Origin of the sequence: Sphingopyxis sp. (assembly GCF_025869345.1) — a bacterium.
Lineage (GTDB): Bacteria > Pseudomonadota > Alphaproteobacteria > Sphingomonadales > Sphingomonadaceae > Sphingopyxis.
This window is the reverse complement of sequence record NZ_JAOZVW010000073.1, coordinates 1-44,365: the sequence shown is the minus strand read 5'-3', so window position 1 is coordinate 44,365 and position 44,365 is coordinate 1. Positions and strand designations below refer to the sequence as shown.

General features: G+C 66.6%; 48 protein-coding genes and 2 tRNA genes. 29 read left to right on the top strand and 21 right to left on the bottom strand.

The window, feature by feature from the left end:
- Positions 1-70: 70 nt before the first annotated feature.
- The 4 genes from OJI97_RS08375 to thyA all read right to left on the bottom strand — a co-directional run bounded on the left by OJI97_RS08375 (position 71) and on the right by thyA (position 4,744).
- Positions 71-1,378 (bottom strand): dihydrolipoamide acetyltransferase family protein, encoded by a 1,308-nt coding sequence (locus OJI97_RS08375; protein ID WP_297662601.1) that lies wholly within the window; start codon positions 1,376-1,378, stop codon positions 71-73.
- A 4-nt stretch (positions 1,379-1,382) separates the two neighbouring features.
- Entirely contained in the window at positions 1,383-2,387 is a 1,005-nt protein-coding gene (locus OJI97_RS08370; RefSeq protein WP_297662602.1) for an alpha-ketoacid dehydrogenase subunit beta, read from the bottom strand.
- 20 nt (positions 2,388-2,407) lie between these two features.
- Positions 2,408-3,715: a 3-methyl-2-oxobutanoate dehydrogenase (2-methylpropanoyl-transferring) subunit alpha gene (locus tag OJI97_RS08365; RefSeq protein WP_297662600.1), complete on the bottom strand. Its 1,308-nt coding sequence runs from the start codon at positions 3,713-3,715 to the stop codon at positions 2,408-2,410.
- Positions 3,716-3,808: 93 nt separating this feature from the next.
- On the bottom strand, positions 3,809-4,744 hold the full coding sequence (gene thyA, locus OJI97_RS08360) for a thymidylate synthase (protein ID WP_297662599.1): 936 nt from the start codon (positions 4,742-4,744) through the stop codon (positions 3,809-3,811).
- 128 nt (positions 4,745-4,872) lie between these two features.
- Between thyA and OJI97_RS08355 the strand changes: the two genes are divergently transcribed.
- Together OJI97_RS08355 and OJI97_RS08350 are read left to right on the top strand one after the other, a co-directional pair.
- Positions 4,873-5,313 (top strand): JAB domain-containing protein, encoded by a 441-nt coding sequence (locus OJI97_RS08355; RefSeq protein WP_297662598.1) that lies wholly within the window; start codon positions 4,873-4,875, stop codon positions 5,311-5,313.
- A gap of 351 nt (positions 5,314-5,664) precedes the next feature.
- Positions 5,665-5,741: transfer RNA gene (locus OJI97_RS08350), tRNA-Pro, on the top strand.
- Between the two features lie 242 nt (positions 5,742-5,983).
- On the opposite strand, the gene OJI97_RS08345 is transcribed toward OJI97_RS08350, so the two are convergent.
- On the bottom strand, positions 5,984-6,856 hold the full coding sequence (locus OJI97_RS08345; RefSeq protein ID WP_297662597.1) for an N-formylglutamate amidohydrolase: 873 nt from the start codon (positions 6,854-6,856) through the stop codon (positions 5,984-5,986).
- Between the two features lie 139 nt (positions 6,857-6,995).
- On the opposite strand from OJI97_RS08345, the gene cpdR reads away from it, so the two are divergent.
- Positions 6,996-7,373: a cell cycle two-component system response regulator CpdR gene (gene cpdR / locus OJI97_RS08340; protein ID WP_297662596.1), complete on the top strand. Its 378-nt coding sequence runs from the start codon at positions 6,996-6,998 to the stop codon at positions 7,371-7,373.
- Positions 7,374-7,429: 56 nt separating this feature from the next.
- A tRNA-Val gene (locus OJI97_RS08335) sits at positions 7,430-7,504 on the top strand.
- A 42-nt stretch (positions 7,505-7,546) separates the two neighbouring features.
- Here OJI97_RS08335 and OJI97_RS08330 read toward each other — a convergent pair.
- A complete protein-coding gene (locus tag OJI97_RS08330; RefSeq protein WP_297662595.1) occupies positions 7,547-8,338 on the bottom strand; it encodes an SDR family oxidoreductase in 792 nt (263 codons plus the stop codon).
- An 89-nt stretch (positions 8,339-8,427) separates the two neighbouring features.
- Here OJI97_RS08330 and OJI97_RS08325 point away from each other — a divergent pair, with 89 nt between their 5' ends.
- From OJI97_RS08325 to OJI97_RS08295, 7 genes are all read left to right on the top strand, one after another.
- Positions 8,428-9,294, top strand: a complete 867-nt coding sequence (locus tag OJI97_RS08325) for an alpha/beta hydrolase (RefSeq protein ID WP_297662594.1) — start codon at positions 8,428-8,430, stop codon at positions 9,292-9,294.
- Positions 9,295-9,338: 44 nt separating this feature from the next.
- A complete protein-coding gene (locus OJI97_RS08320) occupies positions 9,339-10,067 on the top strand; it encodes an energy transducer TonB (protein ID WP_297662593.1) in 729 nt (242 codons plus the stop codon).
- Positions 10,068-10,213: 146 nt separating this feature from the next.
- Positions 10,214-11,185, top strand: coding sequence for an AraC family transcriptional regulator (locus tag OJI97_RS08315; RefSeq protein WP_297662592.1), 972 nt, complete (start codon positions 10,214-10,216; stop codon positions 11,183-11,185).
- A 114-nt stretch (positions 11,186-11,299) separates the two neighbouring features.
- Positions 11,300-11,776 (top strand): hypothetical protein, encoded by a 477-nt coding sequence (locus OJI97_RS08310; protein ID WP_297662591.1) that lies wholly within the window; start codon positions 11,300-11,302, stop codon positions 11,774-11,776.
- A gap of 6 nt (positions 11,777-11,782) precedes the next feature.
- Positions 11,783-12,256 carry a hypothetical protein gene (locus OJI97_RS08305; protein WP_297662590.1) on the top strand — a complete coding sequence of 158 codons (474 nt, stop codon included), beginning with the start codon at positions 11,783-11,785 and terminating at the stop codon, positions 12,254-12,256.
- Between the two features lie 10 nt (positions 12,257-12,266).
- Complete coding sequence (locus OJI97_RS08300) at positions 12,267-12,602, top strand: hypothetical protein (protein ID WP_297662589.1); 336 nt, start codon at positions 12,267-12,269, stop codon at positions 12,600-12,602.
- An 18-nt stretch (positions 12,603-12,620) separates the two neighbouring features.
- A complete protein-coding gene (locus OJI97_RS08295) occupies positions 12,621-13,112 on the top strand; it encodes a hypothetical protein (RefSeq protein WP_297662588.1) in 492 nt (163 codons plus the stop codon).
- Positions 13,113-13,134: 22 nt separating this feature from the next.
- Here the strand turns inward: OJI97_RS08295 and OJI97_RS08290 are convergent, their stop codons facing one another.
- The gene (locus OJI97_RS08290) at positions 13,135-14,094 is read right to left on the bottom strand and encodes a hypothetical protein (RefSeq protein WP_297662587.1); all 960 of its coding nucleotides are present in this window, start codon (positions 14,092-14,094) and stop codon (positions 13,135-13,137) included.
- 253 nt (positions 14,095-14,347) lie between these two features.
- Here OJI97_RS08290 and OJI97_RS08285 point away from each other — a divergent pair, with 253 nt between their 5' ends.
- The 3 genes from OJI97_RS08285 to OJI97_RS08275 all read left to right on the top strand — a co-directional run bounded on the left by OJI97_RS08285 (position 14,348) and on the right by OJI97_RS08275 (position 18,128).
- A complete protein-coding gene (locus OJI97_RS08285; protein WP_297662586.1) occupies positions 14,348-16,654 on the top strand; it encodes a catecholate siderophore receptor Fiu in 2,307 nt (768 codons plus the stop codon).
- Positions 16,655-16,738: 84 nt separating this feature from the next.
- Positions 16,739-17,416, top strand: coding sequence for a Fe2+-dependent dioxygenase (locus OJI97_RS08280; protein WP_297662585.1), 678 nt, complete (start codon positions 16,739-16,741; stop codon positions 17,414-17,416).
- A 67-nt stretch (positions 17,417-17,483) separates the two neighbouring features.
- Complete coding sequence (locus tag OJI97_RS08275) at positions 17,484-18,128, top strand: energy transducer TonB (protein WP_297662584.1); 645 nt, start codon at positions 17,484-17,486, stop codon at positions 18,126-18,128.
- 9 nt (positions 18,129-18,137) lie between these two features.
- Here the strand turns inward: OJI97_RS08275 and OJI97_RS08270 are convergent, their stop codons facing one another.
- The 4 genes from OJI97_RS08270 to OJI97_RS08255 all read right to left on the bottom strand — a co-directional run bounded on the left by OJI97_RS08270 (position 18,138) and on the right by OJI97_RS08255 (position 21,164).
- Positions 18,138-19,001, bottom strand: coding sequence for an FAD:protein FMN transferase (locus OJI97_RS08270; protein WP_297662583.1), 864 nt, complete (start codon positions 18,999-19,001; stop codon positions 18,138-18,140).
- A 104-nt stretch (positions 19,002-19,105) separates the two neighbouring features.
- Positions 19,106-19,954: a DUF4198 domain-containing protein gene (locus OJI97_RS08265; RefSeq protein WP_297662582.1), complete on the bottom strand. Its 849-nt coding sequence runs from the start codon at positions 19,952-19,954 to the stop codon at positions 19,106-19,108.
- A gap of 20 nt (positions 19,955-19,974) precedes the next feature.
- Positions 19,975-20,499, bottom strand: a complete 525-nt coding sequence (locus OJI97_RS08260) for a DUF2271 domain-containing protein (RefSeq protein ID WP_297662581.1) — start codon at positions 20,497-20,499, stop codon at positions 19,975-19,977.
- Between the two features lie 11 nt (positions 20,500-20,510).
- Entirely contained in the window at positions 20,511-21,164 is a 654-nt protein-coding gene (locus OJI97_RS08255) for a PepSY-associated TM helix domain-containing protein (RefSeq protein WP_297662580.1), read from the bottom strand.
- A gap of 181 nt (positions 21,165-21,345) precedes the next feature.
- Between OJI97_RS08255 and OJI97_RS08250 the strand changes: the two genes are divergently transcribed.
- Complete coding sequence (locus OJI97_RS08250) at positions 21,346-22,137, top strand: hypothetical protein (protein ID WP_297662579.1); 792 nt, start codon at positions 21,346-21,348, stop codon at positions 22,135-22,137.
- Here the strand turns inward: OJI97_RS08250 and OJI97_RS08245 are convergent.
- Positions 22,134-23,753 carry a SpoIIE family protein phosphatase gene (locus OJI97_RS08245; protein WP_297662578.1) on the bottom strand — a complete coding sequence of 540 codons (1,620 nt, stop codon included), beginning with the start codon at positions 23,751-23,753 and terminating at the stop codon, positions 22,134-22,136. The two genes, OJI97_RS08250 and OJI97_RS08245, sit on opposite strands and share 4 nt — an antisense overlap.
- 112 nt (positions 23,754-23,865) lie before the next feature.
- On the opposite strand from OJI97_RS08245, the gene OJI97_RS08240 reads away from it, so the two are divergent.
- Genes OJI97_RS08240 through OJI97_RS08230 form a run of 3 tightly spaced genes read left to right on the top strand, consistent with a single transcriptional unit; the run spans position 23,866 to position 28,872 of the window.
- A complete protein-coding gene (locus OJI97_RS08240; protein WP_297662577.1) occupies positions 23,866-26,280 on the top strand; it encodes an MFS transporter in 2,415 nt (804 codons plus the stop codon).
- The gene (locus OJI97_RS08235) at positions 26,270-27,661 is read left to right on the top strand and encodes a HAMP domain-containing protein (protein WP_297662576.1); all 1,392 of its coding nucleotides are present in this window, start codon (positions 26,270-26,272) and stop codon (positions 27,659-27,661) included. Before OJI97_RS08240 ends, OJI97_RS08235 begins: the two co-directional genes overlap by 11 nt.
- Positions 27,652-28,872, top strand: a complete 1,221-nt coding sequence (locus tag OJI97_RS08230; RefSeq protein ID WP_297662575.1) for a hypothetical protein — start codon at positions 27,652-27,654, stop codon at positions 28,870-28,872. Before OJI97_RS08235 ends, OJI97_RS08230 begins: the two co-directional genes overlap by 10 nt.
- A gap of 12 nt (positions 28,873-28,884) precedes the next feature.
- Here the strand turns inward: OJI97_RS08230 and OJI97_RS08225 are convergent, their stop codons facing one another.
- Complete coding sequence (locus OJI97_RS08225; protein ID WP_297662574.1) at positions 28,885-29,217, bottom strand: STAS domain-containing protein; 333 nt, start codon at positions 29,215-29,217, stop codon at positions 28,885-28,887.
- Between the two features lie 126 nt (positions 29,218-29,343).
- Here OJI97_RS08225 and OJI97_RS08220 point away from each other — a divergent pair, with 126 nt between their 5' ends.
- From OJI97_RS08220 to OJI97_RS08210, 3 genes are read left to right on the top strand one after another with little or no spacing between them, the layout of a single operon-like run.
- The gene (locus OJI97_RS08220; protein ID WP_297662573.1) at positions 29,344-29,772 is read left to right on the top strand and encodes an ATP-binding protein; all 429 of its coding nucleotides are present in this window, start codon (positions 29,344-29,346) and stop codon (positions 29,770-29,772) included.
- A 49-nt stretch (positions 29,773-29,821) separates the two neighbouring features.
- Entirely contained in the window at positions 29,822-30,298 is a 477-nt protein-coding gene (locus OJI97_RS08215) for an SET domain-containing protein-lysine N-methyltransferase (RefSeq protein ID WP_297662572.1), read from the top strand.
- 10 nt (positions 30,299-30,308) lie between these two features.
- Positions 30,309-31,514, top strand: coding sequence for a diaminopimelate decarboxylase (locus tag OJI97_RS08210; protein ID WP_297662571.1), 1,206 nt, complete (start codon positions 30,309-30,311; stop codon positions 31,512-31,514).
- Between the two features lie 6 nt (positions 31,515-31,520).
- Here OJI97_RS08210 and OJI97_RS08205 read toward each other — a convergent pair whose 3' ends face one another.
- Complete coding sequence (locus tag OJI97_RS08205) at positions 31,521-32,885, bottom strand: porin (RefSeq protein ID WP_297662570.1); 1,365 nt, start codon at positions 32,883-32,885, stop codon at positions 31,521-31,523.
- 208 nt (positions 32,886-33,093) lie between these two features.
- On the opposite strand from OJI97_RS08205, the gene OJI97_RS08200 reads away from it, so the two are divergent.
- From OJI97_RS08200 to OJI97_RS08190, 3 genes are all read left to right on the top strand, one after another.
- Positions 33,094-33,996, top strand: a complete 903-nt coding sequence (locus tag OJI97_RS08200) for an SDR family oxidoreductase (RefSeq protein ID WP_297662569.1) — start codon at positions 33,094-33,096, stop codon at positions 33,994-33,996.
- Between the two features lie 62 nt (positions 33,997-34,058).
- A complete protein-coding gene (locus OJI97_RS08195; RefSeq protein WP_297662568.1) occupies positions 34,059-34,715 on the top strand; it encodes a DUF4328 domain-containing protein in 657 nt (218 codons plus the stop codon).
- An 80-nt stretch (positions 34,716-34,795) separates the two neighbouring features.
- Complete coding sequence (locus tag OJI97_RS08190) at positions 34,796-35,869, top strand: hypothetical protein (protein ID WP_297662567.1); 1,074 nt, start codon at positions 34,796-34,798, stop codon at positions 35,867-35,869.
- Here the strand turns inward: OJI97_RS08190 and OJI97_RS08185 are convergent.
- The 7 genes from OJI97_RS08185 to eno form a co-directional block, all read right to left on the bottom strand.
- Complete coding sequence (locus tag OJI97_RS08185) at positions 35,847-36,194, bottom strand: DUF2794 domain-containing protein (RefSeq protein ID WP_297662566.1); 348 nt, start codon at positions 36,192-36,194, stop codon at positions 35,847-35,849. The two genes, OJI97_RS08190 and OJI97_RS08185, sit on opposite strands and share 23 nt — an antisense overlap.
- Entirely contained in the window at positions 36,194-36,895 is a 702-nt protein-coding gene (gene cysE, locus OJI97_RS08180; RefSeq protein WP_297662565.1) for a serine O-acetyltransferase, read from the bottom strand. The genes OJI97_RS08185 and cysE overlap by 1 nt, the downstream gene beginning before the upstream one ends.
- Before the next feature lie 87 nt (positions 36,896-36,982).
- Entirely contained in the window at positions 36,983-37,615 is a 633-nt protein-coding gene (locus tag OJI97_RS08175) for a hypothetical protein (RefSeq protein WP_297662564.1), read from the bottom strand.
- A 115-nt stretch (positions 37,616-37,730) separates the two neighbouring features.
- Positions 37,731-39,107 carry a pyruvate dehydrogenase complex E1 component subunit beta gene (locus OJI97_RS08170; RefSeq protein WP_297662563.1) on the bottom strand — a complete coding sequence of 459 codons (1,377 nt, stop codon included), beginning with the start codon at positions 39,105-39,107 and terminating at the stop codon, positions 37,731-37,733.
- A 1-nt stretch (position 39,108) separates the two neighbouring features.
- Positions 39,109-40,179: a pyruvate dehydrogenase (acetyl-transferring) E1 component subunit alpha gene (gene pdhA / locus OJI97_RS08165; RefSeq protein ID WP_297662562.1), complete on the bottom strand. Its 1,071-nt coding sequence runs from the start codon at positions 40,177-40,179 to the stop codon at positions 39,109-39,111.
- Between the two features lie 222 nt (positions 40,180-40,401).
- Positions 40,402-40,728: a septum formation initiator family protein gene (locus OJI97_RS08160; RefSeq protein WP_297662561.1), complete on the bottom strand. Its 327-nt coding sequence runs from the start codon at positions 40,726-40,728 to the stop codon at positions 40,402-40,404.
- Positions 40,729-40,793: 65 nt separating this feature from the next.
- On the bottom strand, positions 40,794-42,068 hold the full coding sequence (gene eno, locus OJI97_RS08155; protein WP_297662560.1) for a phosphopyruvate hydratase: 1,275 nt from the start codon (positions 42,066-42,068) through the stop codon (positions 40,794-40,796).
- A gap of 218 nt (positions 42,069-42,286) precedes the next feature.
- Here eno and OJI97_RS08150 point away from each other — a divergent pair, with 218 nt between their 5' ends.
- The 5 genes from OJI97_RS08150 to OJI97_RS08130 all read left to right on the top strand — a co-directional run bounded on the left by OJI97_RS08150 (position 42,287) and on the right by OJI97_RS08130 (position 44,312).
- Entirely contained in the window at positions 42,287-42,826 is a 540-nt protein-coding gene (locus OJI97_RS08150) for a hypothetical protein (protein ID WP_297662559.1), read from the top strand.
- Positions 42,827-42,833: 7 nt separating this feature from the next.
- Positions 42,834-43,289 (top strand): phage holin family protein, encoded by a 456-nt coding sequence (locus OJI97_RS08145; RefSeq protein WP_297662558.1) that lies wholly within the window; start codon positions 42,834-42,836, stop codon positions 43,287-43,289.
- On the top strand, positions 43,289-43,660 hold the full coding sequence (locus OJI97_RS08140; protein ID WP_297662557.1) for a hypothetical protein: 372 nt from the start codon (positions 43,289-43,291) through the stop codon (positions 43,658-43,660). The genes OJI97_RS08145 and OJI97_RS08140 overlap by 1 nt, the downstream gene beginning before the upstream one ends.
- On the top strand, positions 43,644-44,015 hold the full coding sequence (locus tag OJI97_RS08135; protein ID WP_297662556.1) for a hypothetical protein: 372 nt from the start codon (positions 43,644-43,646) through the stop codon (positions 44,013-44,015). Before OJI97_RS08140 ends, OJI97_RS08135 begins: the two co-directional genes overlap by 17 nt.
- Positions 44,016-44,096: 81 nt before the next feature.
- Positions 44,097-44,312 carry a DUF4170 domain-containing protein gene (locus tag OJI97_RS08130; protein ID WP_106000506.1) on the top strand — a complete coding sequence of 72 codons (216 nt, stop codon included), beginning with the start codon at positions 44,097-44,099 and terminating at the stop codon, positions 44,310-44,312.
- Positions 44,313-44,365 lie beyond the last annotated feature (53 nt).

Here is a 44,365-nt window from a genome sequence, read left to right as displayed (position 1 = left end):
GTCCCGCTCAGCAACGGCGTAAAGCGGGACCCCGGATCAAGTCCGGGGTGACGAAAATGGGAAGTGGAAGCTAATCCGCGAACAACAGCACCGGCGTCTCGATCAGCTTCTTGAGCGCCTGAACATAGCTCGCGGCGTCCCAGCCGTCGACGACGCGGTGGTCGCAGCTGATCGACAGGTTCATCAGCTTCGCGCGGCGAATGTCGTCACCGTCGAAGACCGGCCGCTCGACGATCTTGTTCGGCCCGATGATCGCGACCTCGGGCCGGTTGATCACCGGCGTCGTCGTGATGCCGCCGAGCGGGCCGAGCGACGTCACCGTCAGCGTGCCGCCGGTCAGTTCCTCGACCCTGGCCTTGCCGGTGCGCGCCGCTTCCGCGAGGCGCGTGATTTCCGACGCAAGCTGCCAGACATTCTTGTCCTGCGCGTCGCGGATCACCGGGACCATCAGCCCCGCATCGGTCTGCGTCGCCATGCCCAGATGCACCGCGCCATGGCGCGTGACCACGCCGCCTTCGTCGTCGTAGCGCGCGTTGATCATCGGGAATTGCGGGATCGTGCGGCAGATCGCGACGATCAGGAAGGGCAGCATCGTCAGCTTGGGGCGCTGGCCGCGATTGGCGTTGAGGTCGGCGCGCATTTCCTCGAGCGCGGTGACGTCCATTTCCTCGACATAGGTGAAATGCGGAATCGCGCGCTTCGACGCCGCCATATTTTCCGCGATCTTGCGGCGCATCCCGATGACCTTGACCGGCTCGTCGGCGCGCGCGCGGCTCGCGCCGGGAGCCTGATAGCCCTGCCCGGCGCCGTAGCGCAGGAAAGCGTCGAGATCGGAATGGCGGATGCGGTCGCCCTCGGCCTGAACCTGCGACAGATCGACGCCGAGATCGCGGGCGCGGGCGCGGACGGCGGGGGATGCGAGAACGGCCTTCTTCTCCCTCTCCCCTTCAGGGGAGAGGGCCGGGGAGAGGGGAACGGCAGGAGCGGGAGCAGCTTCGGCCCCCTCTCCCAACCCTCTCTCCTGAAGGGGAGAGGGCTTTTCGGCTTCTTCCGCCACCAAAACCTCTTCCGCCCCCGGCGTTTCCGCGACGACTTCTTCCTCGACCGCTTCGTCAGCAGGCGCTTCCGCACCCTCTCCGTCGGTCTCGATCACCGCCAGCGTCGATCCGATCGCGACCATATCGCCGACCTCGCCCGCCAGTTCGACGACAGTCCCCGTCACCGGCGATTCCATTTCGACGGTCGCCTTGTCGGTCATCATGTCGGCCAGCTGCGCGTCTTCCTCGATGCGGTCACCGACCTTGACGTGCCACGCGACGATCTCGGCCTCGGCAATGCCTTCGCCGATATCGGGCAGACGGAATGAATAGCGGGCCATGGCGTCAGTCCTTCAAGATCTTGGTCAGCGCGGTCGCGATGCGGACCGGGCCGGGGAAATAGGCCCATTCGAGGCTGTGCGGATAGGGCGTGTCGAAGCCGGTCACGCGCTCAACCGGCGCCTCCAGATGGTAGAAGCAGCGTTCCTGCACCAGCGCCGCGAGTTCGGCGCCGAAGCCCGAAGTGCGCGTCGCTTCGTGGATGATCAGGCAGCGCCCGGTCTTTCTGACCGACGCCTCGATCGCCTCGATATCGAGCGGCAAGAGCGTGCGCAGGTCGAGGATTTCGGCGTCGACGCCCATTTCCTCGATGATCGTCTTCGCGACATGTACCATCGTGCCATAAGCGAGCACGGTCACCGCCTCGCCTTCGCGGACCGTCGCTGCCTTGCCTAGGTCGATGCGGTAATAGCCTTCGGGCACCGCGCTCGCGTCATGCTTCGACCAGGGCTCGACCGGGCGGTCGTAATAGCCGCTGAACGGGCCGTTATAGATGCGCTTGGGTTCGAGGAAGACGACGGGGTCGTTGTCCTCGATCGCCGCGATCAACAGGCCCTTGGCATCATAGGGATTCGACGGGATCACCGTCTTGACGCCGCAGATGTGCGTCATGATGCTTTCGGGCGACTGGCTGTGCGTCTGACCGCCGAAGATGCCGCCGCCGAACGGCGTGCGCACCGTCATCGGGCAGATGAAATCATTCGCCGAGCGGTAGCGCAGCCGTGCCGCCTCGGACACGAGCTGGTCGAGCCCCGGATAGATATAGTCGGCAAACTGGATCTCGGGGACCGGACGCAGGCCATAGGCGCCCATGCCGACCGCGACGCCAATGATGCCGCACTCGTTGATCGGCGTGTCGAACACGCGCGTCTTGCCATGCTTTTTCTGGAGGCCCGCGGTCGCGCGGAACACGCCGCCGAAAAAGCCGACGTCCTCGCCCATCACGACGGTCGCAGGGTCGCGTTCGAGCATGATGTCCATGGCGCTGTTGATCGCCTCGATCATGTTCATCGTTTTGCTTTGGTCAGCCATCATTCGGGCTTCCAGTTGGGGCCGAACTTGGCCTCTTGCTCGGCGAGCATCTGGGCGCATTGCTCCTTGAGGTGCCACGGCATCTCCTCGAACACGTCCTGGAACATCGTCTCGAACGGCTGATGCATACCGTGACCCAGAATGCCGAGCTTTTCGGCTTGCTTCTGGGTCGTCTTGACGAGTTCGTCGAGTTCCTTCGCCTGCGCCGCATGGCGCTCCGCGTCCCATTCGCCAAGCAGTTCGAGATGCTGCGCCAGCCGCGCGATCGGGTCGCCGAACGGCCAGGCGCTCGCTTCCTGCGCGGCGCGATAGGCGCTCGGATCGTCCGAGGTGCTGTGCCCCTCGGCGCGATAGGTGAAATGCTCGATCAGCGTCGGGCCGTTGTTGGTCCGCGCCCGGTCGGCCGCCCACTGGGTCGCGGCATAGACCGCAAGCGGGTCGTTGCCGTCGACGCGCAGCCCGGCGATGCCATAACCGACCGCGCGCGCGGCGAAGGTCGTCCGTTCGCCGCCCGCAAAACCCGAAAAGCTGGAAATCGCCCACTGGTTATTGACGACGTTGAAGATGACCGGCGCATTATAGACGGTGGCAAAGGTCAGCGCCGAATGGAAGTCGCCCTCGGCCGACGATCCTTCGCCGCACCATGTCGTCGCGATACGGTTGTCGCCCTTCGACGCCGACGCCATGGCCCAGCCGACCGCCTGCGGATATTGGGTCGCAAGGTTGCCCGACACGCTGAAGAAGCCATGCTCGGGCGCCGAATACATGATCGGAAGCTGGCGCCCGAGCAGGTGATCGCCGCGGTTCGAGTAAATCTGGTTCATCATCTGGATCAGCGGATAATCGCGCGTGATCAGAACGCCCTGCTGGCGATAGCTGGGAAACACCATGTCGGTGCGGTCGATCGCCATCGTCGAGGCGACCGAGGTCGCCTCCTCGCCGGTGCACTTCATATAGAAGCTGGTCTTGCCCTGCCGCTGCGCGCGGAACATGCGGTCGTCGAACGCGCGTACGAGCATCATGGTGCGCAGCATCGTGCGCAACCGGTCGGGCGACAGCTTGGGGTCCCACGGCCCCTTGGCCGCACCGTCGAAATCGAGCACGCGGACCAGGCCATAGCAAAGCTCGCGCATCGCATCGGGCTTGGTCGCTTCGCCCGGACGCGGAGTCGCATCGACCGCGGGAATCGCGATATCGCCGAAGTCGGGGGTGTCGCCGGGGCGGTAGCGCGGCTCGGGAATATGGAGCGACAGCGGCGGCAGATTGCTCGCCGAACGCCCCGGATCCGCCTTCGGCGATTCGGGCATATCTTCTTCCCTTCGGGGCGCGAATCAGCGCCTAGTTATATTTCGTGGTGACGACATATTATTTCAGTCGCCATGGAAATGCAACGCCGGTGGTCAGACTGCGACGGGCGCGGAAATATGGGATTGCGGCGCATAGGCTTCGACCGCAAAGTCATCGAACCGGTAGTCGAAAATGCTCGAAGGACGGCGGAGGATGCGCAGCTTCGGCGCGCCCTCGGGAACCCGCCGCAACTGCTCCTCGACCAGTTCGGCATGGTTGAGATAAAGGTGCACGTCGCCGCCGGTCCACACGACCTCGTGCGCGTGAAGATCGCATTGCTGCGCGATCATCCGCGTCAACAGCGCCGCCTCGAAGATGTTGAAGGCAAAGCCGAGCCCAAGGTCGCACGAGCGCTGGAAGAGGAGGCACGACAGCCCGCCGTCGCTGCGGACGTGGAATTGATAGGTCATGTGGCACGGCGGCAGCGCCATCCGGTCCAAATCGGCGACGTTCCAGCCGGTGAAGATATGGCGGCGCGAGCCCGGATTGGTCCTGAGCGACTCGATCAGCGCCGAAATCTGGTCGTGCCCCTGCGCTGCGCGGCGGAACAGCCCCTCGCCCGCCGGCTCGTAACGCGGCCAGTTGACCCACTGATGGCCATAGACCGGGCCAAGGTCGCCCCATTGCGCCGCGAAGGCCTCGTCTGCAACGATCCGCGCCTCGAAATCGGCTGCGCTGATCGCCTCGCCGGTCGTGCGGCGATAGGCATCGAGCGGCCAGTCGGTCCAGATCTTCACCCCCTGCGCGACCAGCGGGCGGATATTGGTGTTGCCGGTCAGGAACCAGAGCAGTTCGCGCAGCGCGGTCTTCCAATAGACGCGTTTCGTCGTCAGCAGCGGGATCGCGTCGTCCGTCAGCGAGAATCGCATCGTCTCGCCGAACAGCGAGCGGGTGCCGACTCCGGTGCGATCGACGCGCTCGTCGCCTTCGGTCCAGATGCGCCGCATCAGGTCGAGATATTGCAGCTCATAATGGATGGAATCGGACAAAAGACGCTCCTCACTGTCGCCCTCTTTGCTAGGCCCCACGCCGCGGCTCGACAAGGGGGTCGGCGGCACCTCCCGGCAATCCTCCGATACGGCCCAATCGCCACTTGGGCGGCGGCGGCGGCCGTCGCATGAACCGCCGGATGATCCTGCGCGAACCCATCGACAGGCTGCCGCGCGCCGCGGGGGCAGCCGGCTTCATATCCCGCGATGCCGAGGATGCGATCGCGCGCCATCTGCTGCGCCCGATGCTGTTTGCCGATCGCGAAATCGCGCTGCTCGCGGGCTTCGACGCCTATGGCCGGCTCGCGGGGCTTGAAAGCGCGGCGGGCGATACGAGCGGACGCTGCGTCATCACGCCGGCGTGCTGGAACCGCCTGCTCGGTCGGCGCGTCGCCACGGTGCTGATGGCACACAACCACCCGTCCGGTATCGCGCGGCCCAGCGATGCCGACCTGCGCTGCACGCAGGAAGCCGGGCAGTTCCTGCGGCTGATCGGCATCGACCTGTCGGATCATCTGATCTTCGTCGAGAACGGACATTTCAGCTTTCGCAGCGCCGGGCTGATCTAGGGGGATATATTCGACAACGGTTATCGACCGATAACTGACGTTAGCCCCTCCCCTTCAGGGGAGGGGTTGGGGTGGGGGCCATCGGCCTTGCTCAAGGCTGCTGCCCCCCACCCGCTGCGACTAACGAACAAGTTCGTAAGTCTCGCTGCCCTCCCCTGAAGGGGAGGGCGGGATTTCGCCTTAACGTCCACTCCCCGCCCCAAAGCCGCCACTTCAACATGCATCAATCGGCCCGACGCCGTCACCAGCGCACAATCATCGCACCCATGCCGATTGGCGCTTGATGTTCGCAAATTGCGCGTCTAGAGGACCGCCCTGCCTTCGCGCCGGTCCGCCGGCGCAAAGATCGGTCGGGGAGTAGCTCAGCCTGGTAGAGCACTGTCTTCGGGAGGCAGGGGCCGGAGGTTCGAATCCTCTCTCCCCGACCAGCTTATTTCCGCAATCGATATGGGACCGCAACGCGGCCGAGCCGGCGCGCGAAAAGCGGCACCCTGCCGGATCGGTTTCTTTTGTAATCAACGGCTCTTGTAAGTCGGCGCGACAATGCATAGATTGTCGTTACGCCACCGTGGTTTTCCCCCTTTCCATCGTGGCGAGTGCCCCCGTCGCAAGACGCGGGTGCGTCCTCCCTGGACCCTGGCCACCTCGTACTTCGGTACGAGGTGGTTTTTTATTCGGCGGCGAGCGGCAGGACATCGCCCGCGGGACACATCCGTCCCGCCCTTGCGACGAGCCCGGAAAACCAGTCGCGAAGCGCCGCCACGCGTTCGGGGTCGGGCGTGCGATCGGCGTGAAGATAGAGGCTGCGGTCGACCTCGATCTGCACCGCCCGAATCGCATCCGCCGGCTTGCCATGCGTCCGCACGATATGTCCGCCGGCATAAGGCTGGTTGCGCGAGACGGGAACGCCGAGGCCCTCGGCTTCGTCGACGATCAATTCGATCAACGCCTCATCCGCGGTTCCGCCGAAACGATCGCCGATGACGATTCCCGCGCCGTGGCCCGACTGCCCGCGCGGGATCGGTGGCATACTGTGCAGATCGATCAGGATCGCCCCGCCGAACCGGGTTTTGGCAACCGCCAGTTCGGCGGCGAGCGCGCGATGGAACGGCCGGTGCAGCGCGTCGAGCCGCCAGTCGAGCTGCGGCCCGTCGATCGAGCCCCTCCACAGCGATCCGCAATCGGCAAGGCGTGTCGGCACGACCCCGAGCCCGGCCCGCTCCTTGCGCCCCGGCGCCGAAAAGCGGGGGCGAAGCGGCGGCGCGACTTCGCCCGGCGCCATCTGCCCCTCGCCGCGATTGCAGTCGGCGACGGCGCGCGCCCACATCGCCTGCACCAGCGTCGCGCCCGCCTTGACCGCATTCGCGGCAATCAGGTCGCACCAGCTATCCTCAAGGCGTTCGAGCACCGATCGATCGACCCGCGCCGCGGCGAGTATCGCGGGCGGATAGATACGCCCCGCGTGCGAGACCGACACGACGACCGGGCCAAGCTCCGCCGGCCGGTCGATGGCGATGGCGGCGGACGGAGTGTGGAGCGACATCGACGAAGCGTGCCAAAAATCGACAGAAGAATCCAGTGCGACGGGATTTGTTAAAGGTCTCGCGCTATCAGGAGGACGAGCTAAACAGAGGCACGCGGACCAGACTCGCGCGCCGCCGGACCAGGGAACAGATTGCCAGATGATTCGCATATTGCTCGCCGAAGATGATGATGTGATGCGCGAATATCTGGCGCGCGCGCTGACCGGCGCCGGCTATCACGTCACCGCCGTCGATCGCGGCACCGCGGCCGTCCCCTATATCGATTCGGGCACCTTCGACCTGCTGCTCTCCGACATCGTCATGCCCGAGATGGACGGGATCGAACTTGCGCAGCATACCGCGAAGGCGGCGCCGCAGACGCAGGTGATGTTCATCACCGGCTTCGCCGCCGTGTCGCTGCGCGCCGAGGAAAATGTGCCGCAGGCAAAGCTGCTGTCGAAGCCCTTTCACCTCAAGGATCTGGTGCGCGAGGTCGATAATCTCTTCGGCCGCGCCGATCGGTCGAGCCAGCCCTAACGAAAGGCTTGCCAAGCGGCGCGGAGGCCTTTAGGGGGCGCGTCACCCCAAGGGATGGGCGTGTAGCTCAGTGGTAGAGCACTGTGTTGACATCGCAGGGGTCGCAAGTTCAATCCTTGCCACGCCCACCATTCAAAACGCCGCCACCCGCATGGGTTGGCGGCGTTTTTGGTTCAGGCCATCCCTTTCGCCAGGTCGCCGCGCGAGGCGTCGCCGATCTGGCTGCCACCGTCGCAGTCGAGGATCGTTCCGGTGATATAGCTCGCGGCGGGCGAGCAGAGGAAGACCGCCGATTCGGCGACTTCGGCGACCTTGCCCCAGCGCTTCATCGCGATCCGGTCGTAATGCGCAGCCCGCGTCTCCGCATCGGGCGCGAGCCGTTTCATCCCCTCGGTATCGGCGATCGGCCCCGGCGAAATGCCGTTGACACGCACCTCCGGCCCCCATTCGAGCGCGAGGACGCGGATGAGCTGGTTGATCCCCGCCTTCGCGGCGCAGGCGTGGGCTTGCAACGCCGAGGCGTTGATCGCCTGCCCCGCGGTGATCGCGATCAGCGAGGCGCCGGGGCGATTGAGCAGGTCGTGACAGCCACGGAACACGTTGAACGTCCCGTTGAGGTCGATGTCGACCACCGTGCGAAAGGCGTTCGCCGACATGCCGAGCACCGGCGCCAGGAAATTGCCCGCCGCGCCCGAAATAACCATGTCCAGCGGCCCCAGCCTGTCGGCCACCGTCTCCATCACTCCGCGAATCGCTGCATAATCGCGCACGTCGCCCGACAGGCCGATCGCGCCCGAACCGATCTCCCCGGCCGCCCGCGCCGCCTTGTCGGGATCGCGGCCCGCGACCGCCACTTTCGCGCCGAGTTCGGCGAAGCGCTTGGCGATGCCGAGGTTGATCCCGCTCGTGCCGCCGGCAACGAACGCGGTCTTGCCCGCCAGCAGATTATCCCGAAAGGTCGACATACTCCAGTTTCTCCCAGTTGCGGCGATGGGGCTTGACGGATCGAGACCAGTCGCCTTTTGAAACGCAACCAGACAACAAGGAAGCGCCGATGGCAAGTGGCCCCACCTCGAACAGTTTCGTCTCGCAGCGATTGAAACTGCACTATGTCGATTGGGGTAACGAAGAGGCACCGCCCCTGCTTCTCGTCCACGGTGGCCGCGACCATTGCCGCAACTGGGATTGGGTGGCCGAGAAACTGCGCGATCGCTGGCACGTCATCGCGCCCGACCTGCGCGGCCATGGCGACAGCGCCTGGGCGCCCGACGGCAATTACGAGATGGGCGCTTTCGTCTACGATCTCGCGCAGCTCGTCCACCAGCTCGACCTCGCGCCGGTGACGATCGTCGCCCATTCGATGGGCGGCAATATCGCGCTGCGCTACACCGGCCTCTATCCCGGGAATGTCCGCAAGCTGGTCGCGATCGAGGGGCTCGGCCCGTCGCCGAAGGTGCTCGCCGAACGCGCCGCGACCCCGTTTGCGGAGCGGTTTCGCAAATGGATCAACGACAAAAGGCAAGCGGCAGGCCGCACGCCGCGCCGCTATGCGACGATGGGCGACGCGCTGGCGCGGATGATGGCCGAAAATGCCTATCTGACCCCCGAACAGGCGCGCCATCTCACCATCCACGGCATCAGCCGCAACGAGGACGGGACGTGGAGCTGGAAGTTCGACAATTATCTGAACGTCTGGCCGGTGGTCGACCTGCCGCAGGCCGACATCGAATCGCTCTGGTCGGCGATCGCCTGCCCGACCTTGCTCCTCTATGGCGCCGATAGCTGGGCCTCGAACCCCGCGAAGGACGGCCGCATCGCGCATTTCCGCAGCGCCGAGGTGATCGAGTTCGAAAATGCCGGCCACTGGCTCCATCACGACCAGTTCGACCGGTTCATGTCCACGCTAGACGATTTCCTCTAAACCGGCGGCGAAAGCGCGCGGCGGTCGCGCGCTCGGGACGCGCCATGGCCTATACGGGGCAGCTTTCGGGTCGGCAGCACACCGCGGCGGGTGGCGCGACGCTGGTCGCGCTGCTCGCGGTCGGCCTGATTCTGCTGAACGGGCTCGACCTCCAGATTGTCCGCAAGGCGAGCGAGACGATCGCCGCCATCGCCCTTCCCGCTCCGCCGCCCCCGCAAGAAAAAGCGAAACCCGCGCCGATCGAGAGCGATCAGGCCAGCGGCAAGGCTTCGGCTGCGAACAAGCACGCCAGGGCAGCGCCCGTCGCCGCGCCCAAACCCAAACTGCCGCCGATCACGCCCCCGCCGGTTCCTGCGGCACCGACCCCCGGCACCGGCAGCGACGCCTCGGCGGGCGCGACGCCCCTCCCCGGCCCCGGATCGGGCGCGGGCGGCAGCGGCAACGGAACCGGCGCGGGCGGATCGGGAAGCGGCACCGGCGGCGGATCGAAGGCGGTCTGGCGCAGCGGCACGATCCGCGACAGCGACTATCCACGCGAAGCCGCGCGTGCGAAGATCGGCGGCGAGGTCGAGGTGCGCTTCACCGTCCAGCCGACCGGGCGCGTCACCGGCTGCCGCGTCACCCGGTCGAGCGGCGACGCCTCGCTCGATGCAACGACCTGCGGGCTGATCGAGGATCGCTTCCGCTTCAGGCCCGCGACCAACGGCGCGGGCGATCCGATCGCCAGCGCCTATGGCTGGCGGCAAAGCTGGTGGCTGGAGAAGCGGCGCTGACCTTTCCCGCCCGTGCGGAGCGGATCATCGCCCCGGATCGTCGTCCACGAGGCGCTGATTGACGCGAACGGATTCAGGTCATAGCCTCCGGCCAAATATAATGACTGGGTCTCTGTTCTCGTAACTCCGCGACGGGGAGCGCGTGTATGGAGAATGATGCGGCCACCTTCCGGTTTTCGCTTGCCGGGATACCGCGGCCTCAACGTCGGGACATGGTGCGGGAGGTCGCCGGGCGCGCCATAGCGAACCTCGACCTCACGCCCAAGACCGACGATCCGCAGATGGAGGTCGAAACCCGGTTCTTGCCAGGGCTGACCGTCACCGATGCGTGGGTTTCCCCGCATGTCGCATTTAGCTACGATCTCTCGCGCGGCGACGATGATTTCACGTTGCTGTGGAGCAGTTCGCCTGCCAGGGGAGGGGTTCTGCAATTCGGCAGCGAACTGCCCGCTGATGGATCGGCGGCTCTTCTTTCGTGCGCCGACCGCATGGATTTTGAAACGCACGAAGCCTTTCCGCATGTGTCGGTGAAACTGCAACGCTCGCTCTTGTGCCCGCTGCTGCCCGATGCCGAAGCCGCGCTCATGCGGCGCATACCCGCCGATAATCCGGCGATGCAGTTGCTGAAATCCTATCTCGCAAGCTATCGCGTGCTGCACGAGGCCGGCCCCGCGGCCCAGCTCGCCCACCGCGCCGCCATCCACATGGCCGATCTGGTGGCGCTGGCGGTCGGAACCGACCGGGACGCGACGGAGCTTGCCTCGGGGCGGGGACTGCGGGCGGCGCGGCTGGATGCCATCAAGCGCTGGACGCTTGCCCATCTCATCTCTCCCGAACTCGGCATCAAGTCAGTCGCCGACGCCGCCGGTTTGAGCGCGCGGTCGGTTCAATTGCTTTTCGAGACCGAGGGCGTAACCTTCACCGCCTTCGTCCTGCGGGAAAGGCTGGCGCTGGCCCATCGACGTCTGTCCATGCCGCATTTGGCGAAGCGGACGATCTCGGAAATTGCCTATGGCTGCGGTTTCGGGGATCTCAGCTATTTCACGAACAGTTTCCGCAAGGCCTATGGCGAAACACCGTCGGATGCCCGGCATAGAGCGCTTGCCCGTCATCATTGACGGATTTCGTTTTCACGCAAATCGCCGTTGCGCCCTGGCCCAAGACGACCCTCCCACGACCGTTGCAAGATAGCGGCACGCAGAGCTTGCCAATCAGGGGAGGAAGTTCGTCCGATGCCGCGATCCATATTCATGCCGCTTGCACTAGCCGCCGCCGCGACACTCGCTGCCTGTTCAGGAGCCAAAAGCGATGCCGATCAGGGCAGCACGACGACGAGCGCCGCCGACCCGGCGCTTCCGGCCGCACTGTCGGGAGAGGCGGGCTTTGCCCTGGCCGCCGATTGTTCGGCAAAGCTGAAATCGCTCTCCAATCTCTACAGCACCCTCGCGGCGCAAAGCAGCGGGACCGATGCCGAAGACCTGGCGAAACGCGCGTCGCAGCGCGACACCGCCGCGACCGCCTTCGCGCAAATCACCGAACGCGTGGCGGGCACGATCGGCAAGACCCCCGAACAGGCGACAGAGGCGATCCACGCAGCCGACGCCGCGGTGCAGGCCGAGTTCGAGAAGCGCCCGTTCGAGGATTTCGCCACCTGGGTCGGCAATGAGGTCGACGGCAAGTGCCGCCAGGCCCTGTCCGGCCAGGGCTGATCCGACATGGCCGTGCTGACGACGGCGCTGAAGACGATCGTCGTGCTGACGTGCAGCCTGTTGCTGGCGGCCGTCGTCGGCACCATCGGCAGCGTCTTTCTCGAAGTCCTGCTGCCGCGCTTCTTCAGTGCGCTGCTGCCTTATGCGATATGGCTGGTCGTCGGCATCTATTGCGGACTGCTCAGCTTCGGCGGCGCCGGGGCCTGGGCATCGGGCCATGCCAGCCCGTGGGCGTGGCGCGGCCAGAATAATGAGGCCGAGGGGGACTGGATCACGCTGCCCGGCGCAAAACGGATCGGAACGACGGTCGCCGTCGTCGCCATCATCGAACTCGTCCCGCTCGGCATTCTGTTTCACCTCACCAGCCACGACGGCCATTCGCTGACCTTCTTCGTTTCGGCGCTGATCGGAACGATCCTCGGCCGATGGTCGCTGATGCCCAGCGACGGCGCGCCGCTATCCGGTAATCCGATACGATAAGGAGTTTGCCATGACCGCGACCCTTCGCCCCGGCGAAAGCACCATCGACACCTGGACGCTCTTCTATCTCCCGCCCGGCGGCGGCAAATATAACGGCAAGCTGACCGTCACCAACCAGCGGTTGCTCTATGATGCAAAGCTCGACGCCAGCCTTCTCGGCACGCTCGGCAATTACGCCGCCGATGGCGAACTGGCGATCGAGAAGACCGACATCCGGGCCATCGACGTCCAGCGCAAATTGTTCAGCAAGCGGGCGACGGTGACGCTTGCCGACGGCAGCCAGCATGTCTTCGACTATGGCGCGATGAACATCGACAAATGTGTCGCGGCCATGGAGTCCCGATGACCGCCAGGACGCACCGCCATGCCGCGTAACGGCTTCGGGGTCGCGCTCAGCGCCGCGATCCTGGCCCTGTCCCCCGGCGCGGCGGCGCAGCAGGCGGAAAGCTATGGCGACTGGATCGTCCAGGGGCCGGCGGACGGCGCGATCACCGCCAGCACCGCCACCCCGGCCGGATCGCTGTTCGGGATGGTGTGCGATCGCTCGAAATGCGACGCCTTCTTCAATCCGAAAATCGCGTGCGACGATGGGCGCGACTATCCGGCCCTGATCGGTGCGCGAACGGCGACTTTCGCCGCCACGATGCGATGCACGACGGTCGGCGCCTTCCGTGCCTTCATCCTCCCCTTGGGCGGCGGATTGGCGGAAGCGATGGCGGAGGACGGCGAGCTTGGCATCGCCTTTCCGCTCGGCTCGGGTCAATTCGGCGAAGCCCGTTTCTCGCTGGCCGGCGCGGCGCAGGCATCGGCGCGGGCCCGCAAGCGCGCCGGCCAGGCGGGCGGCCCGGCCGCATAGCCGTCGGCACCCGGTTCCGTCGCTATTGCGGCGCGCGCATGATTCGAAGCATATGGCCGAGGCCGACGATCATCCCGAAAACGACCTGAATCAGGTAATAGACCAGCCAGGCGAGCCAGACGGCGAACAGCTCGAATCCGTACCAGCCGATTTGATAATAGCCGCCGAAGATGGCGGACGGCGCCATCATCCCGATGCTGACGGCCAGCAAGCTCAGGTTGAGAAGGCAGCCGACCCGCCCCCGCCGCGCGTCGCGCGCCGCCAGTTCCGCGATCGCCGCCGGCGTGAAGTGATCGAGCACGCGCTGCATCGCGGCGCGATTGGCCGGCGGGACGGGGACGAGCAGTCCGATCTCCTCGACCGCATAGGCGCCGAGCGAGCGCGACGAGCCCTCGAACGTGGAAACGAACGCCAGATAGTCGGCGCCCGAACGCGGGGCGCCGCGCCCCAAAGCCCCCGGCATCACCCCGGTCAGGCTGGACGACAAACCGCCGCGCAAGGCGAAATATCGTGCGCCGACCTGAACCCCTTCTTCCCCGACGCGGATATCGACCCCGGTAGCCGGCGCATCGAGATCGCACAGCGACATCGCCATCCTGGAAAGGCCGTCGCCGTCGCCCTTGTCGCGCGCGTTCCGCAAATCGCGCTGGAACCGCGCCCAGTTCGACGCAGTCACGGTCCAGCCGGCGACGAGGCTGGCGCTTTCAGGCTTGGCGAGGCGCCGCATATATCGCCACGCCCGCCACGCCTTGGCGATATAGGGCGGCACGATGAAGAGGCTGAGGAAAAATATCGCGGACGAGAGGGCACCGGGCAGCGCAATCAGTGTCTCGGTCGTCGACGAAAGCGTTTTCGACGCCGCATAATAGGATGCGGTCACCCGATCCCCCAGCACGACAAATGCCACCGTCAGCATCAGGCCGATCAGCGGCACGCTGACCCAGATCAACCCCGCTCGAATCGGATTACGCAGGCTCCACATCGGACATTCCCCTTCATCGGCCGAGGCATTTTTAAGGGGCACGCATCGCTTGTCTTGGACGGGGACGAAGAGCGATCTTGTCGAAAAACGAATATGGGCGGCCGCGCGCCTTACCCTTCGAAGGTGTCCACCCTTCGCTTCTGCGACAAATTAGCGACAATATCGCGAATGATTATCAATAAACATTGACTCTGCGAACGACTCTCAATAGCGGCGTCCCCGTCACGACCTTCGGACGGAAAAGGGGAAATTCATGTCATTCTTGCGTTTGCGCGAAACCATGTCGGCGGCGGCTCCGGCCTATCTGGCGCTGAGCTGCTTCGGTATCGCGGCAACTCCCGCGCTCGCGCAGGATGGCGGACAGGAAGCGAAACAGCCGGTGCTCGGCGGCGTGACGGTGACAGACACCGCCATCGACGACGAAGGCTATAAGGTCGACAAGCCCTCCTCGCCCAAATTCACCCAGCCGCTGCGCGACACGCCGCAGACGATTCAGGTCATCAGCAAGGAACTGTTCAACGAACAGGGCGCGACGACGCTGACCGAAGTGCTGCGCAACAGCCCGGGCGTCGGCACTTTCTACGCCGGCGAGAACGGCAATACGACAAGCGGCGATGCGATCCGGATGCGCGGCTTCGACACTTCGAGCAGCATCTTCGTCGACGGCATCCGCGATCTGGGTTCGGTGTCGCGCGACATCTTCAACACCGAAGCGGTCGAGGTCGAAAAGGGCCCGGCGGGCACCGACAACGGCCGCACCTCGCCGACCGGCGCGATCAATCTGGTCAGCAAGCGCGCCACGCTCGAAAGCGCGCTATCGGGCACGCTGTCGGTCGGCGTAGACGGGCAGAAGCGGATCACCGCCGACGTCAACCAGACCCTCGGCGGCCTCAGCAACAGCGCGCTCCGGCTCAACATGCTGTGGCAGGACAGCGACGTTCCGGGCCGCGACCATGTCAATAACCAGCGGCTCGGCCTCGCCGCCTCGCTCGGCCTCGGGCTCGACACCGCGACCCGCGCTTATCTGAACCTGCTCTATGTCGATCAGGACAATATCCCCGACGGCTATGTCCCGACGATCGCCCTTCCCGGCTGGGAGCCGCAGGCCGGGCTGGAGTCGCTGGTCGGCCACCCCGTCGATTCGAAGAATTTCTATGGCACGCGCAAGGATCACGACGATGTGAAGGCGCAGATGGCGACGCTGATCATCGAGCATGATTTCTCGGACAATGTCCGGCTGTCGAACGTCGCGCGCGTCGGCCAGACCGAGCAGGATTACTTGCTGACCGCCTTCATGTCGACGGGCGCCAACATCGTCGGCAATCCCGCCAACCCCGATGACCTCTCCGCCTATACGCTGACCCGCGGCAACCCCACGATCCGCGACGCGCGAAACCGCATCCTGACCGACCAGCTCAACCTGCGCGCCGATTTCGCGACCGGATCGATCGAGCATAATCTGAGCATCGGCGCCGAACTCACCAGCGAGAAGCAGGTCATCTACGGCCACAGCTCGACGGGCACGCTGCCGGTCGCGAACCTCTACAATCCCGACTGGAACGACACGAGCGCCTACTCCCATTCGCGCAACGGAACCGCCGGGCGGGGCAAGACTAACACGCTGGCCTTCTATGCCTTCGACACCGCCAAATTCTTCGACGGGCTGCTGCTGGTCACCGGCGGCATCCGCCTCGATCATTACAAGACGACCTACCTCAACACGGCCATCTGCAACAACGGCACCGGCCGCGGCGCGGTGCCGTGCGGAACCGCCCCCGTCGGCTCGATCGTCACCACCGCCGACCTGAAGGCCAAGGACACGCTGTTCAACTGGAAGCTGGGCGCGGTGCTCAAGCCGGTCGAGCCGCTCAGCCTCTATGTCAATTACGCGCTGTCGCAGCAGCCCCCGGGCGGCGAAGCCTTTACCCTGGCAACCGGCAACAGCGCCAACAACCCCGACTTCGCCCCGCAAAAGGCCAAGACGATCGAGGCGGGGGTGAAGTGGGACGTGCTCGACGGCGCGCTCGCGCTCAACGCCGCGATCTTCCAGACCAAGGTGCTGAACGAGATCAACGCGACCGATCCCTCGGACATCCAGAGCGGATCGAAGCGGGTGCGCGGCGTCGAACTGTCGGTCGTCGGCAACATCACCGACGCCTGGTCGATCTCCGCCGGATATGCGCATCAAAAGACCAAAGTCACCAACGGCAGCGGCATCGCGGCCGACGGCAGCGACGGCCTGACCTACTCTCCGGACGACAGCTTCTCGTCCTGGACCAGCTATCGTGCGCCCTTCGGCCTCGAGATCGCGGGCGGCGTCCGCTACACCAGCGGGATGCGGCGCGGCACCGACGGCGCTGCGGGCACCCCGCCCCGCACTCAGGGCTATACGGTCGTCGATGCGCTGCTCGGCTATGCGGTCAACGATAACGTCAAACTGCGCCTGAATGCCTATAATCTGTTCGACAAAGATTATGTCGCGGCGATCAACAAGAGCGGCTATCGCTACACCCCGGGGCAGCCGCAGACCTTCCTGTTCAGTGCCGACTTCCGCTTCTAGGAAGCCGGAACGGGGCTTGGGCGACCGGGCCTGGGCGGGGGGCGTGCCTCCCGCCTTCGCCGTTTGAAAAGGATTTGAGCCGGCATGTTGCTGCATATCCCGAATGTTCTGACGCCCGAGGAGGCCGCGGAATTTCGCCGCCGCCTCGACGGTGCCGACTGGACCGACGGGCGCGAGACGGTCGGCGCGCAGGGCGCGAAGGTCAAACGCAACGAGCAGGTGCCCGACGCTTCGCCGCTGAAGGCCGAGCTCAGCGCCGCGGTGCTCGCGGCGCTGAAGCGCAGCCCGCTGTTCTTCGCCGCCGCGCTGCCGCGCAAGATCCTGCCGCCGCGCTTCAATCGCTATGCGGGCGGCGGCGCCTATGGTTTTCACGTCGACGGCGCGGTGATGAAACTGGCGTCGGGCGAGCATCTGCGCTCCGACCTGTCGTGCACCCTCTTCCTCAACGACCCCGCCGATTATGAGGGCGGCCGGCTGATCATCAGCGACACCTACGGCGAACATGCCGTCGCGCTGCCCGCCGGCGACGCGATCCTCTATCCATCGAGCAGCCTTCACCGCGTCGAGCCGGTGACCCGCGGCGCCCGGCTCGCATCCTTCTTCTGGATACAGAGCATGGTGCGCGACAACAACCTTCGGCGGATGCTGTTCGAGATGGACACCGCCATCCAGAAACTCACGCTCGACGGAGCCGACGACAATGCTGTCCTCCAACTCACCTGCATCTATCACAATCTCCTCCGGCGCTGGTCCGAAACCTGAGCCCGAGACGGAGAGGCGCGCGCGCGCGGCGATTTCGGCCCGCGCCGGTTTCGCGAATGCGGGCTTCGTGACGCCCGGCCGCTATGGCGAGGATCAAAGACCCAATCTGCCCGCCGCGGCGCTCGCGGCCCTGCTGACGGCGGGGTTGTTCGCCGCGCTGCTGCACACCGGCTATCACCGCGCGCAGACCGAGGCCGCGAAGCTGGCGGTGGTCAACCTGTCGATCGCGCCGCCGCCCCCGCCGCCCCCCTCCCCGCCGAAGGAAACGCCGCCGCAGCAAAAGGCGCCGGTCTTCGCCCCGCGCCCGCTGGTCGCGATTCCGACCGATCAGCCGCCGATCCAGACCTCGCCCGATCCGGTTCCGGCGCCGCCGGTCCCGGCACCCGCACCGCCGGCGCCCCCAGCCCCGCCCGCGCCGCCTTCGACCGTGCAGGCGAGCGATCTCGGCACGCGGATGGTGTCGGGCGCCCCGCCGCGCTACCCCACCGAAAGCCGGCGGCACCGGGAGCAGGGAACGGTGGTGCTGTCGCTGACGCTCGACCTCGATGGCTCGGTCGCGGCGATTTCGGTCGCGCGCAGCAGCGGCTTCGACCGCCTCGACGAAGCGGCCCTCCGCGCGGTGCGCAAATGGCGCTGGGCGCCGACGATGCGCAGCGGCCAGGCGGTGAAGGTCAAGGGGTTGGTCGAAATTCCGTTCGTCCTGCGCGGATAGGCCCGCGCCTCAGCCCAGCATCGCGCGCCATTCGCGGGAGACATATTCGCGATTCCCCGCAACCATCGATGCCGCGAGCCCCTGCGCATCGGCGAGCGCGATCGCCTTCTCCGGCCCCAGCACGGTCAGCGCGGTCGCCCAGCCGTCTGCCATCATGCAGCTTCGGTGCAGCACCGTCACCGACGACACGGCGCTGACGATCGGCCGCCCGGTGGCGGGATCGAAACTGTGCGAATAATGCCGCCCGTCCGCCACGAAGCCGCGCCGGTAGTTGCCCGAAGTCGCCACCGACAAATCGTGCAGCGCGATGCGCCACGGCGCGATCGACGACGTTGGCGGCATCTCGACATCGACCCACCACGGCTGGCCGTCGGGCCGTATCCCCTGCCCACGCAATTCGCCGCCCAGTTCGAGCAGGAAATGACGCACGCCCTGCCCGAGCAGCCATTCGGCGGCGAGATCGACGCCATAGCCCTTGGCGATCCCCGACAGGTCGAGCTGTGCGCCTTCGCTGCGCCGAATGCGGCTGTTCATCGCGTCCAGTTCGATGCGTCGATCCACGACGGGCGCATCGCAAGGAATGCGGTCCACGGGACCACGGCTCCCGAAGCCCCAATTTTCGGTAATCGCCCCCAGAGTGGGATCAAAGGCGCCATCGCTCGCGTCCGCGATATCCAACGCCGCCGCGACCACATGCGCGAACTCAGGCGGAATCCGTCGCCAAGCACCAGCAGGCGCGCGGTTGAAGCGCGACAGATCGGAGTCAGGCTCCCACTGGCTCATCTGCCGGACAACCCGGCCGAACGCCGCTTCCACACCCGCCGCAAGACCGGACACAGCGGAGGCGGCGTGCAGCGACCAGCCTGTCCCCATCGCCTCGCCCGACAGAATCTGGACATCCCCCGCGCCGCTCCGCGCCGCAAAGGCGGCGGGCGTCAGCGCGCGGGGGATCAGGATGCGGTCGCCGGGTTGTTCGCTCAGGGCGCCATCACCTCGAGCGTGGTGACGTAGCCCGCGCGGCGCTGCGGCGCGGCCGATGCCGGCGGCGGGCCGCCCTCGCCGCCTTCACCACGCGCCGTCTGCGGCGTCGTGACGTTCATCCAGTACATACCGGGCTCGGGCCAGGTCACCGCGACCTTGCCCTCGGCATCGGTCTTGAGGTCGATCTGGCCGAGCTGGTCGCGATAGCGGATCCCGCCGGGGATCACCGTGACCGGCAGGTCGGCGGCGGGCTTGCCGTCGAGCAGGAACTGGAACGTCGCCGCCTCGCCCGCGAACAGGTCGTTGGGATGCGTCACCGGCACCATCTCGATCCCCTTGCCGGTCGGCTTGAACAGGGTGGTCGTCGGTTCGCCGACCGTTACGAAAATCTCGTTGCGGTTGTTCGCCTCGGCGGTCTGGACATTGGTCGCCCCCGCCGGCAGCCGCTCGGCGAGATTGGCGGCGGTGGTGCCGCGCGGCAAGCGCTCGGTCTTGCCGTTCAGCTCGTAGCTGCCCATCAGCATGTCGGCGACCGACGCGATGCGATAGGTGCCCTTCTGCGTCAGATGGACGTCGAAGGTGCTGCGATAGCGCCCCGTCGCCTTGTTCTCGATCGCCACCTCGCTGCCGTCGGGCGCCCACGCATGGACGGCATCGAGCCGCAGCGGCTGGTGCTCGAAATAAAAAAGGTCGTTCGACACCGCGGCATCGACCGTCACCCACACATCGTCGCCCGACAGCACCGTCGACGACGGCAGCATCCACTGGCGATGCGCGCTCGCCGGAACCGCGGCCATCGCCGCCAGCGCGACCGTCGCCGCGAAACCCCATATCTGCTTTTTCATTGCCCTGCCCTTTCTCTGGATCAGCGGAAGGCGACCGTGACGGCGCCGAGTTCACTCTTGCCCGCGGCACGCCCGCCCGGGCCGGCCTTGGCCGGCCAGGTGAAGGGGATGCGGAGCAGTTCGCGTCCGCCGACCTCGCGCGCGGCCTCGATCACCAGCACATAATTGCCCGGCGCGGTCGCGCCGAGCTGGGCGCGGCTGAACGAGATTTTCTGCGCGCCCGGCGCGCGTGTCGCGCCGGTGATGCCGTTGGCGGGAAAGGTCATCGTCCGGCCCGAGGCGCGCCACCACTGGCGCACATCGCGCAGCCATTTGGTGCCCTCGTTCTTCTTCATGTCATAATCGTACCAGACCGCGACCGTCTTTGCCGGAGCGCCCGCCTTTTCGACCCAGATCGCCACATAGGGCCGGTGATATTCGGCGACCTTGAGCCGCGGAATGGTGATGGTGACGTCCATCGTCGCGGGCGCGGCGGCCAGAACCGGGGCGGTCAGCACCGCGCTCAGCGAGCCGCCGATCAGAAGCGTGCGCGAGGGGGACTGCATGAAGATTCTCCTTAGTGGATGAAGAGGATCGCGATGGCCGCGGGAAGGATCAGCCCGGCGCCGACGAGCGGCCAGGTGCTCTTGCGCTTCGCGGAATGCAGCCAGAGCAAGACCAGCCCGGTAAGCGCGAAGATCAGGCAGGCAAAGGCGAAGACGTCGATGAACAGGCTCCACTCGCCGCCCGAATTGCGGCCCTTGTGGAGGTCGTTGAGATAGGAAATCCAGCCGCGGTCGGTGATCTCGCTCGACACCGCGCCGCTCGCGCGGTCGATCGCGACCCACGCGTCGCCACCGGGCCGCGGCGCGGGCAGATAGACTTCGTCGGCGGACCATTCGGCCTCGCCCGTCGCCTTGACCGGGAAATGATCCTCGACCCACGCCGCGACGGGCCGCGGCAGGACACCCTTGCCCCCCGCCGGATCGGCGCCGAGTTGGCCGAGCACTGCCGGCGGCATCTGCGCCGCCTTCTGGGCGACGACCGGCGCCGCCTCGATGTCGGCGGCGTGATTGAGCGTAAAGCCGGTGATCGCGAACAGCAGCAGGCCGATCAGGCTGATCGCCGAGCTCATCCAGTGCCACATGTGCAGCTGCTTCAACCAGAAGGCTTTCCGGCTTTTTTTGACCGGCGGGCGCGGGGCCGTGCGCGAGGAGGGGGGTGCGTGCATGGGGACTTCTGGTTGAAAGCGATGCCCGCCATTATCGAGAACGATTCGCAATTACAATAGAATTACGCTCCGGCCCTGCCCCGACACCGGCGATATTTCATGGCCCTGTCGTCTGCTTATGTTAACGGGGCGCGGGTATAGATCGCGCGCCGCCGCCCGCTATCACCGCTCGGGGAATGACATGATCCGCCTCTTCCTATCCATCGACATGGTCGGCTCGACCCAGTTCAAGGCTCGTTTTTCGGGCCAGGGAAGCCAGGGCTGGCTCGATGTGTTCCAGGCCTTCTTCTGCAATTTCCCGCTGATCCTCGCCGGGCAGGTCGGCTTCGAGTTCATCGACGACGAGCGCACGCCGTCGATCGACATCTGGAAGGCGATGGGCGACGAGGTCATTTTCGCCGCCGAACCGCAAAGCGCCGAAGAAGCGGCGTCGATCCTGCGCGCGCTGCTCCGCGCGATGGCACTCTACGAAAGCCGCTATTTCGAGCGCATCCCGCTGCGGCTCAAGGGCACCGCCTGGCTCGTCGCCTTCGGCGAACAGAATATCGAGCTCGACATCGCGGAACTGGCGGCGGGCGACGGGGCGCGGCATATCGACTATATCGGCCCCGACGTCGATCTGGGCTTTCGCCTTTCCAAATATGCCCGCCCGTCGAGCCTCGTCGTCTCGCTCGACCTGCTCGAACAGCTGCTGGACGCCCGCAACGCCGGCGACCTTGCGTTCCACCTCGTCGGCCGCGACGAACTCAAGGGCGTGATGTTCGGCCGCCCCTATCCGATCGTCTGGGTCAGCGACGCCGAAGCCGGCTTCGACTTCCTGCCGTGGGAGGTCGAGGAATGCCCGCTCGTCGCCGCGGCGGTCGATGCCCCGCCGAGTGAGCCGAAGCGACTGCTGGACGCAATCGCCGACATGCGGCTCTATCTGCGCAAGATGCACGGCGTCGACCGCGCGCCGCTGATGCTGGGAAACTAGCCCCCCGCCGGCCCTTCGTAGCAGACCACCAGAATCGCGATATCGTCCGACTGCGGGATTTCCCCGACGAAGGCGCGCACGCTCTCGGCAAGGCCTTCGGCGATATAGCGCGCCGACGGATTCTCACGGCTGCGCTCCAGCGCCGCCCGGATGCGCGCGGCGGTATAGAGTTCCTCGTCCGGCCCCGTCGCCTCCGACACACCGTCGGTGAACAGGACCACCGCGTCGCCGGGCTCCAGCGTGAAGCGGTCCGAGCGATAGGCGACATCGTCGAAGATACCCATCGCCATGCCCTGCTGCTTCTCCAGCCGCTCGACGCGGCCATCCGCGCGCACGATGAAGGGCGCTTCGTGGCCGGCGTCGCTATAGACGACGCTGCCGTCGCGCAGGTCCAATATGCCGGCCAGCGCGGTGACGAACATCTCCGCCACATTGTCGCGTGCCAGTTCGGCGTTGACGCGCGTCATAATCTCGGCCGTCGAGGTCGCGGACAGCGCCTGCGCCTTGAACAGCGTCGTGGTCATCGCCATGAACAGCGCCGCCGGCACCCCCTTGCCCGCGACGTCGCCGACGACGAAGAACAACCGGTTCCGGTCGATCAGGAAATAATCGTAAAGGTCGCCGCCGACCTGCTTCGCCGGTTCGAGCATCGCGAAGACGTCGAGGTCGGTACGCCCGGGAAAGGGCGGGAATTTGCGCGGCAGCATCCCGACCTGAATGTCGCGCGCCGCGGTCAGTTCGCCCTCGACGCGTTCGCGCGCCGCGGTCGCCGTCTCAACCTCGATCAGATAGCGCTGCAACCGCGCGATCATCCCCGACATCGCCTCGGCGAGGCTGCCGACCTCGTCGCGCCGCGCGCCGCCGAGTTCCTGTATCGCGAGCAGTTCGCGCTCGTCGGGCTCGAAGCTGCGCTCCTCCATCCCGCGGGTGAAGGCGGTGAGCTGCGCCAGCGGTCGCACGATCCGCCCGATGAGCAGCCAGCCGACGGCCAGCGAAAGCGCGAACATGACGACCCCGACCGCGATCGACTGGATCAGCGCCTTGCGCAGGCTCGCGTCGAGTTGGTGCAGGTCGATGTCGGCACCGATGACGTAAGTGCGCCCGTCGCGCATCCGCATCGGTTTGTAGATCGAGCGGAAGCGGCCGAAGCTGTCGCTATATTCGTCGAACCGCACCCGTCCGTCGCGAAAGCTCTGGCGCAAGCGGGCGGGCGCCGTGTCATAGAGCGCGAAGAAGCGCGTCTCCGTCCCCGACTGCATTTCCGGAATCGTCGCGCTGGTCGCCACGGTGCGGATCTCGGGGCCGAACTGCATATAGGTATAGGCATAGACCAGCCCCGACTCGTTCGCGAAATGCGACAGCCGGTCCTGCACGACGTCGAATTGCCCGGGCGAGATCGACGTCGCGTCGCTGATTCCGTCGTGATAGCCGCGCGGCACGATTTCCTGCACCGCATTGGCCGCGGTGACGAGCTGCCGGTCGATTCCGGCCAGTATCTCGGCGCGATCAATCGTGTAGAGCACGACCGAATAGGCCGTTGCCGCGATCAGATTGAGCGCGAACAGCAGCAACAGCAGCTGGGGCTTGAGCCCGAATTTTCGCTTGCGTCCCGTCATCGCCCCTGCCGTCACCATCGCCGCTTTTGTCCGTGCTGACAACCGTGCGGCTGACTTCATCAATATTTTGTTGCTATGCGATGGGCATTGCGGGGCGAAGGGGCGAAACATCTTGATCGACAGGCTGAACCGTCTGCTGCGCGTCGAGCCGGGGGAATGGCCGAAACTCGCGCAGTTCGCGCTGTTCGGCTTTCTGCTGCAAATGGGGCTCGGCATCGGCTTCAGCGCCGGCGACGCCGCCTTCTTCAGCCATGTCGGCGCCGACGCGCTGCCGGTGATCTTCATGCTCACCCCGGCGGTGATGCTGGTCTACACCGGCCTGTTTTCGGTCCTGATGGTGCGCTTTTCGCTGAACCATATGGTGATGGCGACCCTCGCGATGCTCGTCGCGGGCGGCGTGATCCTGTGGGCGCTGCTCGGCCGCGCGGGGGACAGCGCGCCGCTCTATTACGCGCTGAAGCTCTATCTCGCGATGTGGTATATTGCGCTCTACAGCCTGTTCTGGAACTTCACCGACACCTATTTCGACATTCAGGACGCCAAACGGCTGTTCCCTTTGTTTGCAGCCTTTTGCGCGCTGGGGACCGCGGCCGGGGCGCTGATCGTCAATCTGCTCGCCGCGGTCGTTCCACTTCCGGGTTTCCTGCTGCTCTGGGCCGGCATAGCCCTCGCGACGATGCCGCTCGCCTGGTCGCTCGGTCGCCGCTGGCCGCAGCTCAGCGAAAGCGACGCCGAGGAGAGCGGGCAACCAGCCGGAGTGGCCGCGCAGGTCGGGATGATGGCGAACAGCTTTCGCACCTCGCGCTACACGCTCGCCCTGACGGCAACCCTGTTCGTCACGCTGCTGATGACCAACCTCGCCGAATATCAATATGCCGCGGTGCTCCAGCAGGGGCGCAGCGAGGCGCAGCTCGCGGCGCTGTTCGGCGCGCTCTATGCGGCGTCGAACATCTTCAACCTCTTCGTCTGCCTGTTCGTCTTCAACCGGCTGGTGACGCGCCTCGGCGTCCGCAACGTCGCCTTCATCCTGCCCCTCACCTATTTCGCGGTGTTCGGCTTCTTCTTTCTCAGCAGCGGCTATGCCGCCGCGATCGCGGCCTTTTTCGCCTATCACGGCGTGCTGACCTCGATCGAATACAACAACCAGAATCTGCTGTTCAACGCGGTGCCCTCGGCGATCAAGCGCCCGCTCCGCACCGTGATCGAGGGGATGTGCGAACCGCTCGCCAGCCTGATCGCGGGCGGCTTCCTGCTCTATGCCGCCAAATATCTCGACCTGCGCGAGCTTTCGGGGATCGGGGTGATATTGGGCGCGCTGCTGATCGCGACCGTCGTCCTGCTGCGCCAGTTCTATCCGGCGGCGATGGCGGGCAACATGCGGCAGGGCTGGCTCAATTTCGGCGCACCGGCCCCGGCCCTGACGCCCGCGGCGGAGGCGCGGCTGCACGATCTGCCGGCATCGCCCGGCACGCCGCTCCACGCCCTGGCAGTCAGCTTGCACGGCGAAACGGACCAGTTCCGCCTCGCCGATCCGGACGCCATCGCCAACCTCCTCGCCGCGGCGCCCCGGCAAAGCCCGCGCGAACGGCGCCAAAGCGCTGCGCTGATCGCCGATTTCGGGGAGACCGCCATCCCGCACCTCGTCGCCGCGCTGCGCGATGCACGCCGCCCGCAAGGCGAGCGCGCAGTGGCGGCGCGCGCGCTCGCCAGCCTGTCGCAGGCGCAATTCGCGGCGCAATCGGATGCGATCGTCGCCGCCGAACTCGACGCTGCGCGGCGGGCGATCGACAGCGCCCGGCGGCTCGACGCGGCCGATGACGCCTCCGGCCTTACCGGCCTGCTCGCCCGCGCGCAGCGCGAACGCGCGAGCGCCGCGGTGGATTTCCTGCTCGAATTGCTGGCGCTGCGCGGCCTGTTACCCGATTTCGACCTGCTGATCGTGTCGCTTCATTCGGCCAATGCCAAGGTGCGCGCCAACGCCATGGAGGCGGTCGAAACGGGCATCGGCCACGCGCTGTTCCGCGGCGTCGAGGCGGTGCTGCAACCGGGCAACCGGGAAAGCGGCCCGCCGCCGTCCGATGAAGAGGTCGTCGGGTTGGCCGAGGCCGCGCTGGAAAGCGGCGCGGCGGTCGAGGTGGCGGTTGCGCTGGCCCTGCTGCACGGCCGGCTGTCGCAAGGCGCGTTCGCACGCCGGACGGCGCATCTGATCCGCGCCGGGATGCCCGGCCCGCTGCGCCGTCAGTTGCTCGCCCTGCTGGCCATGCGGCGCGAAAATGGCCCGGGCCGCGTCGCCCTGATCGACGCGCTGCGCCGCATCCCGAACTTCGCCGCCGCGACGCTGGAGGCGCTCGCCAGCCTTGCCGAAGCGGCGCGGACCGAGTCCCTTGTCAATGCCTGGAGCGGCGTCACCGCCAGCGGCGAGCGCTTCTGGATCGCCCACGACGACCTTCGGGCGGCGGCGGCGCGGCATCCCGATCTCGCGCTGGTGATGCTGCGCGTGCAGGACGGGCGCAACCATGCCGCGTAACCGGAAAATGGGCATCCAGACGCTGCTGCTGCGGGTGTTCCTGCCGGTGGTCGCGCTCGCGGCGCTGCTGGGGGCGATCCTCGTCTACAACCGGATCAACGCGACGATCCTGCGCCAGTTCGACGACCGGCTGATCGCGACGAGCGCGCTGACCGGCGCGCTGATCGATCCGGCCGATCACGACTGGCTGATCGGCGAGGCGACGGCGGGCCGCGATCCGGCGGCCGCCGAGCGCGACATCCGCTATCGCCGCAATGTCGAGCCGATGCGGCGAATCCGCGATCGGCTGGGGCTGACCTATATCTATACGCAGGTGACGAGCGGCCCGGCCGAAGTGCGCTACATCCTCGACGGCACCGAGGGGGAGGAGCATACAGCGCTCGGCTCGCCCGACACCCTGCCCGCGGAAACGATGACCGGGCTGCGCGACGTGCAGCGCCTGCGGGACATCTATGTTTCGCCGGTCGAATATCAGGAAAAATGGGGACTGCTGAAAACCGCGGCGGCGCCGGTCTATGACGCCGGCGGAGCGGTCAGCGGCACGGCCGGCGCCGACGTCAATGTGTCGGTCATCCGCGTCGCAACCCAGAACGCCCTGTTCCTCAGCGCGATGATCGGCATCGCCTCGCTTCTCGCCTGCCTGCTGGTCACCTTGCAGATCGTGCGGCGCGTCGCGCGGCCGATCGAGCGGCTGACGCAGGAGGCCCTGCGCATCGCCGCCGGCGATCATCGCCCGCCGGCCGATGGCGACACCCCGCGCGAGGTGCGCGATCTCACCGCGTCGCTCGCGGCGCTGAGCGCCCACGCAACCGCCGAACTCGAAAACGCCGCCACGCGCGCCGCGCAGCATCGGCTGGCGGCGAGCGAGGCATGGCTGCGCGGCGGCGAAAGCGGCGCGCCCGCCCTGCCGGTGAACGGCCCGGGCGACCGCCCGCCCGATACGCCTGCGCCGCGCGCCGCGCCGGTCGATGGCGGACGAGAGCATGCGGCGATCTCGGCCGAGGTCATCGATCATATGGCGGCGCTCGCCTCGATCGCGCCGTTCGACCGGCTGTCAGCCCGCGAGCTTGTGCTCGTCGCGCAGCATGTCCGTCCGCGATCGTCGCCACCCGGCGCGCTGCTGATCGAGCGCGGCCAGCCCGCGCAGATGCTGCACATCGTCATCGCGGGCCGGGCGATGGCGGGCGAAGCGCGCGCGCCGTCGCTCTTCGACGTCCCGTCGCTGCTCTTTTCGCTTCCCACCGCGCAGGATTACCACGCCGGCCCCGAAGGAATGCAGTCGCTTTGCCTCGCGCGCGCGCACCTGTTCACCATCGCGCGCGAATGCCCCCAGTTCATCGTCGGCCTGCTCGACATGGAGGCGTTGCCGTCATGCGGATAAGGTCGATCATCCTTGCCGCCGCAATCCCGCTGCTGCTGCTGCTCGCGGCAGTGAACGGCGCCCTCCTCTATTTTCAGACCGGGGCCGAGATGCGGCGCGGCCTCGACGCGCGCGCGCTTGCGGTGGCGATTACCACCGCCGAATTTCTCTCGGCGATGGACGATCCGGCCGAATCGATCGGCAGCGCGCCGCGCCGCGCCGCGCTGGTGTCGGCAGCGCAGCACGTCGAGGGCCTGGAAGGTCTGTATCTGGTAAGCTCCGGCGGCCGGATCACCGCGCTCGTGCCGCCGGATCGGCCGTGGACGCCGGGCGGCACCACACCGCGCACGGCGGCCGAGGTCGGTGCGATGACGAACGCTGGCGGAAACCGCCACGTCGTTGCGCGCGCGCGCGTCGCGGGCGGCGGTTTCGTGGCCGCTCGCATCGATGCCGAGCCGCTGTTCGCACGGCTGGATGGCCTCCTGCGCTGGATCGTGGCGGGAGTCGCGGCGGCGGGGGTGGTCGGCTTGGCCGCCGGCTGGCACGTCGCGCGGCGAATCCAGCGCGAACTGGCGGTGAGCCGGCACCTGATGGCCGCGCTCGACACGGGGAACCCCGTCCCCGATACGACCGCACTGACCATCACCGAAGCCTCCGATCTCGCGGCCGCGCTCCGCCTGCTCGACGCCAATCGCCGCGCCGCGCTTTCGGGGATCGACGCGCGGCAGGTGCGGGAGGATCATGACCGCACCGACGCCGCGGCGTTCGCCACTTGGCGCGCCGCGGCTTTTCCGCCGATCGATACGACGGTCGCGGGCGGGCGGGTCGCAGCCCGGCTATGCGGCGATGCGGCCCCCGGCTGCTTTTTCGCGCTCTGTCGGCGCGAGGATCGGGCCGCGCTGGTCGTCGGCGAATGCGATGGCGACACGCGCGAAGCGCTGGCGCGAGCGATCGCCGCGCGCGATTTTCTGGAACGGCATTGGCACGAAAGGACTCCCGATGATGCGTTCAAGACGCTGCGCGAATCCTTCGCCGCAACGCGGCTTCACCATCTGGCCTGGGGCGAGCGCAATCCGCCAGCCACCTCCCGCCTGCTGGCGATCATCGATGAGGCAACTGCCGCCGAATCCTATGTCCGCATGGCCCCCGATGCGCCGCCCGCAACGACGGTCGAGCGGATCGACGCTTTGCTCAAGCTGGACGGCATCCTCGCCATCATCGGCCCGGCCTGACCAGCGGCCTGATCAGCGGAGCGCGGCGAGCCCTGCATCGACATCGGCCGCGATCGCAAAGATCGGCGTGAAACCGCTGATGTCGAAAACCTCGTGGACCGCGGGCGACAGGCCGGTCAGCACCAGCCGGTGGCCGCCCGCCTTCGCCGCCTTCATCCCCTTCAGAAAGACACGCAGCCCGGCCGAGCTGACATAGGCAACGCCGGCCAGATCCATGATCGTCGCCGCATGCTGCTGCACGCGATCGGGCAGCACCGCCTCGAGCTGCGGCGCGCTGTTGCTGTCGATCCGGCCCGATGCCGCGACCAGCCAGGCGCCGTCGAGTTGCTGTTCGCTGATATCCATCGCTTCGTCCCATTGCCCTTCGGCGCGCGCCGCCGCGCCCCCTTATGTAGCGATTGTGAAATTTTTCCACTCGATTAAGCTGACGTCCCGTGGGCGCAAGCCTCGCATCCTGGAACGATCGGCATCGTGGCGACCGAATTTACCTGCACCCTGTCCGATAGCCGCGCCGGTTTGCAGGCCATGATGGACAGCGCGGAGGCCTTTCTTGCGGACAATGCCATTCCCGATCGGACCGCAGCCCGGATCCTGATCGCACTGGACGAGATCGTCAGCAATATCTTCGTCCATGGCATCCGCGAGGGCGAGCCGACCGTCGCGGTCGGCCTGCGCGTCGCGGAGGGGCGGATCGCGGGCGAGATCGTCGACGACGGCATCGCCTTCGACCCGCTTTCCGCCGCACCGCCCGATACCGGCCTGTCGCTCGAAGATCGGCCGATCGGCGGGCTCGGCCTTCATATCGTTCGCGAAACGATGGACGAAATCCGCTATGATCGCGATCACGGACGGAACCGGCTACGATTCCATAAGATGTTCGCGCTAAAGGATTCGGATTAGGGACCGCAGCGCCGCCCGTGGGGGGCACGGCGCGATCGGGGGATGTTGCATGTTCACGTCGTCGCGCAAGTTCGTGGCCGATCCGGCGGCGCCCGCGCCGCTGCTCGCGGTCTGCCGCGACGCGGCGCTGGGACTTTGCGTCCGGGCGCTCGGCCCCTGCGCTGCGGGAAGCGTGATCGAACGCTTCGAGGGCGACATCGGCCCGCGCGTTTCGCAGCACAGCCTGCAGGTGCGGCCGGGGTCGCACATCGCGGGCACGCGGCATATCGGCTATCTGTCGCACGCCTGCGATCCCAACTGCCGCCTCGACATGGCGCGTTTCGAGCTGGTGGCGCTGCGCACGATCGCGGCGGGCGAGCTACTGTCGATCGATTATGCGGCGACCGAGGACCGGCTCTATGCCCAGTTCGCCTGCGCCTGCGGCGCGCCCGATTGCCGGCGCTGGATCACCGGGCGCGACGAGGCGATCAGTGCGGCGGGTGCCCGTTATCTCGCGGCGCAGGACGGCGCCGCCGCGCCGGCCTGACGGTCGCGCCATGACAACCCAGTGGTGGGAACGCGACGACCTTCGTCATGACGCCGGCCGGCTGATCTTCGCCGGCCGCGACGTCGCGGCGCTCGCCGAGGCGGCGGACGGCCCGCTCTATCTCTATTCCGCCGCGCGCGTCCGCGCGAATCTCGCACGCCTGCACGCCGCGCTCGCCGAAACCGGCCGCCCGCACCGCCTCTATTATGCAATGAAGGCCAACCGCCACCCGGCGCTGCTCACGATGCTCGCCGCAACCGGCGCGTGCGGTATCGACATCTGCTCGCCGCGCGAACTGGAGCGTGCGCTGGCCTGCGGCTTCACCGCCGACCGGATCAGTTTCACCGGCACCGGCGTCGCGCGCCGCGATCTCGACGCGCTGCTCGCGCACGGCGATCTCGTCATCAATTGCGATTCGATCGGCATGATCCGCCGGATCGGCGAGCGCGTGCCCGGCCGCGCGATCGGCATTCGCGTCAATCCGGCGCGCGGAGTCGGCTATGGCGACAGCGAACGCCTGACCTACGCGGGCGCCCGGACCACCAAGTTCGGCATCTATCGCGAACAATGGGCAGAGGCGCTCGCCGCCGTGCGGGAGCACGACCTCCGCGTAACCAGCCTGCATTTCCACGTCGGCTGCGGCTATCTCGACGAACAGCTCGCCGACTGGGCAGCGGCGCTGGAGGCGGGCCTCGCGTTCCTCACCGACCTTCCGGGCGTGCGCGTCGTCAATATCGGCGGCGGGCTGGGCGTGCCGCACCGCGCGTCGGACAAACCGCTCGACCTTGCGAAATGGGCCGCGCTGCTGCGGCGCCGTTTTGCCGGCCGCGCGGTCGAGATTGCGGTCGAGCCCGGCGACTATCTGGTCAAGGACGCCGGAATGCTCCTGCTCGGCGTCACCAATGTCGAGCGCAAGCAGGACACGCTGTTCGTCAGCGTCGACGGCGGTTTCAACCTGCACCCCGAACCGGCCTTCTACGACCTCCCCTGCGAGCCCGTGGCCTGCGTCCCGCGCGCATCGGACCCTGCGTCGTTCGAGCGCTGCACCATCGCCGGCAACATCAACGAAGCGCTCGACCTATGGGCCGAGGACATCGCGCTACCCCCGCTCGAAGAAGGCGACGTCATCGCCCTGCTCAACGCCGGCGGCTATGGCGCCGCGATGAGTTCGGACCATTGCATGCGCGGCGCCTTTCGCGAAACCCTGCTCGACTGAGAAGGATCAGAAATCGAACTGGGTGCGCAGCCCGAAGGCGTCGGCCGAATAGTCGCGGTCGCCCGTCACCGTGCCGAGCGCGGCATCGTCAACCATCAGATGCCCGTAATTGGCGGTCAGGCGGACATAGGAAATCGGCGCCCAGACCAGCGACACACCCAGCGTCCGCTGGCGCCCGCCGACGATCCCGGCGTCGTTCAGGTCGAGATGGTCGTAACGCGCGTTGATCTCGATCGCCCCCGGGCCGCCGTCGGTGATCGGGCGCTTCGGCGACAGGCGGTCGAACGTGCCGTCCTTATACCCGCGGCTGTCGCCGCGCGTCAGGACATAGCCGACCTCGGCATAGCCGCCGAAGAAGGTCGGGTTCGCGAAACCGGGGCGGCTCGCCTTTTGCCAATAGGCTTCGCTCGCGACGTGGAACGGCCCGCTCAGCAGCGCGCCTTCCAGCCCGAGCCCGCGCTCGCGCGACACGGTGAAGACGCCGGTATCGACCAGGCGGGCGTCGGTCGTGTGGACGAACGGACGCGGCGCATAACGCACCCCACTCGGCCCGTCGTTGAGCTTGCGCCAATGCGCCGACCCGGCGAGATGAAGCTGCGTATTGCCCAGCCTGGGCATCCACACCGCGCGGCCGTCGAGGCTGAAGCTGTTGTTCGTATCGCTGAGCAGATCATTGGCATTGTCGCCGAATACCCCGCCCTGGATCAGGAAGGCCTTGCCCTTATACTGTGCCGACAGGCCGACACGGCGCTTGAAATTGAACGCCTGGGTAAAGGCCGCGCGCTCGGTAAAGCTGTTGAACAGATCGCTCGTCAGTTCGTCGAGCGACCAGAAGGGCTTGATCTGACCCGCGGTCACCGAAAGGGGGCCGGGACCATAAGTCAGATAGACGTCGGCCAGTTCGACCCCGCTGTTCGCGATGTCCGCCTCGGCCCGATAGGCGAACCCGCCCGGGATCTTGCCGTCGAACCCCAGATAGATGCGGCGGAACTCGGTTCCCACGCCGCCGCGTGCCCCGGTCACCCCCGCCGGCGCGTCGATGCTCGCGACATCGACCTGCATCCGCCCGCGCGGCTTGAAGCTCCAGCCATCGGCGGTCCTGATCTCGGGCGCGCCTTTCCAGACGATTTCGGTCGCGGGCTTCGCTGTCACCGCCGGCGCAGCGGGCGCTGGAGCCGTTACGGGCGCTGGCGCCGGTTGCCCTGTCGCGGCATCGAGCCGCGACTCGAGCGTCTGCACTTGTGCCTTCAGGGCTTCGATCTGCGCACGCAGATCGGCGGCTTCCGCGGCGGTCATGGCCTGAGCGTGCGCGGCCTGCGGCAGGATGAACATCGTCGTCGCCAGAAAAGAGGCGGTCAGAAGAGGACGCATGAGGGAATTGCTCCGCTGTGATAGGTGACAATCTCGCGGCGCTCCTATGACCGCTACGTGACAGTTGCACGTCATTTCGATGACATTTTGGTTACCGAACAGCTTTTCATTCGCCCCTTGCCTGCCCGCGACGAACGGCTAAGGACGTGCCGGCTTTCTGATCAGTTTTTGCGGGCAACCTTTTCGGCGGCCCCTTCGGGAGATCATCATGACGATCAAATTTGACGGACGTGTTGCCATCGTGACCGGCGCGGGCGGCGGGCTCGGCCGGGCCTATGCGCTCGAACTCGCGCGCCGCGGCGCCAAGGTCGTGGTCAACGACCTCGGCGGCGCGCGCGACGGCACCGGCCATTCGGACGCCGCGCTCGCCGTCGTCGAGGAAATCCGCGCCGCGGGCGGCACCGCCATGTCGAACGGCGGCAGCGTCACCGAATATGACCATATGGCCGAAATGGTCGCCAAGGCGAAGGCCGAGTGGGGCAGCGTCGACATATTGATCAACAACGCCGGCATCCTGCGCGACAAAAGCTTCGCCAAGATGGAGCCCGCCGACTTCGATCTCGTCGTCCAGGTCCACCTGCTCGGCAGCGCCAACGTCACCAAGGCGGCGTGGGACATCATGCGCGAGCAGGCCTATGGCCGCATCCTGATGACCGCCTCGTCGACCGGCCTCTACGGCAATTTCGGCCAGGCCAATTACGGCGCCGCGAAGCTCGGCCTCGCCGGCCTCACCAAGACGCTCCATCTCGAAGGCGCGAAATACAACATCCGCTGCAACACGATCGCACCGGTCGCGGGCACGCGCATGACCGAGGACATCTTCCCGCCCGAACTGTTCGAGAAGTTCACGCCGGAGAATGTCGTCCCCGCCGCGCTCTATCTGGTCAGCGAGGATGCGCCCACGAACATGATCGTCGGCGCCGGCGCCGGCGCCTTCCACGCCGCCTATGTCACCATGACCCCCGGCATCGCGCTGCCCGAAGGCGAGCGCACCCCCGAAGGCGTCGCCGCCGCGTGGGACAAGATCATCGACCGCAATGGCGAGACTGTCCCGCAATCGGGCGCCGAGCAGTCGATGGCGGTGATGAAGGCATTGCAGGCCCTGGGCTGAGCCTGATACTTCATCCTTCCGGAGGGGGCGCCGGGGCGGCGCCCCCGGAACGGGGGGACAATATGGCCGAAATGAGCCTTGCCGACGGCATCGATCTGCTCCAGCGGCGCGCGAAGATCGTCAAATTTCTACTGGCCGGGGGATTCGTCGTGATTGCCGCGGTTCTCGCGGGGCAAATCGCCGAGCTTCTGGGATATGTTTCGCTCGATGAAAGCGTCGAACTGACCGGTGCATCGGGGCTCTACGCCATCGTCGGGATGGCCGACGGCGTGCTCACGCTCATTACGATCGTCTTTTTCGCCATGTGGATATATCGTGCGGCCGCCAATGTTGTCGCCGCCGACGTCGCGGGCTTCGACTACACGCCCGGATGGGCCGTGGGCTGGTATTTCATTCCCTTCGCCAACCTGTTCAAACCCTTCTCGGCGATGCGCCAGATCTGGAACGCGAGCCATGGCGAACAGGGCGAGCGGCTCGACCACGCAGAGGGCCTGCTCGCGCTATGGTGGGGTTGCTGGATCATCTCCAACATCGCCTCCAACATTTCCTTCCGCTTGACCTTCAATCCGTCTTCGCCGGAATCGCTCCTGATGGGACAACAGGTGGGCCTCGTCGCATCGGCGGTCAGCCTGGTGCTGTATCCCGCCGCCTATCGGCTGGTGGGCCGGATCACCGAAGCGCAGCGCGCGCGGCTCAACGCCGCCCATATTTTTGCGTGATATATCGTATTGCAACACTAACACAGTTTTGCTAAAGGCCGCATGGGGCAAGGGGATCGGATCCAGGAAGGACGACCCCGATGTATAGTGAAAGCGACCTGCAAGCCGCGGTCGATGCGAAGGTGCTGACGCCGGAGGCCGCGCAGGCCTTTCGGTCGCATATCGCGTCGGTACGCGAAGCCCCCGGAGCGGACGAGGAATCCTTCCGCCTCATCACCGGTTTCAACGACATCTTCGTCAGCATCGCCGCAGTGATCCTGCTCGTCGCGGTCGGCTGGATCGGCGAATCGATCCACCCCGCCCTCGCCGGCGCTTTCGTCGCCGCATCGGCGTGGGGTCTCGCCGAATATTTCACGAGGCTGCGCCGCATGGCGCTGCCCAGCATCGTCCTCGTCCTTGCCTTTTCGGCGGGGGTCTGCGCGACGATGATCGGATTTCTGTTCAAACATGGCGAAGCGATCTTCGGCCCGCGGCTCGACGAGACGACCGGCGCGGTGCTGATCGGCGTCATCGCCGCCGTGACGGCGGGCGCGACCTGGTTCCACTGGAAGCGCTTCATGGTGCCGATCACCGTCGCCGCCGGAACCGCCGCGCTCGCCGCGACCGCGGTGGCGCTCGTGCTGGCCGCCACCGGCGTGCCCAGCCCCGATGGCACGCTGCCGATGATCCTGGTGCTGATCGCCGGCCTCGGCGTCTTCACGCTCGCCATGTGGTGGGATCGCAGCGACCGCGTGCGCCAGACGCGCCGCAGCGACGTCGCCTTCTGGCTCCATCTGCTCGCCGCGCCGATGATCGCCCACCCGGTCTTTCACCTGCTCGGCGTGACGCGCGGCGACGATATCGGCAGCGGCGCGGCGGTGCTCGTCGTCGGTATCTATATCCTGTTCGGGCTGATCGCGCTGGCGATCGACCGCCGCGCGCTGCTCGTCTCGGCGCTCGCCTATGTGCTGTTTGCGATGACGCAACTCTTCCGCACCTTTGGCGCGGTCGAACTCAACGTCGCGCTGACGGCATTCGTGATCGGGTCGGCGCTGCTGCTGCTTTCCGCATTCTGGCAGAATGCCCGCGCCGCGGTGGTGGGCCTGCTTCCCGCCAATCTGGCGAACCAGCTGCCGGCGACGATCCGCTCGATCAGTCCCCGACCAGCTTCATAAGCTTGCGTTCGACGGGGGCGAGCACATTGGAAAGCTCGTCCCCGCGCTTCAATATCGCCCCGGCTTCGGAGACAAGGGCCCACATGCCCTGCCGGCTCCGCAAGGCGGGGCGTTTTTCTATGCGATATTCGGGCCGCTCGGCGGCGCGGCGAAAGGCGGAGAAGATCGCGGCATCGCGATGGAAATCCATCGCATAATCGCGCCAATGCCCCGCCGCGACCATGCGGCCGTAAAGGTCGAGGATGCGCATCAATTCGGGACGCTCGAAGCCGGTCTGCTGCGGTGCCGCCCTGTTCGCGAACGGCAGAGGCGTCACATTTCCCATCAGGCGCTTTTCCGACTCCCCTTGCGCGGCGGCGCATCGTCCCGTTCCGCCATCAGCTCCGCAATCTGCTTCTGCATCTGCTCAAGCTGGCATTGCAGCAGTTCGAGCTTCTGCGTCGCGGGGTCGAAGGTCTCGCAGCACGGGGTGCCATAGGGCACGAATTCGCGCGCATATTCGGTGGCGTCGAGCAGGGTCGAGCGCGCCGGAATGCCGACCATCACCGCGCCCTCTGGCACATCCTTGGTCACCACCGCGTTGGCGCCGACGCGTGCGCGCGTATTGACGGTGACGGGGCCGAGAATCTGCGCGCCCGATCCGACGATCACGTCATCGCACAAGGTCGGGTGACGCTTGCCGCCGATGCCATTCGCGGGATCGGTGCCGCCCAACGTCACATCCTGATAGATCGACACATTGTCGCCGATCTCGGCGGTCTCGCCGATCACGACGCCAAAGCCGTGATCGATGAACAGGTGCCGCCCGATCTGCGCGCCCGGATGAATGTCGATCCCGGTCAGCCAGCGCGACAGATGATTGACGAAGCGCGCAAGGAAGAACAGGTCCGCCTCGAACAGCCAGTGCGCGATGCGGTGCATCCCGACTGCGAGCAGCCCCGGATAGAGCAGGATTTCCCAGCGCGTCCGCGGCGCGGGATCGCGCGCCTTGATCGAATCCAGATAGGCGATCAGCCCGTTGAACATGCGTCTGTCCCCTGCGACCCTATTTCTGTACCGCGCAAGATAGATGTTCGGCGGCGGCATTTCCACCCCCGCGCGCGCTTTTGTCGCTCAGCGCCCGAAAAGGCCGATCCGCAACAGCCGCAACTCCTCGCTCCGCCAGCGCCGTTCGCCACCCCGCGCGGCGATCGCCGCGGCCCAGCGATCGAGCATCAGCAAGGCCTTGTTTCCCCGGAAGGATGCGCGCGGCGGCGCGGGCCGGTCGCAGGCATCGGTGAAAAGTTGCCGCGCCTCCGCCTCGCCTTGCTGAAGCCCCGCGCCCCACAGCAATCCCCAGCGCGCCCCGTCCGCGCCGCCCGAGAGGCGGAACAGCGCTTCGCCGAACCCCGCGGCCGCGTCGCGCTGTTCCGTTTCGTTTTCGGCAAGCAGCATCGCCTCGGCCGCATCGACGAGCGCGTCGAGGCCGCTCCGCCCGCCCCATACCGCCTGCAATTCGGCAAGCAGCGGCTCGCCCTTCGGCAGCATCGCGGGATCGCTCGCGAGCATCGCCATCATGTCGCGCCACCAGGCGAGCTTGATCTGCCCGATCATCGGTTCGCGCGCATCGCGGAGCAGCTTGGTCAGCCGCTCGGCGAGCGCCCACAGTGCCGCGATCGCGGGCCGCCGCTCGCGCGGCACCGCCACCATGACGCGCGGGTCGCGGATGTCGGGGCACCTGAGGTTTTCGGAAGCAGCGTCCTCCATAATCGGGCCGCTACCACTACACCGTCGTCATTGCGAGCGAAGCGAAGCAATCCAGAGCGGTTTACGCACACTCTGGATTGCTTCGTCGCTTCGCTCCTCGCAAAGACGAGGATGCTTATGCCCGATTGCACACCGCCTTCACCGCCGCGATCACCCGCGGCGTGTCGACCAGCGCCGCCTTTTCGAGATTGTCGGCATAGGGCAGCGGCACGTCCTCGTTGCACACGCGCACCACCGGGGCGTCGAGATCGTCGAAGCCCTGCTCCATCGCGACCATCGCAAGCTCGCTGGCGATCGAACAGGTCGGCCAGCCTTCCTCGACGACGACGAGCCGGTTGGTCTTCTTGAGGCTGGCGAGCACCGTCGCGATGTCGAGCGGACGGATCGTGCGTAGGTCGATGACCTCGGCCTCGATCCCCTCGCCCGCCAGCGCATCGGCGGCTTCGAGCGCGAGCCCGACACCGATCGAGTAGCTGACGATCGTCACGTCCTTGCCTTCGCGCATCACCCGCGCCTTGCCGATCGGCAGGACATAGTCGGCGACGTCGGGAACGTCGAAGCTGCGGCCATAGAGGAGTTCGTTTTCGAGGAAGACGACCGGGTCCTCGCTGCGGATCGCGGCCTTGAGCAGGCCCTTGGCATCGGCGGCGTCATAGGGCGCGATCACGATCAGGCCGGGGACGCTGGCATACCAGGGAGCGTAATTCTGGCTGTGCTGCGCCGCGACGCGCGACGCGGCGCCATTCGGCCCACGGAACACGATCGGACAGCGCATCTGGCCGCCCGACATGTAATTGGTCTTTGCCGCCGAGTTGATGATGTGGTCGATCGCCTGCATCGCGAAGTTGAAGGTCATGAACTCGATGATCGGCTTGAGGCCGCCCATCGCCGCGCCGGTACCGAGTCCGGCAAAGCCATATTCGGTGATCGGCGTGTCAATGACGCGGCGCGCGCCGAACTCGTCGAGCAGGCCCTGCGTCACCTTGTAGGCGCCCTGATATTCGGCGACCTCCTCACCCATCACGAAGATGCGGTCGTCGGCGCGCATTTCCTCGGCCATCGCATCGCGCAGCGCCTCGCGGACGGTGAGCTTCACCGTCGCCGTGCCCTCGGGGATCGACGGATCGGCGGCGCGCACGGCGGGTGCGGGCGCGGCGGGCGCCGGGGCCGCCGCCGGAGCAGGCACTGGAGGCACTTCAGCCGCCGGCGCGGGCGTCGGGGTAGCTGCGGGCGCAGGCGCCGCCTCTTCCCCCTCGCCCGCGATCGTCGCGATCACGGTGCCGACCTTCACATTGTCGGTGCCTTCGGGAACCAGGATCGACGCGATCGTGCCTTCGTCGATCGCTTCATATTCCATCGTCGCCTTGTCGGTCTCGATCTCTGCCAGAATGTCGCCCGACTTGACCGTGTCGCCTTCCTTGACGAGCCACTTGGCGAGCGTGCCCTCTTCCATCGTCGGCGATAGCGCCGGCATCTTCAATTCGATGGCCATCTCAATATTGCTCCACCAGCACGTCGGTATAAAGTTCGTGAAGTTCGGGTTCGGGCGCGCTTTCGGCGAAGTCGGCCGCGTCGCTCACGATCTGGCGGATTTCCTTGTCGATATCCTTGACCTTGTCCTCGGTGATCCCGGCGTCGAGCATCAGCTTCTTGAGATGCTCGATCGCGTCCGACTTGTCACGCACCGCTTGCACCTCCTCGCGGCTGCGATATTTGGCGGGGTCGGACATCGAGTGGCCGCGATAGCGATAGGTTTTGAGCTCGAGCAGGATCGGCCCCTTGCCCGCGCGCACCCATTCGAGCGCCGCCTCGGCCGCGCCGCGCACCGCGAGCACGTCCATACCGTCGACCTGCATGCCGGGAATGCGGAAACTCTCGCCGCGGCGATAGAGCTGGTCCTCGGCCGACGAACGGTTGACCGAGGTGCCCATCGCGTACTGGTTGTTCTCGATAACGAAGATGATCGGCAGCTTCCACAGCTCGGCCATGTTGAAGCTCTCGTAAACCTGGCCCTGGTTCGCGGCGCCGTCGCCGAAATAGGCCATGGCGACGCCGCCGTCGCCGCGATATTTGTGCGCAAAGGCAAGCCCGGTGCCGAGCGACACCTGCGCGCCGACGATGCCGTGGCCGCCATAGAATTTATGCTCGACGCTGAACATGTGCATCGAGCCGCCCTTGCCGCGCGAAATGCCCGCGGCGCGGCCGGTGAGTTCGGCCATGATCACCTTGGGGTCGATGCCGTAAGCGAGCATGTGGCCATGGTCGCGATAGCCGGTGATGACGCTGTCCTTGTCGCCGTCGAGCGCCGACTGGAGCCCGACCGCGACGGCTTCCTGACCGATATAGAGGTGGCAGAAGCCGCCGATCAGGCCGAGGCCATAGAGCTGCCCCGCTTTCTCCTCGAAGCGGCGGATGAGCAGCATCTCGCGATAGAATTTTTCGAGCTCTTCGGGCGTCGCCTGATAGGGGGCGGGCTCGCTCGGCTGCTCGCGATTGGTGGCGGGCGCTGGGGTGGAAGCGGTTTTTTTCGGCGCGGCAGTCTTACGCGCAGGTTCTTTGGCCAAGGCGGATTTCCTCTTGCGGTTAGCCGTTACGGCAAGGCCTCCTATAGGGGAGCGACGCCCCGCTTGGCAACGCCCGCTGGGGGCTCGCCGCAAACCCTATTACGTATGCGCCGCCGCGGTTTCGTCATTCCCGCGAAAGCGGGAACCCAGCGTGCAACACCGGCTCGCTGGGTTCCCGCTTTCGCGGGAATGACGATAAAGGGAACACGGCTGGAAAGCCCGTCAGGGCTTTTCCTTATCGTCCATCGGAATGGCGATTTCGTCGGGGTGCATGACCCCCAGCTTCTCGCGGACATATTCGTCGGCAAGGTCGGGGTCGACGCGGCGCCGGTCGAGCAGATTGACCCGGTTCTGGAGCTCACCCTGCTTCTTGGCGAGCTGGTTCAGCACGATGCGCTTCTTCTCGACCGACTGGCTGTAATCGCCCCAGGCGTAAAGCCCGGTCGGCCCGAAGATCGCATAGCCGATCATCGCCAGCACCGCGATCAGCGCCACCGCGGGACCAATGGCCCGATTCATCGATTTGCGGAATTTATGGCGCTGCGTCATTTCGGCCCTTGAATCAGAGTTGATTCACGGCGTCAAGGCTTCAAATCCCGGCAATCGGCAAAGAATCAGCCGAAAATCGCCATCCCCGGATAGCGCGCCATGTCACCCAGTTCTTCCTCGATGCGGATGAGCTGGTTGTATTTGGCGAGCCGGTCCGAGCGCGCGAGGCTGCCGGTCTTGATCTGGCCGCAGTTGGTCGCGATCGCGAGATCGGCGATCGTCGAATCCTCGGTTTCGCCCGAGCGGTGTGACATGACGGCGGTGTAGCGCGCGCGGTGTGCCATATCGACCGCGTCCAGCGTCTCCGACAGCGTGCCGATCTGGTTGACCTTGACGAGCAGCGAATTGGCGAGGCCGGTCCTGATGCCTTCCTCCAGCCGCAGCGGATTGGTGACGAACAGGTCGTCGCCGACGAGCTGGCACTTGTCGCCGATCAGGTCGGTCAGCGCCTTCCAGCCCGCGAAATCATCCTCGCTCATTCCGTCCTCGATCGATTTGATCGGGTAGTCCTTGACGAGCGCGGCGAGATATTCGGCCATCTGTTCGGGGCTCAGCGACAGGCTCTCGCCGCTGATCTCATATTTGCCGTTCTTGAAAAACTCGGTCGCGGCGCAATCGAGCGCGAGCACGACGTCGCTGCCGAGCTTGAAGCCCGCCTGCTCGACCGAGGCGGCGATGAAATCGAGCGCGTCGCGCGTCGAGGCGAGGTTCGGGGCAAAGCCGCCTTCGTCGCCGACCGAGGTCGCGAGCCCCTTCTGCGCGAGGCCCTTCTTCAGCGTGTGGAAAATCTCGCTGCCCCAGCGCACCGCGTCGGCGATGCTGCCCGCGCCGACGGGCATGATCATGAATTCCTGCACGTCGATCGGATTGTCGGCATGTTCGCCGCCGTTGATGATGTTCATCATCGGCACCGGCAAGGTGCGCGCCGAGACGCCGCCGACATAGCGATAGAGCGGCAGGCCGCGCGCATCCGCTGCTGCTTTTGCGGCGGCGAGGCTGACGCCGAGGATCGCATTGGCGCCGAGGCGGCCCTTGTTCGCCGTGCCGTCGAGGTCGATCATCGTCATGTCGAGCTCGCGCTGGTCCTCGGCATCGAGGCCGATCAGCGCATCGGCGATCTCACCGTTCACCGCCGCGACCGCCTTGGTCACGCCCTTGCCAAGATAGCGCGCCGTGTCGCCGTCGCGGAGTTCGACCGCCTCGTGCGCGCCGGTCGAGGCGCCCGAGGGCACCGCGGCGCGGCCGAAGCTGCCGTCCTCGAGCAGCACATCGACTTCGACGGTGGGATTGCCCCGGCTGTCGAGGATTTCGCGGCCGTGGATGTCGATGATGGCGGTCATGGGAACTGTCCTGCTGAAGCCCCGTGCGGCGGGGCATTGGAGAAAGCGCCCGCCTGTTATCGGCGCCGTGCCGCCAGTGCAACCACCGCATAGGAATTTTGACGAGCTATGGAACCATTGGGCGCGCCTTGCTATATATCTGGACAGGACCAAAAAGGGCTCACGACCGGCACTCCCCTGACGGCACGAGGCTCGATAAAAGAAGAGGATAGTGCCCCATGGCCAAAGCCGCCACTCCCGCCGCCAAGAAAGCCACGCCGAAAGCGCCCGCGAAAGCCGCCGCAACCAAGGCCGCGCCCGCGCGCAAGCCCGCCGCGGCGAAGGCGGCCGCCAAGGACCATCCGATCCGCGACCAGCTCGCGGCGACGCGCGACACGATCCGGTCGGAAGCGTCGAAGAAGGCCGCGTCGCTGAAGGAAGAGGCGACGACGCTGAAGAACCAGGCATCGGTCCGGGCGCGCGACGCCGCGACCAAGGGCAAGGACAAAGCCGCCGAAGCGGTCGGCAGCCTCGCCCGGATGCTCGAGGATAGCGCCGGCACCGTCGACAGCAAATTCGGCAAACAATATGGCGACTATGCCCGTTCGGCCGCCTCGACCGTCGCCGGCCTCGCCACGACGCTCAACAAGAAGGACCTCGACGAGCTCGCCGCTTCGACCAAGGACATGGTCAAGAAGAACCCGGCGGTCGCGGTCGGGGCTGCGGCGGTGATCGGCTTCGTGCTCGCGCGGATGCTCAAGGGCGGCTCGAACGACTGACAGTCGCTTGCCGTCCCCCGACACCAGCCCCCCGCCCGCTGCATCCGGGCCGCGCAGCTTCGATGGCGTCAGCCACGGCTATGCGCCCGACGGCCGTCCGGTCGCGCCGCCGCCGGTGCCGCTCGAGCAGATCGTCGATGACGTCATCGACAACCTCTCGGCGACCGCGAAGGCCGAACTGGCCCTGCTCGAAGCGCGCAGCGAACTGGCGCTGCACGGCGCGAGCTGGACCGCGGCGTGGGGCGCGATCGCCGCTTCGGCGCTGGGCATCGCGATGCTCGCGCTCGCGTTTGGGGCGATCCTGGTGCTCGCCCCGCATATCGGCCCGCTGCTCGCGACGCTGATCGTCGTCGGCATGCTGCTCGCCATCGCCGCCTTTGCGGGGTGGCGCGCGCAGCGCAGCTATGGCGACATCCGCACCGCTCTGCGGCGCGATCTGACCAGCGAAAGGGGCGACGACTGATGCCCGGGACGCGCAACCGCCTGATCAACGCCGCGCGCCGCTCGATGCTCCAGCGCGCCGAACTGCACCGGCGGCTCGACGTCGCCAAGGCGGCGTTCAAACCAAAGGCACTTCTCGATCGCGGCAAATATCGCGTGGGCGAAAAGGTCGACGATGCCGCGCATATCGTGCGGCAGGAATTTCGCGACAATCGCCTGCCCATCGCGCTCGCCGCGGCGGCGGGCGTGGCGTGGCTGCTGCGCGAGCCGATCAAGGAGCATGTGCCGAAGCTGGCGCAGAAGGTGCAGGATCTGGCCGAGGCCGCGATGGACAAATTCCGGCCCGATGCGGCCGAACCATATCTGGAGGAAGATGATGAAGCCGCTGAGTGAAACCGCCAACGACGCCCGCGCGAAAGCGAGCGAGCTTGCGGAGAAGACCGCCGAAAACGCGCGCGCGACCGCCGAGGCGGCGAAGGCGCGCATCCAGGATGGCTACGGCCGCGCCCGCGCCGCGACGAGCGAGCTTGCCGCGAAGGCAGGTGAGCAGGCCGACGCCGCGCGCGAAGCCGCTGGCGAGGCTTATGCAAAGGGCAAGGCGCAGGCAAAACGCGCGAACAGCAAGCTCAAGACCGCGGCCGAGAAACAGCCGCTGGCACTGGTCGCGGGGGCCGTTGCGATCGGCGCGCTGCTCGGTTCGCTGCTGCCGAAATCGGTTCGCAGGGATCGCGCCGACGACGAAGAGTGAGCCGACTTGCCGTAGCGGCAAAGCGCTGGTAGGGGCGCCCATCCTCCCCTCCCCAGCGCTAACCCGCAAGGAAAGCTAGCCATGAGCAAATTGCACCTCGTGTTCGGCGGACGCGTCAGCGATCCGCAGGGCCTCGATTTCGTCGACCTGAACGCGCTCGACGTCGTCGGCCTGTTCCCCGATTACAAATCCGCCGAAAAGGCATGGCGCAGCGCGGCGCAGCGTACCGTCGACGATGCCGAAATGAAATATGTCGTCGTCCACCTGCACAAGCTGCTGCAGCCCGACGCGGAATAGCGCCAGCCCCGTCATTGCGTGCGCAGCGCAGCAATCCCCAATGGCGTAAAACG

Coding starts and splice junctions, on each gene's coding strand:
- OJI97_RS08345 (WP_297662597.1), bottom strand. CDS start 6,856: ATGTCGCTCCACACTCCGTCCGCCGCCATCGCCATCGACCGGCCGGCG.
- OJI97_RS08175 (WP_297662564.1), bottom strand. CDS start 37,615: ATGGAGGACGCTGCTTCCGAAAACCTCAGGTGCCCCGACATCCGCGAC.
- OJI97_RS08270 (WP_297662583.1), bottom strand. CDS start 19,001: ATGGGGACAGGCTGGTCGCTGCACGCCGCCTCCGCTGTGTCCGGTCTT.
- OJI97_RS08265 (WP_297662582.1), bottom strand. CDS start 19,954: ATGAAAAAGCAGATATGGGGTTTCGCGGCGACGGTCGCGCTGGCGGCG.
- OJI97_RS08365 (WP_297662600.1), bottom strand. CDS start 3,715: ATGCCCGAATCGCCGAAGGCGGATCCGGGGCGTTCGGCGAGCAATCTG.
- OJI97_RS08320 (WP_297662593.1), top strand. CDS start 9,339: ATGGCCTATACGGGGCAGCTTTCGGGTCGGCAGCACACCGCGGCGGGT.
- OJI97_RS08285 (WP_297662586.1), top strand. CDS start 14,348: ATGTCATTCTTGCGTTTGCGCGAAACCATGTCGGCGGCGGCTCCGGCC.
- OJI97_RS08255 (WP_297662580.1), bottom strand. CDS start 21,164: ATGCACGCACCCCCCTCCTCGCGCACGGCCCCGCGCCCGCCGGTCAAA.
- OJI97_RS08130 (WP_106000506.1), top strand. CDS start 44,097: ATGAGCAAATTGCACCTCGTGTTCGGCGGACGCGTCAGCGATCCGCAG.
- OJI97_RS08160 (WP_297662561.1), bottom strand. CDS start 40,728: ATGACGCAGCGCCATAAATTCCGCAAATCGATGAATCGGGCCATTGGT.
- OJI97_RS08170 (WP_297662563.1), bottom strand. CDS start 39,107: ATGGCCATCGAATTGAAGATGCCGGCGCTATCGCCGACGATGGAAGAG.
- OJI97_RS08135 (WP_297662556.1), top strand. CDS start 43,644: ATGAAGCCGCTGAGTGAAACCGCCAACGACGCCCGCGCGAAAGCGAGC.
- OJI97_RS08215 (WP_297662572.1), top strand. CDS start 29,822: ATGTTCACGTCGTCGCGCAAGTTCGTGGCCGATCCGGCGGCGCCCGCG.
- OJI97_RS08250 (WP_297662579.1), top strand. CDS start 21,346: ATGATCCGCCTCTTCCTATCCATCGACATGGTCGGCTCGACCCAGTTC.
- OJI97_RS08280 (WP_297662585.1), top strand. CDS start 16,739: ATGTTGCTGCATATCCCGAATGTTCTGACGCCCGAGGAGGCCGCGGAA.
- OJI97_RS08370 (WP_297662602.1), bottom strand. CDS start 2,387: ATGAACATGATCGAGGCGATCAACAGCGCCATGGACATCATGCTCGAA.
- OJI97_RS08225 (WP_297662574.1), bottom strand. CDS start 29,217: ATGGATATCAGCGAACAGCAACTCGACGGCGCCTGGCTGGTCGCGGCA.
- OJI97_RS08295 (WP_297662588.1), top strand. CDS start 12,621: ATGCCGCGTAACGGCTTCGGGGTCGCGCTCAGCGCCGCGATCCTGGCC.
- eno (WP_297662560.1), bottom strand. CDS start 42,068: ATGACCGCCATCATCGACATCCACGGCCGCGAAATCCTCGACAGCCGG.
- OJI97_RS08205 (WP_297662570.1), bottom strand. CDS start 32,885: ATGCGTCCTCTTCTGACCGCCTCTTTTCTGGCGACGACGATGTTCATC.
- OJI97_RS08190 (WP_297662567.1), top strand. CDS start 34,796: ATGTATAGTGAAAGCGACCTGCAAGCCGCGGTCGATGCGAAGGTGCTG.
- OJI97_RS08310 (WP_297662591.1), top strand. CDS start 11,300: ATGCCGCGATCCATATTCATGCCGCTTGCACTAGCCGCCGCCGCGACA.
- OJI97_RS08300 (WP_297662589.1), top strand. CDS start 12,267: ATGACCGCGACCCTTCGCCCCGGCGAAAGCACCATCGACACCTGGACG.
- OJI97_RS08315 (WP_297662592.1), top strand. CDS start 10,214: ATGGAGAATGATGCGGCCACCTTCCGGTTTTCGCTTGCCGGGATACCG.
- OJI97_RS08185 (WP_297662566.1), bottom strand. CDS start 36,194: ATGGGAAATGTGACGCCTCTGCCGTTCGCGAACAGGGCGGCACCGCAG.
- cysE (WP_297662565.1), bottom strand. CDS start 36,895: ATGTTCAACGGGCTGATCGCCTATCTGGATTCGATCAAGGCGCGCGAT.
- OJI97_RS08140 (WP_297662557.1), top strand. CDS start 43,289: ATGCCCGGGACGCGCAACCGCCTGATCAACGCCGCGCGCCGCTCGATG.
- OJI97_RS08230 (WP_297662575.1), top strand. CDS start 27,652: ATGCGGATAAGGTCGATCATCCTTGCCGCCGCAATCCCGCTGCTGCTG.
- OJI97_RS08195 (WP_297662568.1), top strand. CDS start 34,059: ATGGCCGAAATGAGCCTTGCCGACGGCATCGATCTGCTCCAGCGGCGC.
- OJI97_RS08330 (WP_297662595.1), bottom strand. CDS start 8,338: ATGTCGACCTTTCGGGATAATCTGCTGGCGGGCAAGACCGCGTTCGTT.
- OJI97_RS08260 (WP_297662581.1), bottom strand. CDS start 20,499: ATGCAGTCCCCCTCGCGCACGCTTCTGATCGGCGGCTCGCTGAGCGCG.
- OJI97_RS08245 (WP_297662578.1), bottom strand. CDS start 23,753: ATGACGGGACGCAAGCGAAAATTCGGGCTCAAGCCCCAGCTGCTGTTG.
- OJI97_RS08305 (WP_297662590.1), top strand. CDS start 11,783: ATGGCCGTGCTGACGACGGCGCTGAAGACGATCGTCGTGCTGACGTGC.
- OJI97_RS08290 (WP_297662587.1), bottom strand. CDS start 14,094: ATGTGGAGCCTGCGTAATCCGATTCGAGCGGGGTTGATCTGGGTCAGC.
- OJI97_RS08355 (WP_297662598.1), top strand. CDS start 4,873: ATGAACCGCCGGATGATCCTGCGCGAACCCATCGACAGGCTGCCGCGC.
- OJI97_RS08375 (WP_297662601.1), bottom strand. CDS start 1,378: ATGGCCCGCTATTCATTCCGTCTGCCCGATATCGGCGAAGGCATTGCC.
- OJI97_RS08235 (WP_297662576.1), top strand. CDS start 26,270: ATGCCGCGTAACCGGAAAATGGGCATCCAGACGCTGCTGCTGCGGGTG.
- OJI97_RS08200 (WP_297662569.1), top strand. CDS start 33,094: ATGACGATCAAATTTGACGGACGTGTTGCCATCGTGACCGGCGCGGGC.
- OJI97_RS08210 (WP_297662571.1), top strand. CDS start 30,309: ATGACAACCCAGTGGTGGGAACGCGACGACCTTCGTCATGACGCCGGC.
- OJI97_RS08325 (WP_297662594.1), top strand. CDS start 8,428: ATGGCAAGTGGCCCCACCTCGAACAGTTTCGTCTCGCAGCGATTGAAA.
- OJI97_RS08150 (WP_297662559.1), top strand. CDS start 42,287: ATGGCCAAAGCCGCCACTCCCGCCGCCAAGAAAGCCACGCCGAAAGCG.
- cpdR (WP_297662596.1), top strand. CDS start 6,996: ATGATTCGCATATTGCTCGCCGAAGATGATGATGTGATGCGCGAATAT.